This window comes from Streptomyces sp. AK02-01A, assembly GCF_033795305.1.
GTDB lineage: Bacteria > Actinomycetota > Actinomycetes > Streptomycetales > Streptomycetaceae > Streptomyces.
This window is the reverse complement of record NZ_JARBAE010000021.1, coordinates 57,672-115,342: the sequence shown is the minus strand read 5'-3', so window position 1 is coordinate 115,342 and position 57,671 is coordinate 57,672. Positions and strand designations below refer to the sequence as shown.

General features: G+C 68.4%; 53 protein-coding genes, 1 tRNA gene and 1 riboswitch (1 of these 55 only partly in view). Of the genes, 28 read left to right on the top strand and 26 right to left on the bottom strand.

Annotated elements, in window-relative coordinates; all coding sequences use genetic code 11:
* Positions 1-251 precede the first annotated feature (251 nt).
* Positions 252-935: a bifunctional DNA primase/polymerase gene (locus PV679_RS20570; RefSeq protein ID WP_319681791.1), complete on the bottom strand. Its 684-nt coding sequence runs from the start codon at positions 933-935 to the stop codon at positions 252-254.
* Positions 936-1,433: 498 nt separating this feature from the next.
* Between PV679_RS20570 and PV679_RS20565 the strand changes: the two genes are divergently transcribed.
* Positions 1,434-2,936, top strand: a complete 1,503-nt coding sequence (locus PV679_RS20565; protein ID WP_319681790.1) for a PP2C family protein-serine/threonine phosphatase — start codon at positions 1,434-1,436, stop codon at positions 2,934-2,936.
* 89 nt (positions 2,937-3,025) lie between these two features.
* Positions 3,026-4,507 carry an aminopeptidase P family protein gene (locus tag PV679_RS20560; protein WP_319681789.1) on the top strand — a complete coding sequence of 494 codons (1,482 nt, stop codon included), beginning with the start codon at positions 3,026-3,028 and terminating at the stop codon, positions 4,505-4,507.
* A gap of 55 nt (positions 4,508-4,562) precedes the next feature.
* Here PV679_RS20560 and PV679_RS20555 read toward each other — a convergent pair whose 3' ends face one another.
* Positions 4,563-5,018, bottom strand: coding sequence for an ATP-binding protein (locus PV679_RS20555; protein WP_319681788.1), 456 nt, complete (start codon positions 5,016-5,018; stop codon positions 4,563-4,565).
* Between the two features lie 191 nt (positions 5,019-5,209).
* Between PV679_RS20555 and PV679_RS20550 the strand changes: the two genes are divergently transcribed.
* The 9 genes from PV679_RS20550 to PV679_RS20510 all read left to right on the top strand — a co-directional run bounded on the left by PV679_RS20550 (position 5,210) and on the right by PV679_RS20510 (position 15,183).
* Positions 5,210-6,013, top strand: a complete 804-nt coding sequence (locus PV679_RS20550; protein ID WP_416069760.1) for a hypothetical protein — start codon at positions 5,210-5,212, stop codon at positions 6,011-6,013.
* A 107-nt stretch (positions 6,014-6,120) separates the two neighbouring features.
* Positions 6,121-6,864, top strand: coding sequence for a YcnI family protein (locus PV679_RS20545; protein ID WP_319681787.1), 744 nt, complete (start codon positions 6,121-6,123; stop codon positions 6,862-6,864).
* An 85-nt stretch (positions 6,865-6,949) separates the two neighbouring features.
* Positions 6,950-7,606, top strand: coding sequence for an SCO family protein (locus PV679_RS20540; protein ID WP_319681786.1), 657 nt, complete (start codon positions 6,950-6,952; stop codon positions 7,604-7,606).
* Complete coding sequence (locus tag PV679_RS20535) at positions 7,603-8,067, top strand: copper chaperone PCu(A)C (RefSeq protein WP_319681785.1); 465 nt, start codon at positions 7,603-7,605, stop codon at positions 8,065-8,067. Before PV679_RS20540 ends, PV679_RS20535 begins: the two co-directional genes overlap by 4 nt.
* Before the next feature lie 14 nt (positions 8,068-8,081).
* Positions 8,082-10,121 (top strand): copper resistance CopC/CopD family protein, encoded by a 2,040-nt coding sequence (locus tag PV679_RS20530; protein ID WP_319681784.1) that lies wholly within the window; start codon positions 8,082-8,084, stop codon positions 10,119-10,121.
* 156 nt (positions 10,122-10,277) lie between these two features.
* Entirely contained in the window at positions 10,278-11,498 is a 1,221-nt protein-coding gene (efeB, locus tag PV679_RS20525; RefSeq protein ID WP_319681803.1) for an iron uptake transporter deferrochelatase/peroxidase subunit, read from the top strand.
* Positions 11,499-11,595: 97 nt separating this feature from the next.
* A complete protein-coding gene (gene pheA / locus PV679_RS20520) occupies positions 11,596-12,531 on the top strand; it encodes a prephenate dehydratase (RefSeq protein WP_319681783.1) in 936 nt (311 codons plus the stop codon).
* A 547-nt stretch (positions 12,532-13,078) separates the two neighbouring features.
* Complete coding sequence (gene serS / locus PV679_RS20515; RefSeq protein WP_319681782.1) at positions 13,079-14,356, top strand: serine--tRNA ligase; 1,278 nt, start codon at positions 13,079-13,081, stop codon at positions 14,354-14,356.
* Positions 14,353-15,183, top strand: a complete 831-nt coding sequence (locus PV679_RS20510; RefSeq protein ID WP_319681781.1) for an HAD family hydrolase — start codon at positions 14,353-14,355, stop codon at positions 15,181-15,183. Before serS ends, PV679_RS20510 begins: the two co-directional genes overlap by 4 nt.
* Positions 15,184-15,266: 83 nt before the next feature.
* On the opposite strand, the gene PV679_RS20505 is transcribed toward PV679_RS20510, so the two are convergent.
* The 7 genes from PV679_RS20505 to PV679_RS20470 all read right to left on the bottom strand — a co-directional run bounded on the left by PV679_RS20505 (position 15,267) and on the right by PV679_RS20470 (position 21,576).
* A tRNA-OTHER gene (locus PV679_RS20505) sits at positions 15,267-15,367 on the bottom strand.
* Positions 15,368-15,784: 417 nt separating this feature from the next.
* On the bottom strand, positions 15,785-16,504 hold the full coding sequence (locus PV679_RS20500; protein WP_319681780.1) for an ABC transporter permease: 720 nt from the start codon (positions 16,502-16,504) through the stop codon (positions 15,785-15,787).
* Between the two features lie 16 nt (positions 16,505-16,520).
* Entirely contained in the window at positions 16,521-17,432 is a 912-nt protein-coding gene (locus tag PV679_RS20495; RefSeq protein WP_319681779.1) for an ABC transporter ATP-binding protein, read from the bottom strand.
* Positions 17,429-18,322, bottom strand: coding sequence for an ABC transporter permease (locus tag PV679_RS20490; RefSeq protein ID WP_319681778.1), 894 nt, complete (start codon positions 18,320-18,322; stop codon positions 17,429-17,431). The genes PV679_RS20495 and PV679_RS20490 overlap by 4 nt, the downstream gene beginning before the upstream one ends.
* Entirely contained in the window at positions 18,312-19,346 is a 1,035-nt protein-coding gene (locus tag PV679_RS20485; RefSeq protein ID WP_319681802.1) for an ABC transporter ATP-binding protein, read from the bottom strand. The genes PV679_RS20490 and PV679_RS20485 overlap by 11 nt, the downstream gene beginning before the upstream one ends.
* Before the next feature lie 660 nt (positions 19,347-20,006).
* Positions 20,007-21,212 carry a hypothetical protein gene (locus PV679_RS20475; protein WP_319681777.1) on the bottom strand — a complete coding sequence of 402 codons (1,206 nt, stop codon included), beginning with the start codon at positions 21,210-21,212 and terminating at the stop codon, positions 20,007-20,009.
* Positions 21,213-21,264: 52 nt separating this feature from the next.
* Positions 21,265-21,576 (bottom strand): hypothetical protein, encoded by a 312-nt coding sequence (locus PV679_RS20470; protein WP_319681776.1) that lies wholly within the window; start codon positions 21,574-21,576, stop codon positions 21,265-21,267.
* Positions 21,577-21,676: 100 nt separating this feature from the next.
* On the opposite strand from PV679_RS20470, the gene PV679_RS20465 reads away from it, so the two are divergent.
* Together PV679_RS20465 and PV679_RS20460 are read left to right on the top strand one after the other, a co-directional pair.
* On the top strand, positions 21,677-22,570 hold the full coding sequence (locus tag PV679_RS20465) for an LLM class flavin-dependent oxidoreductase (RefSeq protein ID WP_319681775.1): 894 nt from the start codon (positions 21,677-21,679) through the stop codon (positions 22,568-22,570).
* 156 nt (positions 22,571-22,726) lie between these two features.
* Positions 22,727-23,581, top strand: coding sequence for a Cof-type HAD-IIB family hydrolase (locus tag PV679_RS20460; RefSeq protein ID WP_416069759.1), 855 nt, complete (start codon positions 22,727-22,729; stop codon positions 23,579-23,581).
* 22 nt (positions 23,582-23,603) lie between these two features.
* Here PV679_RS20460 and PV679_RS20455 read toward each other — a convergent pair whose 3' ends face one another.
* The 5 genes from PV679_RS20455 to hisC all read right to left on the bottom strand — a co-directional run bounded on the left by PV679_RS20455 (position 23,604) and on the right by hisC (position 32,773).
* Positions 23,604-25,310, bottom strand: a complete 1,707-nt coding sequence (locus PV679_RS20455; RefSeq protein ID WP_319681773.1) for a GAF domain-containing sensor histidine kinase — start codon at positions 25,308-25,310, stop codon at positions 23,604-23,606.
* Positions 25,311-25,330: 20 nt separating this feature from the next.
* Positions 25,331-28,861 (bottom strand): thiol reductant ABC exporter subunit CydD, encoded by a 3,531-nt coding sequence (gene cydD, locus PV679_RS20450; protein WP_319681772.1) that lies wholly within the window; start codon positions 28,859-28,861, stop codon positions 25,331-25,333.
* 48 nt (positions 28,862-28,909) lie between these two features.
* Positions 28,910-29,908 (bottom strand): cytochrome d ubiquinol oxidase subunit II, encoded by a 999-nt coding sequence (cydB, locus tag PV679_RS20445; RefSeq protein WP_319681771.1) that lies wholly within the window; start codon positions 29,906-29,908, stop codon positions 28,910-28,912.
* Positions 29,909-29,922: 14 nt separating this feature from the next.
* Complete coding sequence (locus PV679_RS20440) at positions 29,923-31,431, bottom strand: cytochrome ubiquinol oxidase subunit I (RefSeq protein ID WP_319681770.1); 1,509 nt, start codon at positions 31,429-31,431, stop codon at positions 29,923-29,925.
* A 262-nt stretch (positions 31,432-31,693) separates the two neighbouring features.
* On the bottom strand, positions 31,694-32,773 hold the full coding sequence (gene hisC / locus PV679_RS20435) for a histidinol-phosphate transaminase (protein WP_319681769.1): 1,080 nt from the start codon (positions 32,771-32,773) through the stop codon (positions 31,694-31,696).
* A gap of 400 nt (positions 32,774-33,173) precedes the next feature.
* Here hisC and PV679_RS20430 point away from each other — a divergent pair, with 400 nt between their 5' ends.
* The 3 genes from PV679_RS20430 (at position 33,174) to PV679_RS20420 (ending at position 36,625) form a co-directional block, all read left to right on the top strand.
* A complete protein-coding gene (locus tag PV679_RS20430) occupies positions 33,174-34,286 on the top strand; it encodes a LacI family DNA-binding transcriptional regulator (RefSeq protein ID WP_319681768.1) in 1,113 nt (370 codons plus the stop codon).
* Positions 34,287-34,537: 251 nt separating this feature from the next.
* The gene (locus PV679_RS20425) at positions 34,538-35,650 is read left to right on the top strand and encodes a metallophosphoesterase (protein ID WP_416069761.1); all 1,113 of its coding nucleotides are present in this window, start codon (positions 34,538-34,540) and stop codon (positions 35,648-35,650) included.
* A 147-nt stretch (positions 35,651-35,797) separates the two neighbouring features.
* Positions 35,798-36,625, top strand: coding sequence for a hypothetical protein (locus PV679_RS20420; protein ID WP_319681766.1), 828 nt, complete (start codon positions 35,798-35,800; stop codon positions 36,623-36,625).
* A gap of 138 nt (positions 36,626-36,763) precedes the next feature.
* Here PV679_RS20420 and thiC read toward each other — a convergent pair whose 3' ends face one another.
* Positions 36,764-38,551, bottom strand: coding sequence for a phosphomethylpyrimidine synthase ThiC (thiC, locus tag PV679_RS20415; protein WP_319681765.1), 1,788 nt, complete (start codon positions 38,549-38,551; stop codon positions 36,764-36,766).
* A riboswitch (TPP riboswitch) is annotated at positions 38,544-38,688 on the bottom strand. (Overlaps the previous gene by 8 nt.)
* Positions 38,689-38,758: 70 nt before the next feature.
* Between thiC and PV679_RS20410 the strand changes: the two genes are divergently transcribed.
* Positions 38,759-40,114, top strand: coding sequence for a YibE/F family protein (locus PV679_RS20410; protein ID WP_319681764.1), 1,356 nt, complete (start codon positions 38,759-38,761; stop codon positions 40,112-40,114).
* Between the two features lie 46 nt (positions 40,115-40,160).
* Here PV679_RS20410 and PV679_RS20405 read toward each other — a convergent pair whose 3' ends face one another.
* The 4 genes from PV679_RS20405 to PV679_RS20390 form a co-directional block, all read right to left on the bottom strand.
* Positions 40,161-40,595 carry an SsgA family sporulation/cell division regulator gene (locus tag PV679_RS20405; protein ID WP_319681763.1) on the bottom strand — a complete coding sequence of 145 codons (435 nt, stop codon included), beginning with the start codon at positions 40,593-40,595 and terminating at the stop codon, positions 40,161-40,163.
* Between the two features lie 102 nt (positions 40,596-40,697).
* Positions 40,698-41,468 carry an IclR family transcriptional regulator gene (locus tag PV679_RS20400; RefSeq protein WP_319681762.1) on the bottom strand — a complete coding sequence of 257 codons (771 nt, stop codon included), beginning with the start codon at positions 41,466-41,468 and terminating at the stop codon, positions 40,698-40,700.
* A gap of 290 nt (positions 41,469-41,758) precedes the next feature.
* Positions 41,759-41,974 carry a DUF5326 family protein gene (locus tag PV679_RS20395; RefSeq protein ID WP_319681761.1) on the bottom strand — a complete coding sequence of 72 codons (216 nt, stop codon included), beginning with the start codon at positions 41,972-41,974 and terminating at the stop codon, positions 41,759-41,761.
* A gap of 172 nt (positions 41,975-42,146) precedes the next feature.
* Complete coding sequence (locus PV679_RS20390) at positions 42,147-42,464, bottom strand: cupin domain-containing protein (protein WP_319681760.1); 318 nt, start codon at positions 42,462-42,464, stop codon at positions 42,147-42,149.
* A 14-nt stretch (positions 42,465-42,478) separates the two neighbouring features.
* Between PV679_RS20390 and PV679_RS20385 the strand changes: the two genes are divergently transcribed.
* From PV679_RS20385 to PV679_RS20370, 4 genes are all read left to right on the top strand, one after another.
* Positions 42,479-42,859 (top strand): phage holin family protein, encoded by a 381-nt coding sequence (locus PV679_RS20385; RefSeq protein ID WP_319681759.1) that lies wholly within the window; start codon positions 42,479-42,481, stop codon positions 42,857-42,859.
* A 123-nt stretch (positions 42,860-42,982) separates the two neighbouring features.
* Entirely contained in the window at positions 42,983-44,104 is a 1,122-nt protein-coding gene (locus PV679_RS20380; RefSeq protein ID WP_319681758.1) for a cystathionine gamma-lyase, read from the top strand.
* Between the two features lie 208 nt (positions 44,105-44,312).
* Positions 44,313-45,206 (top strand): LysR family transcriptional regulator, encoded by an 894-nt coding sequence (locus PV679_RS20375; RefSeq protein ID WP_319681757.1) that lies wholly within the window; start codon positions 44,313-44,315, stop codon positions 45,204-45,206.
* A gap of 52 nt (positions 45,207-45,258) precedes the next feature.
* Positions 45,259-45,738, top strand: coding sequence for an NUDIX hydrolase (locus PV679_RS20370; RefSeq protein WP_319681756.1), 480 nt, complete (start codon positions 45,259-45,261; stop codon positions 45,736-45,738).
* Positions 45,739-45,842: 104 nt separating this feature from the next.
* Here the strand turns inward: PV679_RS20370 and PV679_RS20365 are convergent, their stop codons facing one another.
* Together PV679_RS20365 and PV679_RS20360 are read right to left on the bottom strand one after the other, a co-directional pair.
* Positions 45,843-47,648 carry a globin domain-containing protein gene (locus tag PV679_RS20365; RefSeq protein WP_319681755.1) on the bottom strand — a complete coding sequence of 602 codons (1,806 nt, stop codon included), beginning with the start codon at positions 47,646-47,648 and terminating at the stop codon, positions 45,843-45,845.
* 337 nt (positions 47,649-47,985) lie between these two features.
* Positions 47,986-48,627: an HAD-IB family phosphatase gene (locus tag PV679_RS20360; RefSeq protein WP_319681754.1), complete on the bottom strand. Its 642-nt coding sequence runs from the start codon at positions 48,625-48,627 to the stop codon at positions 47,986-47,988.
* Between the two features lie 201 nt (positions 48,628-48,828).
* On the opposite strand from PV679_RS20360, the gene PV679_RS20355 reads away from it, so the two are divergent.
* The 4 genes from PV679_RS20355 (at position 48,829) to PV679_RS20340 (ending at position 50,852) form a co-directional block, all read left to right on the top strand.
* Entirely contained in the window at positions 48,829-49,683 is an 855-nt protein-coding gene (locus tag PV679_RS20355; RefSeq protein WP_319681753.1) for a GNAT family N-acetyltransferase, read from the top strand.
* A gap of 95 nt (positions 49,684-49,778) precedes the next feature.
* Entirely contained in the window at positions 49,779-50,237 is a 459-nt protein-coding gene (locus PV679_RS20350) for a MarR family winged helix-turn-helix transcriptional regulator (protein WP_319681752.1), read from the top strand.
* Positions 50,238-50,261: 24 nt separating this feature from the next.
* Positions 50,262-50,714, top strand: coding sequence for a GNAT family N-acetyltransferase (locus PV679_RS20345; RefSeq protein ID WP_319681751.1), 453 nt, complete (start codon positions 50,262-50,264; stop codon positions 50,712-50,714).
* Between the two features lie 15 nt (positions 50,715-50,729).
* Positions 50,730-50,852, top strand: a complete 123-nt coding sequence (locus tag PV679_RS20340; protein ID WP_319681750.1) for a hypothetical protein — start codon at positions 50,730-50,732, stop codon at positions 50,850-50,852.
* Positions 50,853-50,904: 52 nt separating this feature from the next.
* Here PV679_RS20340 and PV679_RS20335 read toward each other — a convergent pair whose 3' ends face one another.
* Both PV679_RS20335 and PV679_RS20330 read right to left on the bottom strand, forming a co-directional pair.
* Entirely contained in the window at positions 50,905-52,287 is a 1,383-nt protein-coding gene (locus PV679_RS20335) for a serine hydrolase domain-containing protein (RefSeq protein ID WP_319681749.1), read from the bottom strand.
* Between the two features lie 525 nt (positions 52,288-52,812).
* Positions 52,813-53,409, bottom strand: a complete 597-nt coding sequence (locus PV679_RS20330) for a hypothetical protein (RefSeq protein WP_319681748.1) — start codon at positions 53,407-53,409, stop codon at positions 52,813-52,815.
* Positions 53,410-53,717: 308 nt separating this feature from the next.
* Between PV679_RS20330 and PV679_RS20325 the strand changes: the two genes are divergently transcribed.
* Both PV679_RS20325 and PV679_RS20320 read left to right on the top strand, forming a co-directional pair.
* Complete coding sequence (locus PV679_RS20325; protein ID WP_319681747.1) at positions 53,718-54,944, top strand: hypothetical protein; 1,227 nt, start codon at positions 53,718-53,720, stop codon at positions 54,942-54,944.
* Positions 54,945-55,269: 325 nt separating this feature from the next.
* Positions 55,270-55,668, top strand: a complete 399-nt coding sequence (locus tag PV679_RS20320; RefSeq protein ID WP_018547596.1) for a hypothetical protein — start codon at positions 55,270-55,272, stop codon at positions 55,666-55,668.
* Between the two features lie 225 nt (positions 55,669-55,893).
* On the opposite strand, the gene PV679_RS20315 is transcribed toward PV679_RS20320, so the two are convergent.
* Positions 55,894-56,196, bottom strand: coding sequence for a hypothetical protein (locus PV679_RS20315; RefSeq protein WP_055592348.1), 303 nt, complete (start codon positions 56,194-56,196; stop codon positions 55,894-55,896).
* Between the two features lie 58 nt (positions 56,197-56,254).
* The gene (locus PV679_RS20310; protein ID WP_319681746.1) at positions 56,255-56,590 is read right to left on the bottom strand and encodes a hypothetical protein; all 336 of its coding nucleotides are present in this window, start codon (positions 56,588-56,590) and stop codon (positions 56,255-56,257) included.
* A gap of 144 nt (positions 56,591-56,734) precedes the next feature.
* Here PV679_RS20310 and PV679_RS20305 point away from each other — a divergent pair, with 144 nt between their 5' ends.
* A complete protein-coding gene (locus PV679_RS20305) occupies positions 56,735-57,208 on the top strand; it encodes a hypothetical protein (RefSeq protein ID WP_319681745.1) in 474 nt (157 codons plus the stop codon).
* Positions 57,209-57,230: 22 nt separating this feature from the next.
* Here PV679_RS20305 and PV679_RS20300 read toward each other — a convergent pair whose 3' ends face one another.
* Positions 57,231-57,671, bottom strand: partial view of a TniQ family protein gene (locus PV679_RS20300; RefSeq protein WP_319681744.1) — the end only. It continues 2,193 nt past the right edge of the window; 441 of the gene's 2,634 nt are visible here — the last part of the coding sequence; its start codon lies off the right edge, out of view — the gene reads right to left on this strand; it ends in the stop codon at positions 57,231-57,233.

The window sequence follows — 57,671 nt, the reverse complement described above, 5'->3', positions numbered from 1 at the left end:
GCGGATCCGCGCCGTGCGGCCGTCGGGAGAGTCGACTTCCGGCCCACATCGTTCCGCCGTACGCACCACGGAGTCCCGCGTACGCACGGGCCGTTCGGCCGCACCTGTCGGCCGAACGAGCCGCTCAGGGACGCCGCGCGTTCCATTCCCGGACAACTCGGCACGACTCATACCCGGACGAGTGACGGGCCGTATGGACAGGACGCGAAGCGCCCCGGTCCGGACGGGCCGGACCGGGGCGCGAACCGCCGTCAGTAGGCGAGACGACTGCCGCCGTCCGGGGCGCTGGTGCTCGCCTTGACCAGAGCGTCCACGACCGCCTCCACATCCGGCAGCCATGGCGCCGCCGAGCCGGGCAGTGGTGCCCGCTCCCAGCGGACCTGTCCGCCGGCCGCCTCGGACGGCGGCAGCACGAGATAGCCGCCCTCGCCGTGGAATCTCAGCGAACTGGGCACCCAGTCCTTGGCGTACAGCAGCTCACCGAGCTGTTCGAGGCTGTAGGGAGCCACCAGCAGTGCCCACCGGGTGGGCGTCGCGACGACCGGTCCGAGCCGCATGCCCAGCCGGTCGAGCTCCGCCAGCGCACGCGCGCCGGCGACGGCCGGCAGACTCACCGCGCACGGGGCGCTGCCGCCGGTGGCCATGACGATCGGGGCCGTGGGCCGGTTCTTCCACCACCAGCGCACCATGCGCTCGTCGGTGGTCGCCGCGAGCAGTCCGGGCTCGAAGGGGTGTGCGCCTGGTACGGCGCATTCCGGGTCGGGGCAGGCACAGCCGTGCCCGCGGGTCCCGCGTCCGTCGGCCGACTTGAGACCGGCGCCCGGCAGTACGGGCCATCTCCACGCGGTGGCGCAGGTGAGGGCCGCGTCGAGCTGGGCAGGCCTCCCCTTGCGCCAGAACCGGAGCCTGCGTCGCCTTCCGAGGATCTCGCGCATAAGCGCTCGTTCCTTTCCGTTGAACGCCGAGGTCCACATGACACTGACACCATGTGTGTGCATCACTTCACCGTGCGTACATTCGACGCTTGGCCGCCCCTTGCCTGAGGCACGGACAGACTCTCCCGGCCTGCGGCTCGTCACGCCGCCCCTGGGCCGAGCACGGGCTGTCCGCATGGAACGCGTGGCGAGGGGTGGCGTGCGCATGGCGCTTGCTGTCCCGCTGTACTTTTCTCGCCACTCCGGGGGATGGGGCGCGGCCTACGACGGCTAAGACGCCTGGGCCTGCCGCCAGGTTCCGGGGCGGTCGCGACCGTCCCTGTCCGTCACCGTTTACGTACCCACCACGTCCGGAATGACGCTCCACCCGGGCCGTACGTGATCCCAGCTCGGAAGATCCCCTGTTGAGCGCCATCAGTCGATCGTAAAACCCAGCCAGGGGGGTCATTTTCCAGCCAAGTAAACCGTCTCACAGATACCGGCAACCCCGCCAGGACAATGCTGGACATCGCGTCAGTTGTACCTGTACATGTGGATACATTGATAGCCGCGCAGAATGACATAGGGGTTTGCGATGCTATTGAGCGAAACGCACCAGCCGGGAAGCCGGCTGCCATGAGCGCCCCGAACATGCCGAAAGTGGCTGGAATCGATTCCACAGTTCCCGCTCCCGCGCACACTGCCGCACCCCTCGACGATCTCCCGGCCGCGCCGGGCGCGCTCATCCAGGACCGGCTGGCCGGCTGGGTCTCCGATCTGACCACCCTCCACGAACTGACCGAACGCCTGGCCAGGACCCGCTCCCTGGACGACGCGCTCAATGAACTGCTCGACGCCGGAGCCGCTCTGGTCGGCGCCCGCCGCGGCCTGGTCGTGCTCGAACCGGCCGACGGTCTGGGCCCGGCCATGACCCTCGGTCTGGGGCTCGCGCACGCCGATCTCGGCCATCTTGAGACCGTGCCGCGCCGCGCCACCTCGTACGGCCGTCTCCTCGACCACTCGGGCGGCCGGGCCGAACCGGTGGCCGCTCCCGACCTGCTCGCGGACACCGGACTGGACCCGCGTCAGCGCGAGGTCGCGGCCCGGCTCGGCTACGGCGCCAGCTACGCCGTCCCGCTCGCCGCGGACACCGCCGGAGAGACACCCGGCGCCGAGAAACTCGGTGCCGCCGTCTGGCTGTACGACGAACCGGCCGAACCGGTGGAACGCCAGCGCCATCTCGTCGGCCTCTACACCCACTACGCGGGCGAGCACCTCGCGCGGCTGCTGGAACTGGAGCGGGCCCGTACCCGCGTCGCCGCCATCGCCGAGGAGCTGCTGCCCAGCCGGCTGCCCCGGATCCCGGGCATACAGCTCACCGCACGCCACCGCACCGGACCACGCGGCGGCGGCGACTGGTACGACGCGCTGCCGCTTCCGGACGGCGCCCTGGGACTGACCGTCGGCTCGGTCAGCGGCTCGGGCCCGAGCGCGGTGGGCGCCATAGGGCGGCTGCGCGCCTCACTGCGGGCGTACGCCGTGATGGAGGGCGAGGATCCCGTCGCCGTGCTCTCCGACCTGGAGCTGCTGCTGCGGCTGACCGAGCCCGCGCGTACGGCCACCGCCCTCTTCGCGTACGCCGAACCGGCCAAGCGCAAGATCCTGCTGGCCGGCGCCGGGCACGCGCCGCCGCTGGTCGTCGGCGAACGGCGCACCGAGTTCATCGAGACATCCCTCTCCGCGCCGCTCGGCATGCTCGCCTGCTGGGAGGCACCGAGCGTGGAGATGTGGGCAGCGCCCGGCGAAACGGTGCTGTTCTACACGGACGGCCTGCCGCGGCGCACCGGCGACCCCATGGACCGGGCGTTCGCCCGGCTGCACGCGGCGGCGGCAAGCGTTCCCACGGCCTTCCGGGACGATCCGGGAGCGGTCGCCGACCATGTGCTGCGGACCGTACTGCCCGACGGCGCCGGCACCTCCGGCACCGAGGATTTCGTCCTGCTCGCCGCCCGCTTTGACTGATCCGGGCCGGTTTCTCATACAGCCTCCGGGCCGTCTTCCCCTCGCACATACGATGGAAAGCCGGTCCAGAGTCGTATCAAGGAGAAAAAGTGGCTGAGGAGCTCACCCCGGAGACCCCGGAGACAGCGGAAAAGCCGGTCAAACAGAGGAAGAACGGCCTGTACCCGGGCGTGTCCGACGAGCTCGCGGAGAACATGAGGTCCGGCTGGGCCGACACCGAACTGCACGGCCTGGAGCCGATCGCGCAGGCGGCCCACACCGCCGCCCGCCGCGCCGCGCTCTCCGCGCGCTTCCCCGGCGAGCGCCTGGTCATCCCGGCGGGCAATCTCAAGACCCGCTCCAACGACACCGAATACGTCTTCCGCGCCTCCACCGAGTACGCGTACCTCACCGGCGACCAGACACAGGACGGCGTTCTCGTCCTGGAGCCCAGGGCCGGACTGGAGTCCACGGAGGCCGGCGGACACGACGCCACCATCTATCTGCTGCCGCGCTCCAACCGCGAGAACGGCGAGTTCTGGCTCGACGGCCAGGGTGAGCTGTGGGTCGGCCGCCGGCACTCCCTCGGCGAGGCCGAGCAGTTGCTCGGCATCCCGGCCAAGGACGTACGCGGACTGGCCGCCGCCCTCGCGGACGCCACGGGTCCGGTCCGTAACGTCCGCGGACACGACGCCGCTGTCGAAGCCGCGCTGACCGACAAGGTCACCGCCGAGCGCGACGAGGAACTGCGCGTCCACCTCTCCGAGGCGCGCGCCGTGAAGGACGCGTTCGAGATCGGCGAACTGCAGAAGGCCGTCGACTCCACCGTGCGCGGCTTCGAAGACGTCGTGAAGATCCTCGACAAGGCCGAAGCGACCAGCGAGCGCTACATCGAGGGCACCTTCTTCCTGCGCGCCCGCGTCGAGGGCAACGACATCGGCTACGGCTCGATCTGCGCCGCGGGACCGCACGCCACCACACTGCACTGGGTGCGCAACGACGGCGACGTACGCCGCGGTGACCTGCTGCTCCTCGACGCCGGAGTGGAGACCCACACGCTCTACACCGCCGACGTCACACGCACACTGCCGATCGACGGCCGCTACAGCGAGATCCAGCGGAAGATCTACGACGCGGTGTACGAGTCCCAGGAGGCCGGAATCGCGGCGGTGCGCCCCGGCGCGAAGTACCGCGACTTCCACGACGCCTCGCAGCATGTCCTCGCGGAGAAGCTCGTCGCGTGGGGCCTGCTGGAGGGCCCGGTCGAGAAGGTCCTGGAGCTGGGCCTCCAGCGCCGCTGGACCCTGCACGGCACCGGTCACATGCTCGGCCTGGACGTGCACGACTGCGCGGCCGCCCGCCGGGAGGCGTATGTGGACGGGACGCTGGAGCCCGGCATGTGCCTCACCGTCGAGCCGGGCCTCTACTTCCAGGCGGACGATCTGACCGTGCCCGAGGAGTACCGCGGCATCGGCGTCCGGATCGAGGACGACATCCTCGTCACGGAGGACGGCAACCGGAACCTGTCGGCCGGGCTGCCGCGCCGGTCCGACGAGGTCGAGGCCTGGATGGCGGGCCTCAAGCAGGCCTGACACATCCTGTCCCGGCCCCGCGCGGGAGGACGACGGAGGGCGCACCGCTCCGGGCTCATACGGCTCTGAGCAGGGCGCCCTCACGCCATTTCAGGATCTTGTCGAAGCTGACCACGGCGCCGTGGCCCGGCCGGTTACGGACATGCACATGATCGGCGAGCTGCTCGATCAGCCGCAGCCCCCTGCCGTTCTCGGACGTGAGCGCGGGAGCGGGCGCCGACCGCCGCACGACCCGCCTGGCGGGAAAGCCGGGGCCGGAATCAGCCACTTCGATACGGCACTTCTCACCGTCCAGATACGCGGTCACCCGATAGGCCCCGGTCTTCTCGCCGGGCCGTTCCCGCCCGCCGTGCTCGACGGCGTTCGCACAGGCTTCACTGAGCGCGACCGACAGGTCGAACGAGATGTCCGGATCAACCCCCGATGTCTCCATGGTGCCGATCAGCAGGCGCCGGGCGAGCGGAACGCTCGCGGCTTCGCGCCGCAAGTGGAGAGACCACCAGATGCTCATGCTCCAGCCTCCTGGCTACGCTCGACATACCGATACGTATTGCCCTGGATGGCGGGTGGTAAGCGCCCGACGGACGTGATAGCCCTCATTCGGCGATAGCGCACACGGCGCACAACGGCGTACAGGACAGAGCGTGATCTTCCGGACCTGCCTTACGGCGGCCTTACCGGCAGTGCGATGATGACCCGGCCATGTCTGATATGCGCGCCGGTGCCGCTCCGCGGCTGCTGAGGGCCGCGGTGTTCACCGCGGTCTGCGTCGTGCTGTCCGCGACCGGGCACGTACTGGCGGCCTGCGCGCCCATCCCCTGGTGGTCCCTGCTCCTCGGCTTCCTCGGTGTGTTCGCCGTCGCGGCTCCGCTCGCCGGACGTCCGCGCTCGACCGCGTTCACGGTCGGCGCGCTGACGGGCGGACAGCTCGCCCTGCACAGCATGTTCGGTATCGGCCAGCAGCACCTCACGATGCCGACGGGCGCCAACGACGCCCTGATCAGAATGGCCGCGAAACTGGTCTGCGGAGCGGGGCCCACCTCGCTCAGCCATGTCGACGCGCAGCGGATCGTCGCCGACGCGGGACTCGGCCCGGCGGGTCCGACGGCCGGCGCCCATCACCACATGGGCCCCGGCATGGCCACCGGCACCGGCCCCATGTCCGCCGCCGACGCACTGCTGCCCTCGCTTCCCATGGTGCTCGGACACCTGCTGGCCGCTCTCGCGACCGGCTGGCTGCTCCGCCGCGGGGACCTGGCGCTTCTGCGACTCGCCGAGCTCTCCGCGCACGGCATCGGCGAAGTGACGGAGAACACTCAGCTACGCGCCCTGCGGGCCGCCCTCGCTCTCGTACGGGCCCTGTGCTCCGGGCTGCCCGGCGTACCCGCTCCGCGTGCGCGCGCACCGCGCCACTCCTACGGCGCTCCTCCCGTACCGACCGGGGAGACACTCCAGCACACGGTGATCAGGCGCGGCCCGCCGGCCGTCCTCGCTCTCGCAGCCTGACGCGACGCGACCCGCACGGATGCGGCCGCGGTCGCGGTGCCGCCGCGCATCCGCGCGCTCCGGCCATCCCTGCCTGATCACCTTTCCCACATACCGTGGAGTGTTCTGTGTTCTCAGCCAAGATCGTGACTCGTGCCTCCGTCGCCGGCGGTATCGCCGCGGCCGCTCTTCTACTGCTCGCGGGCCCCGCCTCCGCGCACGTCGGCGTGCAGCCGGTGGGCGAGGCCGCCAAGGGCGGCTACGCCACGATCAACTTCAAAGTGCCCAACGAGCGCGACGACGCCTCCACCGTCAAGGTCGAGGTGAACTTCCCGACCGACCACCCGCTCGCCTCCGTGATGGCCGAGCCCATCGCCGGCTGGAAGATCGACATCGCCAAGAGCAAGCTTTCCAAGCCGCTGGAACTGCACGGCAGCACCATCACCGAGGCCGTCTCCAAGGTCACCTGGACCGCGGCCGGCGGCAAGATCGGACCGGGCCAGTTCCAGCAGTTCCCGCTCTCCGTCGGCCAGCTCCCCGAGGACGCCGACCAGTTGGTGTTCAAGGCCCTCCAGACGTACGACGACAAGGAGGTCGTCCGCTGGATCGAGGAGCCCAAGGAAGGCGCGGCCGAGCCCGAGAGCCCGGCGCCCGTCCTGAAGCTGTCCGCGGCCACCGAGGACGAGCACGGCGCCGCCGCCACGGAGACCACCGCCACGAGTGACGACGCCAAGCACGACGCGGCGAAGACCACGACGGCGTCCGCCGACAGCAGCGACACCACCGCCCGTGTCCTCGGCATCGCCGGCATCGTCGTCGGAATCGGTGGCGTGGCCTTCGGCGTCCTCGCCGGCCGGCGCCGTACCGCCTGACGCTCCACGCACCCGTGGCACGCGAGGCCGGGCCGGCCCCGGCTCGCGTGCCCGGGCCCCTTACTCCACAACAGGAAATACCTTCATGCGCAAGAAGACCGTGCCCGCTGCCGCCGCCTTCGCGGTGGCCGCCGCACTCGCCCTGACCGCCTGTGGCAGCGACGACGACTCCGCGAAGCCGATCGCCGATGTCTCGGCCCAGGCGAAGACCCAAGCCGCGACCGTGCTCGACCAGCCCTTCAAAAAGCCGGACCTCGTCCTCAAGGACACCAACGGGAAGACCTACGACTTCCGCGAGCAGACCAAGGGAAAGCCGACGCTGATCTACTTCGGCTACACGAACTGCCCGGACGTCTGCCCGCTGACGATGAGCAATATCGCCATCGCCAGGAAGTCCCTCCCCAAGGCCGACCAGGACAAGCTTCGCGTCGTCTTCGTCACCACCGATCCGGAACGCGACACCTCCGCCGAACTCGCCAAGTGGCTGGCCAGCGCCGGCGATCCCTCCTTCATCGGACTCACCGGCGACTTCGCCACCATCCAGGCCGGCGCTCGCCAACTGGGCATCGGCATCGACCCGGCCACCAAGGACAAGGACGGCACCGTCATCTCCATGCACGGCGCCCAGGTCATCGCCTTCTCACCGAAGACCGACGCCGGCTATGTCCTGTACGGCGAGGACGCCTCCTCGGACGACTACGCCAAGGACCTGCCGAAGATCATCAAGGGAGAGACCCCGTGACCCGCCGTGCCACCTTCGTCCTCGGCGTCGGCCTCACGGCCGCGCTGGCACTGGCCGGCTGCTCCTCGGACTCGTCCGCCTCGACCGGCAGCGCACCCGAACTGAAGGTCAGCGAAGGCTATATGCCGCAGCCCGTCAGTGATCTCGCGGCCGGTTTCCTCATCGTCACCAACAGCGGCGGCACCGCCGACAAACTCACCTCGGTCACCAGTGATCTCTCCGACAAGATCACGATCCACAGGACCGAGAACCAGAAAATGCTGATGGTGAAGTCCTTCGACATCCCGGCCGGCGGCGAGCTGGATCTCGAACGCGGTGGCAATCACATCATGTTCGAGAAAGTCAAGCAGCGTCCCCAGCAGGGCCAGAAGGTCACCATCCAGCTCCACTTCGAGAAGGCCGACCCCATCGAGGTCGAGCTTCCCGTGAAGGAGACCACCTACAACCCGGCACAGCATTAGGGGACTGAGACGCCATGACAGCCACCGCCCCGCGCTTCGGAACCGCACCACTGGTACGGCTGCTGCTCATCACCACGGTGCTTCTCGGCACCGTCTTCACCGTGCTCTCCGGCACGGCGTCGGCGCACGCCGCGCTGACCGGGAGCACCCCCGAGGACGGGGCGGTGGTCGCCGCCGCTCCCAAGGACATCACCCTCACCTTCTCCGAACAGGTCGCCATGGGCGACAGCTCTATCCGCGTACTCGACCCCACCAACAAACGCGCGGACGCCGGCACGATCCGGGACCTGAGCGGCGGAGGCACCGTCCGCTACAGCGTCGGCCTGCACGCCGGACTGCCCGACGGCACCTACACCGTCGCCTGGCAGGCCGTCTCCGCAGACAGCCATCCCGTCTCCGGCGCCTTCACCTTCTCCATCGGCGCGCCCTCGAAGACCACCGCCACCCTGCCCACCGAAGAAGCCGGCGGCGGACTGGTCGGCGTCCTCTACGACATCGCGCGCTACATCTCGTACGCCGGCTTCATCCTGCTCGTCGGCGGCGCCGCCTTCATCCTCGGCTGCTGGCAGCGAGGCTCGTCCGTACGGCCCCTGCAACGACTCGTCGTCCAGGGCTGGATCGCCCTCACCGCCGCCACACTCGTCCTGCTGCTCCTGCGCAACCCGTACACCGGCTCGGGCAAACTGGGCGACGCCTTCGACCTCGGCGGACTTCAGGATGTCCTCGCCACCAAGACCGGAGCCGCACTCGTCTCCCGGCTGCTGCTTCTCGGCGCCGCCGCACTCTTTGTCGCCGTCCTGTTCGGCGCGTACGCCAAGCGCCAGACCCCGCTGGACGAGCAGGAGAGCAAGGAGAAGAAGGACCTCACCTTCGGACTGGTCGTAGGCGGCACCGTCGTCGCGGCCGGAATCGCCGGGACATGGGCGCTCGCCGAACACGCTTCGACCGGGATCCAGGCCGGTCTCGCCATGCCGGTGGACGTCCTGCATCTGCTGGCCGTCGCGACCTGGCTCGGCGGGCTCACAGCGCTGCTCGTCGCTCTCTACCGGGCGCCCTTCATCGAGAGCGCGGCGGTACGGCGCTTCTCCCGCACCGCGTTCGTCAGCGTCGTGATACTCACCGTGACCGGTGTCTACCAGTCCTGGCGGCAGGTCGGATCCTGGTCGGCGCTCTGGGAGACGTCATACGGGCAGCTCCTGCTGGTCAAGGTCGGACTTGTCGCTGTACTGGTCGGGATCGCCTGGTTCTCCCGGCGGTGGACGGGGCGGCTGGGACAGCGGGTCGAGGCTGAGGCAACGGCCGAGCCGGGAACAGAGGCGAAGGCCGGGCCTGCGCCGGATACCGGGACCCGGACGGATACCAGGACTCGGACGGATGCGGGACGGACGGAGACCGGGGCCGACGCCGCGACGGAATCAGCGACCGGGAGGGAGACCGGAGCCAAGACCGCCGCCGCGACGACCGCGATCGGTGACAGTGAAAGAATTGCCCAACTCGCCCGCCAACGGGCCGCCATGGCGACCGCACGCCAAAAGCGCGAACGGGACGCCGACCCGGAGCGAACCGGACTGCGCCGCTCCGTACTGGCCGAGACAGGCGTCGCCGTGGTGCTCCTCGCCGTCACCACCGTGCTGACATCCACCGAACCCGGCCGCACCGCCGAGCAGGAAGCCGCCAGGACCGGCGGCACCGCCGTCGCCCCCGCGACCGAGGGCCCCGTCAACCTCAGCCTGCCCTTCGACACCGGCGGCCAGAACGGCAAAGGCACCGTACGGCTCACTCTCGACCCCGGCCGCTCCGGCGCCAATCTGATGCACATCTATGTCGACGACCCCAGTGGCCGGCCGCTGGATGTGCCCGAGGTCAAGGCCGCCTTCACCCTCAAGGCCCAGAAGATCGGCCCCCTCCCGGTCGTCCCCGAGCGCTTCGCTCCGGGACACTGGAGCGCGGACGGCGTACAGATCCCGATGCCGGGCGACTGGCAGCTCCAGGTGACCGTACGGACCTCCGACATCGACCAGACAACCGTCGACAAGAACGTGAAGATCGGCTGACCCGTGAGCGAGACCCGGCAGGACCACGACGACCGGAACCTCCGGGAAGTCCAGAACACCCAGGCCGCCCAGGCCACCCAGGCCACGCACGACACGCAGGCCACCGAGGCGGAAGGGACCGACCGCGCTCCTCGTCCCGCCGTCTCCAGACGGCGGCTGCTCGGCACCGTGAGCGCCGCCGGCGCCACCGGACTGGCACTCGGCGCGGCCGCCGGTGCCACCGGATACGCCGCCCGCCGGCCCGAGCCCGCGACCGCGCTGACCACCCTCGGCACCGGCTCCGTCCCCTTCGAAGGCGCGCACCAGCCCGGAATCACCACCCCGATGCACGCCCGCGGCCATCTCATCGCCTTCGACCTGGCACCCGGCGCGGGCCGCAAGGAAGCCGCCGCGCTGCTGCGCCGCTGGTCCGCCTCGGCGCGGTCGATCATGGCCGGCGAACCGGCCGGAAGCCGTACGGGCGGCGACACCGGTATCGCCCTCGACGCGGGACCGTCCTCGCTCACCGTCACCTTCGGCTTCGGCCGCAGCTTCTTCGACCGCACGGCCCTGACCGACCGGCGGCCCGCCGCCCTGGACCCGCTGCCCGCCTTCTCCTCCGACCATCTCGACGCCGGACGCAGCGACGGCGATCTCTGGATCCAGATCGGCTCCGACGACGCTCTCGTCGCCTTCCACGCCCTGCGCACGCTGCAGAAGGACGCGGGCTCGGCGGCCCGGGTGCGCTGGCAGATGAACGGCTTCAACCGTTCACCCGGCGCGACCCCGCACCCGATGACCGCCCGCAATCTGATGGGCCAGGTCGACGGCACCGGCAACCCGAAGCCCTCCGAGCCGGACTTCGACCGGCGGATCTTCGTACCGGCGAAACCGGCGGCCGGCACGCCGGCCTGGATGGCAGGCGGCTCCTACGCCGTCGTACGGCGGATCCGCATGCTTCTCGACGACTGGGAGAAGCTGCCGCTCGGCAAACAGGAGCAGGTCATCGGCCGCCACAAGTCCGACGGCTCTCCGCTCACCGGAGGCAAGGAGACGAGCAAGCTGGATCTCGACCGGACGGGCCCGGACGGCAAGCTCGTCGTCCCGGTCAACGCGCACGCCCGGATCTCCGCTCCCGAAGCCAATGGCGGGGCCGCGATGCTGCGCCGTCCCTTCTCCTACCACGACGGGATCGGGCCGGACGGAACCCCCGACGCGGGGCTGCTCTTCATCTGCTGGCAGGCCGATCCGCTCAAGGGCTTCGTACCGGTACAGCGCAAGCTCGACCGGGGGGACGCACTGTCGGCGTTCATCCGGCACGAGGCGAGCGGGCTCTTCGCGGTGCCCGGCGGCGCGGGCCCGGGGGAGTACGTGGGCCAGCGGCTCCTGGAGTCCTGAGCGCACACATACGGCCGCGTTCCAAGAGCCCGGCGTGCACAAGCCACGTATGAAAGGCCCGGAGTCATGAGTTCCGTCGGCGCATTAAGGTGACCGTATGTCGGCCACGCGCTACACGTATCTCGGCCCGGAGGGCACCTTCACGGAGGCCGCCCTTCGCACGCTCCCGGAGGCCGCCACCCGGGAACTGGTCCCGATGGTGTCCGTACCGGCGGCGCTGGACGCCGTGCGGAGCGGTGAGGCCGCGGCCGCGCTCGTACCGATCGAGAATTCGGTGGAGGGCGGGGTCACCGCGACCCTCGACGAACTCGCCTCGGGCCGGCCGCTGATGATCTACCGCGAGGTGCGGCTGCCGATCGCTTTCGCGCTGCTCGTACGGCCGGGGACGGCGCTCTCCGAGGTGAAGACGGTGACCGGTCATCCGGTCGCCCAGCCGCAGGTACGGAACTGGCTGCGGAAACAGTTGCCGGACGCGGTGTGGGAGTCGGCCGCGTCGAACGCCGATGGCGCGCGGCTGGTGCAGGAGGGCCGGTTCGACGCGGCCTTCGCGGGCGAGTTCGCGGCGGCTCCGTACGGTCTTGAACCGCTGGTCACAGAGATCCATGACGCGGAGAACGCGGAGACGCGCTTTGTGCTGGTGGGCCGCCCCGCGCGCCCGGCGGCGCCGACGGGTGCGGACAAGACCTCCGTGGTCATCTGGCTGGGCGACGACCGCCCCGGCGCGCTGCTGGAGCTGCTTCAGGAGTTCGCGGTGCGCGGAGTCAACCTGATGCTGATCCAGTCGCGGCCGACCGGCGAGGGCATCGGTAATTACTGCTTCGCCGTGGACGCGGAGGGTCATGTCTCGGAGCGGCGGGTGGGCGAGGCCCTGATGGGGCTGAAGCGGATCTGTCCTCAGGTGCGGTTCCTCGGGTCGTATCCACGGGCCGGAGCGTCGGCGGCGGATGTGCGGCCGCCGCGGCCCGGGACCTCGGACGCCGAATTCATCGAGGCGGCGGACTGGCTGGCACGCAGCCAGGACGGCCGCGCCTGACGAACCTGTGGATGTAGCGCAAAGTTATCCACAGGCATGCTTCTCGACCTGGGGACAAGTCGACAAGAACAACCGGCGCGGTCGACAAATCACTCCACCTGCTCCGCTTCTCGGCTCTGAGTGCCGAGGCTCCCCGGCGCCTCAGTCCCGGTGATCAACTCGCCGCAGCGAGCAATTGCCACCCGAATGAGTGTCTGAGGCGGGTTTGGGCGCCGAATTCTCCGGCCCCTGAGCAGCGATCGGAACGATCACTTCCGTAATCCACAGACTCTCCACACAGCCTGTGGATAACTTGGGCCGCACCGCGCCTCGCTGTGGACAAGATGAGGAAGAGACCGCCTCAAGTCCCTTCTCCCGCAAGGGAAGTGAGTCAAGGAGCGGCAGCGGAAGGCCTCGTTCCGGGGAATTGGATCCTCTTTATTGACGAACAGCGGGCGACCGCTCGCGGATTTCCCGACACCTCGCCCAATTGCCACAATCAAGACAAAGGGCTACGCCGAGGGATATCGAGTGGGTCGGTGTCAGCGCGCACCGGTAGCCTGGAGGGGTGATTGACCTTCGCCTGCTCCGTGAGGACCCCGACCGTGTTCGCGCCTCCCAGCGCGCCCGTGGAGAGGACGTCGCCCTTGTCGACGCCCTGCTCTCCGCCGATGAGCGACGCAGGTCGTCCGGGGTCCGGTTCGACGAGCTCCGTTCCGAGCAGAAGTCTCTCGGCAAGCTGATCCCCAGGGCCTCCGCCGAAGAGAAGTCCGAGCTTCTCAAGCGGGCGGAGCAGCTCAAGGCCGATGTCAAGGCGGCCGATGTCGAGCAGCACGAGGCCGACGAGGAGGCCAGGCGGCTCCTCCTCCAACTGGGCAACATCGTCCATCAGGATGTCCCGGTGGGCGGTGAGGAGGACTTCGTCGTCCTGGAGACGCACGGCACCGTCCGCGACTTCGCGGCGGAAGGTTTCGAGCCCAAGGACCATCTGGAGCTCGGCGAGGCGCTGGGCGCCATCGATGTCGAGCGCGGCGCGAAGGTCTCCGGCTCGCGCTTCTACTACCTGACGGGCGTCGGCGCGCTGCTGGAGCTCGCTCTGGTGAACGCGGCGATCGCACAGGCCACCGAGGCGGGCTTCATCCCGATGCTCACGCCGGCGCTGGTCCGCCCGCGCGCCATGGAGGGCACGGGCTTCCTCGGCCAGGCCGCGGAGAACGTGTACCACCTGGAGAAGGACGACTACTACCTGGTCGGTACGTCGGAGGTGCCGCTCGCCGCGTACCACATGGACGAGATCATCGACGCCGACAAGCTGCCCCTGCGGTACGCGGGCTTCTCGCCGTGTTTCCGCCGTGAGGCCGGGACGTACGGCAAGGACACCCGGGGCATCTTCCGGGTCCACCAGTTCGACAAGGTCGAGATGTTCTCGTACGTCGACCCCGCCGAAGCTCAGTCCGAGCATCAGCGGCTGCTGGACTGGGAGAAGCAGTGGCTGACCGCCCTCGGACTGCCCTTCCAGGTGATCGATGTGGCCACGGGTGATCTGGGCGCCTCGGCCTCGCGCAAGTTCGACTGCGAGGCGTGGATTCCGACGCAGGGCAAGTACCGCGAGCTGACCTCCGCGTCCAACTGCGACGGTTTCCAGGCCCGGCGGCTCTCGGTCCGGATGCGGGACGGTAAGCAGATCAAGCCCCTGTCGACGCTGAACGGCACGCTCTGCGCCGTCCCGCGCACGATCGTGGCGCTCCTGGAGAACCATCAGCAGGCCGACGGTTCCGTGTGGGTGCCCGAGGTGCTCCGTCCGTATCTGGGCGGTCGTGAGGTACTGGAGCCGGTCGCCAAGTGAGCGTCTCCCCCGTTCCTGGGACCGCTGCGGCGTTCCCTTACAAGCTCGTGGCGACCGATCTCGACGGCACGCTGTTGCGTCACGACGGCACGGTTTCCGGTCGCACGCGTGAGGCGCTCGGCGCGGTCACCTCGGCGGGCGCCGCGCACATCATCGTCACCGGACGGGCCGTGCCCTGGACGCGCCACATCCTGGACGATCTGGGCTACGACGGTCTGGCGGTGTGCGGCCAGGGCGCGCAGGTCTATCACGCTGGTGAGCACAAGCTGCTGACGTCGGTGACGCTGGACCGGCAGCTCGCCAGGCTCGCGCTCTCCAAGATCGAGGCGGAGATCGGCCCGCTGGCGCTGGCCGCGAGCCGGGACGGCCTTGACGGCGAGGTGCTGGTCGGTCCCGGTTACCGCGTGCTGGCGGGCCCGCTTCCGGTTCTCTCCGTCGACGACGTGGCGGAGATGTGGGCGGCGCCGCTCAACAAGGTGTACATCCAGCATCCGGAGCTGGACGACGACGCGCTGGCGCGAGCGGCGCGGGCGACGGCCGGCGGCCTGGTGGATGTGGTGATGGCCGGGGCGGGCGTCGTGGAGATCCTGCCGCTGGGCCTGACCAAGGCCACCGGGCTTTCGCTCGCCGCCCGCCGCCTGGGTGTCACGGCTGCGGACACGATCGCGTTCGGTGACATGCCGAACGACATTCCCATGTTCCGCTGGGCGCGGCACGGAGTGGCCATGGCGAACGCGCATGAGGAGCTCAGAAGCATGGCGGACGAGGTCACGGCGTCGAACGAGGACGACGGCATCGCGGTGGTGCTGGAGAAGCTGCTGGGCTGAGGCCGTGTCCACGGCCCGCGGCGCACCCGCGCCGCGAACGCTGTCGGCGCGGGTCTGAGCTTTCCAAGGCCCCACGTCTTCGGCGGAGGATGCGCGGATCGAACGCGCGCGGGCTTTCGCCCGACCACGGCTCACGCGATGAGACACCGTGCGAGCCGCTGCCTTGCCACTCGGCCAATCCTCCGGGTGGGGCGGCCCGCGCGGATGCGCGCTCGAAGCGGCCGCCCCCGGGCAGCGTGCCTGCGGCCGTACGGAGTGGCGGGAGCCTACTCCGGAGCCTGCGCGGCGCTGCCCTGCTGGGAACTCGACGGACGGGGATACCCGGTCATCGCCGCGCTCCTCTCCCGGTCCATGGTGTGCTCTTGACACCAACTACTGTGCCTGGGACCACTGTTCGGCGCCACTCAATATCCGTGCGCACTCAATATCCGGCGCGCGGTGTCCGTGGCTGTGCGGTGTCCGTGGCTGTGCGTTGTCCGTGGCTGTGCGGTGTCCTTGGCTGTTGCGTTGTCCTTGGCTGTGCGGTGTCCGTCCGCACGGAGCACGGCCTGCCTGACAACCCCCGCCCGCCGGACGAGGGTTGTCTCCGCCGACAGATCGCTCACTCCTCGCCCGCGAGGGTCAGCGTCCGCAGCTTCTGGCCCGCGTACCAGGTCGCGACCACGGTGACACCCACCAGCAAAACCACCGCGACCGGTAGTCCCACATCCGAGGTGATCGTGCCGGCACCACCGATCTTCTGGGCGAGCGCCAGCGACCACTGCTGGACACTGAGGGTCCGCGCGCCCGCGATCAGGCTGCCGAACAGCGCCTCCCAGACCAGCGCGTAGACCAGTCCTATGACCACCGCATGACGGCTGACCGTACCGAGCAGCAGGAAGAGCGCGCTGTAGGCGATCGAGGCGACAAGAGCCGCGACGGTATAGGCGATCGCGATCTGCTGGCCGTTGCCGTTGAGGATGTATCCGGCGACAAAGGTCGGGATCGCGGAGAAGGCCATGGTCACGGCGATCGCCACGATCAGTTTGGTGAAGATGATCGTCGGCCTCTTCAGCGGCTTGGACAGCAGATAGACGATCGACCCGTCGTCGATCTCCGGTCCGATGGCGCCGGTCCCCGCGATCACACCGATCAGCGGCACCATGGTCGCCATGGCGAAGCCGCCCAGGACGTCCGAGGCGACTTGGTCGTCCGCGCCGTTGAAGGCACGGACGGCCGCCGCGATGAGGATCAGCAGAGCGGGCAGCACGAAGAGGATCGCGGCCCGGCGCCTGCCGAGCAGGGCCCGGTAGGTGAGCCGGGCGACTGTGGGGTTGTACATGACGTCACAGCTCCTTTCAGGCCGTTACGAGATAGGAGAAGACCGATTCGAGGGACTCGTCCGAGGGCGAGACCGTGAGCAGTCGGATGGAGTGTTCACGAGCGACCCGCGGCAGCAGTTCGGTGAAGCGGCCGAAGTCGACCGCCTGGATACGCAGCGCGCCCTCGGCGAGGTCCACCTCGATACCCGCCGTCGACGGATCGGCGATCAGCGCCGCGGCGAGCGCGCGATCGTCGCTGGACCGTACGAGATAGCGGTGCGGCCGGTCGGTCATCAGCCGGCGGATCTTGCGGAAATCTCCGGAGGCGGCATGGCGACCGGCCACGATCACCTCGATGTGCGAGGCGAGTTGCTCGACCTCCTCCAAGATATGGGAGGAGAAGAGGACGGTGCGGCCCATGGCGCCCATACGCCGCAGCAACTCCATGAGCTGCATGCGCTGGCGTGGGTCCATACCGTTGAAGGGCTCGTCGAGCAGCAGCACCGACGGGTCGTGGACCAGCGCCGATGCCATCTTCACCCGCTGGCGCATTCCTTTGCTGTATGTCGCGATCTTGCGGTCCTGCGCGTATTCCATCTCCACCGTGGCGAGCGCCGCGCGGGCCTCCCTGGCACCCAGCCCGTGCAGTTCCGCGTTGGCGACGACGAAGTCGAGACCGGTGAGGAAGTCGTACATCGCTTCCCGCTCCGGCACGATGCCGATCTGCCGGTACACCGACTCGTTGCGCCAGATCCGCTGTCCGTCGAGGGTGACGGTGCCGGTGGAGGGAGCGAGGAAGCCTCCCATCATGTTGATGAGAGTGGACTTGCCGGCGCCATTGGGGCCGAGCAGTCCGGTGACTCCGGGTCCGATCGTCATCGTGACGTCGTTGACGGCCACCACGTTGCCGAACCAGCGCGAGGTGTGGTCGATATTGATGGTGGTCACAGCCCGACCTTCCGGTAACGGCGCATGAGGACGGCGTACGAGCCGAAGACGAGCGCGAGGACGGCCAGCAGATAGACCACGCCCACACCGGCCGAGGGTCCTGCTTCGCCGGGGAACGCGGAGGTGGCGCCCAGGAAGGCGGTCTGTACGCCGTCGATGAGCGTGATCGGCGAGAAGAGGCCGAGCCACTTGACGACGCCGCCCGACCCCGACTGCCAGGCGATCGCCTGGACGGTGGAGACCGCGCCGTACGAGATGGTCAGGGTGGCGATCACAGCGGCGACTCCGAAGCCGCGGCGCGGTGTGAGCGCCGCCATCACCAGGCCGAGTCCGCCGAAGAGGATGGAGAGCAGCGCCACCGACACCAGTCCCTGGCCGAATCCCTCGGTCTGGTCGGCGAAGTCCATCTTGGCCAGCAGCGAGCCGGCATAGAGGACGACGAGCGGCGCCGCGGTCAGCACGAAGAGCGCCGAGGCCATCGCGCCGTACTTCGCGAGGACGTAGTCGATGCGCTCGATCGGACGGGAGAAGTAGAGCGGCACGCTCTTGAAGCGCAGATCGCGGGAGACGGACTGCGGAGCCTGCGCGGCGAGATAGAGACCGATGACGGCCTGGGTGACGATGGCGTAGCGCGTGTAGTCCAGCGGCAGGTCCTTCAGTTTCGTCGAGACGGCGACCGCGACGATGATGGCCGCGGGCAGGCACATCACAGCGAAGAGGATCATCGGCAGGACCTTGGACTTGGCCGAGCGGCCGAGTCCGTAGGCGCCGCGCAGGGACTGCGAGTAGAGGGAGCGGCGGGCGTAGGCGCGGCCGAGCCGCTGTCCTTCGTATTCGCGGTACCCGATGTTGTGGATCCGAGTGTTCTCGGTCCCGGTCTCAGCGCTCATCACGGACGCCTTCCTTCCGCTGTGCGTACGGAGCGTCGGTGGCCGCCGCCGCGTCCGGCTGTTGAGCGCCGGCGGCGTCCGCCGTCCCGGCCGCTCGCGGCCGGAAGACCTCGGCGATGTGATGACGCCGCTGTTCCATCCGTACGAGGCCCAGGCCGAGTCCGGCGACGGTGTCGCGGACGGTGTCGTACGTCTCCTCGCCCGTGGCCTCGACCAGCAGGATGTGGCCCGCTCCGGGCAGCCCCTCCTCCATGCCGTCATGGAGTGTGATTCCGGCCGAGATGAGGGATTCGCGCAGCGCGCGCGTGCCGTCCGGATGCGTGTCCGTGTCGGTGACCTCGACGGCGAGGGTGGTGGTGATCTGGGTGAAGTCGCTGGTGGAGCTGGAGCGCAGCAGCTTTCCGCCGTCGATGACGACGACATGGTCACAGGTGCGCTCCAGCTCGCCGAGGAGGTGCGAGGTGACCAGGACGGAGATGCCGAAGTCGGTGTGGACACGGCGGATCAGCCCGAGCATCTCGTCGCGGCCGACCGGGTCGAGACCGTTGGTCGGCTCGTCGAGCAGGACCAACTGGGGGTCGTGGACCAGCGCCTGGGCGAGTTTGACGCGCTGTTTCATGCCGGTCGAGTAGCCGCCGATGGGGCGGTACCGCTCCTCGTAGAGGCCGACATGGCGCAGCGTGTCCGCGGTGCGCTCGCGGGCCGCGGTCGGAGGGAGTCCGGACATGCGCGCCATATGTACGACGAACTCGGTGGCCGAGACGTCCGGCGGCAGGCAGTCGTGCTCGGGCATGTATCCGACGCGTTCGCGGATGGCGCCGCCGCTGGTGGCGACGTCGAGCCCGAGCACCGAGGCCCGGCCTTCCGTGGCGGGGGACAGACCGAGCAGGATCTTGATCATGGTTGACTTGCCGGCTCCGTTGGCGCCCACCAGACCGGTCACGCCGGGTCCGATGTCCAGGGAGAGCCGGTCAAGCGCGGTCACCCGGGGGAACCGTTTGCTGAGGCTTTCGGTCACGATCACAGTCACGGTTCGACGGTAGTGGCGCGGGCCACATCGAACGTCAGACCAGGCGGTTGGATCGGTGTCCCCCTCCAGATGGAGGGACCCGTAGGGGGCCGGGGATCCAGGGCCGGTCCGCCCCTGAGTTGTCCACAGGCGATGGCGTCTTCTGGACCGCTTGGGGCACTGGATCGGACAGCGGGCGGCATCCACTCCGCGCCGGGCCGGCCAGCCCCTCGGTCAGGGCGCCAGGTCCTGGCACATCTACCTGCCGCACACGCCCGTACTGCCGGAGCCGGACGCGGTGAACGGCGCCTGGCTCCACCGTGTCAATGTCCGGGCCCGGCTGCGCAGACCGCGCTCCCGGCGAGGAACCCGGAGGCTCTTGCCTTAATTAACGACAAAGCGGGATACATTATCCAAATCAGGAAGAATTCAACCAGTGTTGTCCACAGAACCGCCGAAACAGTCTGTGGATAAGTCGAGTTGACTGTGGATCAAACCTATGCGCGACGATTACTTCCCCATAGGCGGCGGCAAACCGAGGAAAGCTCCCGCGATGGACCGCAGGTGAGTGGATCGGCTCGGTCGGCCGACCCGCGAGCCAACTCTCCGGCGCCGGTGGCTCATCCAGCGGCTGCTCGGGCTCGCGCGGTTCCGCCGTGCCCTCGTGAACGGTGGCTACCGGCGGCCGGCGGCGAGCTCACCCAGCCGGTCGCCGATCACGGAGACGCCCGGACGGGGCTCGTTCTCGTAGTACCAGGGCTTGCGTCGCCGCAACAGAGCCTCGCCGTGCTCGCTCCAGGTGAATCCGGGCTTCCGCAGGACCTTCCGGAACACCGCGTCGGTCGTCGCCGGGTGGGCGGCGGCCAGTCGGCGGATCGGCAGTGGCGTGATCGACTCCTCGCGCAGGTACGTGCGGAGCAGATCCTGGTACTGCCTGCGGCCTGCGCGGGCGGGGTCACCGAAGAGGTCCCGCAGCGTCCCGTAGTCCGCGTAGAAGTTCAGGCCGTCGACCTCGTCGTAGATGACACCGATGGTGTCCGAGTCCGCCAGTTCTCGCGGCAGTTCGAAGAGAGGCACGTCCCGGCCGCGGAGCCGCCTGCCCCGGGCACGGCCGGGCTGTCCGGCGACGGCGGCCTCCCGGCGGTGGCGGTAGTAGGCATTGAGGCGGTCCTCGGCTTCGGCAGGCGGAAGGACCAGTTCATCGCCACCGCAGAACTCGACGAACGCGGCCCGGTCTTCCCGCATCCGCTGCCATCCCTGCTCGATCTTCTCAGGGTTGCGGAAGACAAGCTCGGGCCGGCTGGTAGCCAGTTCGAGCGCCGCCTGGGCGATCTCGGAGGCGCTGGACCTGGAGTAGTACGACATCGCCCCGGACACCAGCCACGCCGCGTCGGCCGAGTGAACGGGCACCAGGCAGGTGTGGAGGAATCCTCCCTCGGACACTCCGCGGAACGCCGTCCGTCCGACATTCGAGTACGTGCGGTACTTCAGGTCGTCGACCAGGTTCAGCAGGACGACGGCATCCCCTTCCTCGCGCTCGATCTCGAAGATGCCCTCGACCGGGTCACGCCAGCCGAGCAGTGTCTCCCGGTCGGCCGCGGTCAAGTCCTTCCGCCCGGCGACGAACCGGTCCACCACGGTCGAACCGTCCGGCAGGCGGTACCGCAGGATGAAGTGGTCGGTGATCCGGATCGCCGCGCCCTCGTCCAACTGCCGCTCGGGCCCCGCGGCCTCCAGCAGGAGGGGCGTCAGCCACCGGTCGAAGCGGGCGCTCCGCGCGAAGGCGACCAGCTCCCGTTTCAACTCGGCGGCGCGCTCGATGAGGCCGGTCAGCGACGGTTCACCGGCGCCCTGCTGTGCGCCCTGTACGGCATCAGTCACGTTGAGCCCTTCCCTACAGGCCAGTTCCGTGTGAAGTGTGAGGTGCTCGGCCTCAACCGGCCCAGAGACGGTACGCGTCGATCCATTCCGTGCCGTCGGGCGCCGGGCCGGGCAACGGCAGCTCCAGGATCCCGATCGACTGACGGATGCCGCCGCGAGTGCACAGGGCGACGATCCCGCCGTCCGGCGTGAGGTCGACGCCCCGCACGGTTACCTCGACGCCGAGAACCGCGGTGGTGAAGGGCACGTCGAGGTGCTCCTCACGCATGGTGAACAGACCGGTCAGCTGTTCGTCCTCGTTGTAGGCGTCGGCAGTCGCCTCTTCGATCATGGCCTTGAGTTCGGCCCTGCCCGCCGTGTCCATGGAGCAACATTAGCGATCGGCGGGCTGCCGCCGGGCTGCTTCCCGCACCTGCTCCACCTGCGCGGCCGTGGCAGCCGGCGGCCCGCGTATCGTCTACGGCATGCGTCTGAGTACGGTGATCCTCCCCGTCTACCGGTGGGGCGAAGGGCAGAAGATTTGGCGGCGGGCCGAGGAGCTGGGGTTTCACGCCGCGTACACGTACGACCACCTGTCGTGGCGTACGTTCCGCGACGGGCCGTGGTTCGGCGCGGTCCCGACCCTGACCGCGGCGGCCACCGCCACCGAGTGGATCCGTCTTGGCACACTGGTGACCTCCCCGAACTTCCGCCATCCCGTGACGCTGGCCAAGGACCTGATCACGCTGGACGACGTGTCCGGCGGCCGGATCACCCTGGGCGTAGGGGCCGGCGGCAATGGCTTCGACGCGACGGCCCTGGGACAGGAGCCGTGGACACCCAGGGAGCGGGCCGACCACTTCGCGGAGTTCGTGCCCCTGCTGGACCGGCTGCTGACGGAGCCCTCGCTGACCTGGCGCGGCACCCGCTACTCCGCTGTGGAAGCACGCAACATCCCGGGCTGCGTGCAGCGTCCCCGTATTCCGTTCGCGGTGGCCGCGACCGGCCCGCGCGGGCTGAAGCTGGCCGCGGCGCACGGGCAGGCATGGGTGACAACGGGCGACCCGAAGCTGTTCGAGACGGGCACCCCGGAGCAGTCGCGGGACGCCGTCCGGGAGCAGATCGACCGGCTGGGCGCCGCCTGCGCGGAGATCGGCCGGGACCCGAGCGAACTGGACAAGGTCCTGCTCACCGGCTTCACACCGGACCGGGACCGCCCCATGGAATCCCTCGACGCCTTCGTGGACTTCGCCGGCAGGCACTTCGCGCTCGGCATCACCGAGATCGTGATCCATTCGCCGATCCCGGACTCGTACTTCGCGGCCGACCAGAAGGTGTTCGAACAGATCGCCACCGAGGCGCTCACTCAGTTGAGCTGATCAGCCGGCACGCATACGTCGCGGCCCGCACGGCGGGTCGCCGGAGGCGCGGCCGGTCACGCACCGGCCGCGCTCCGCCGTGGCGCGGCGGTAACGGCCCACACGTCCTCTCAGATGTGCGACCCTCCGCACGCCCGTGCGCATCCGTACGTGAGAATGGGCGTCGTGAACCCGCCTAACGACTCCCCGCTCCCCGCCAGGCCCCGGCTCATCGCCACCGATCTGGACGGCACCTTGCTGCACGACGACAAGTCCGTCTCGGACCGTACGGTCGCCGCGCTCGCCGCCGCGGAGAAGGCCGGGATCGAGGTGTTCTTCGTCACCGGACGCCCGGCCCGCTGGATGGATGTCGTCAGCGACCATGTCCACGGCCATGGCCTGGCGATCTGCGCCAACGGGGCCGCGGTCGTCGATCTGCACGCCGACGCGAGGCTGCTGCGGGTCCGCCCGCTGGACCGCGCGACGGCTCTGGAGGTCGTACGGGCCTTGCGCGACGCCGCTCCGGGGACGACCTTCGCGGTCGAGCTGACCACCGGCATCCACCGCGAGCCGGCGTACCCGCCGTTCCATCAGGACGCCGGGGTGACCGTCGCCAGCGCCGAGAAACTCCTCCACGAGTCGGACCCCGGCTCCGCCGCACCCGTGCTGAAGCTGCTCGTCCACCACACCGACCTGACGCCCGACGGCTTCCTCGCGCTGGCTCGTACGGCGGTGAGCGACCGCGCGTCCGTCACCCGCTCCAGCCCGACCGCGCTCCTGGAGGTCAGCGGCCTGGGAGTGAGCAAGGCGAGCACGCTGGCGCTGTGCTGCGCCGAACGCGGCATCTCGTCCGACGAGGTCGTCGCCTTCGGAGACATGCCGAACGATCTTGAGATGCTGACCTGGGCCGGGACCTCGTATGCGATGGGCAACGCCCATCCGGACGTGCTCGCCTCCGCCTCCGGACGTACGCTCACCAACAATGAGGACGGCGTCGCGGTCGTCATCGAGCGGATCCTGGCGGGTGCGTAGCACCCGGTCGCGGGCCCGCTGATCAGAGCGGGGCCTGCCAGATCACCGTCGTGCCGCCTCTGCTCTCGCCCAGTCCCGGCCCACAGGTGCTGGATCCGCCGAGCGACTCGGCCCGTCTTCGCAGATTGCGCAGCCCGCTGCGGCGCCCGCCGTGCGGGATGCCCACACCGTCGTCGGCGACCAACAGCCGGACCGCGGCCCTGCCGTCCGAAAACCTGATGGTGGCGTCGACCACGACTTCGATACGGGTGGCGTGCGCGTGCCGGAAGGCATTCGAGAGCGCCTCGCGGAGCGCGGCGATCAGATTCCTCCCGACGAGTTCACCGACACCGGAGTCGACCGGTCCCACGAAACGGTGAGAGGGAGTGAATCCCAGCGGCACCGCGGCCATATTGATCTCCCGCAGGACGCGGGTGCGCAATCCGGCCGGCGCCTCGGCCGGTCCCTGCCGCAGCGCGAAGATGGCGGTACGGATCTCCTGGATCGTCACGTCCAGTTCGCCGACCGCCTTCTCGATGCCCTGGCTCACCTCGGCCTCGACCGGTCCGCGCTGGGCGCTCTCCAGCATCATCCCGGTGGCGAACAACCGCTGGATCACCAAGTCGTGGAGATCGCGGGCGATCCGGTCCCGGTCCTCCAGGACCGCCAGCCGCTCCCGGTCGCGCTGCGCCTCGGCCATCATCAGCGCCAGCGCCGCCTGTGCGGCGAACTGGGTCGCCAGGGTGCGTTCCGTCGTACTGAAGCGGCGTCCGCCAGGCGGACGAGGCGTCGCGAGCACACCGAGCACCCGGCCGTCGGTGCGCAGCGGCAGCAGCATGCACGGGCCGAAGCTCAGGGCCAGATCCGTGATCACACGCGGGTCGGAGGCGCTGTCGTCCACGAAGACGGATTCGCCGGCGAGCAGGGACGCCACGGCGGGGCTCTCCGCCGGAATGACCGTGCCCAGCTTGATGGCCGGATGATCGGCGGAGACGGCCACGATCTCCAGACCGTGATCCGCCGTGCTCAGCAGCACCACACCGACGACCGAGTCAGCCAGTCTGCGGGCATGCTCCGCGACGACCGACAGGGCACCGCCGGCGTCGCCACCGGAGAGCAGTGCGGTGGTGACCGCGACCGAGCCGTCGATCCACCGCTCGCGCTGCCGGGCCGCCTCGTAGAGACGGGCGTTGCCGATGACGATGCCCGCCTCGGTGGCGAGCACTCGCGCCATGTGCAGGTCGTAGTCGTCGAATTCGCGTCCGTCCGACTTCTCGGACAGGTAGAGGTTGCCGAAGATCTCGTCATGGACGCGGATGGGTACGCCGAGGAACGTCCTCATCGGCGGATGACCCGGCGGAAATCCGACGGCGCGCGGATCGGCCGTCACATCGGACAGCAGGAGAGGGTCGGGATGGTGGAGCAGCGCGCCGAGCAGACCGCTGTGCCCGTCGGGCTGATGGCCGATCCGCCGGGCCACGTCCTCGTCGACTCCGTAGGTCACCAGCTCGGAGAGTCCCTCGCCCGCCTCGTCGACAACGCCGATCGCGGCGTAGCGGGCGTCGCCGAGGCCGGCCGCGGTCTGGCAGATCCGCTCCAGTGTGGCGTGCAGCTCCTGGCCCGCACCGGCGGAGCGCATGGCCTCCAGCAGTTGCGGCACCTGCGAGGTGTTTTCGGTGGACAGCCCCCGGAGGCCATGGGCCGCCCGGGTGCCGGGCTCGAAGGAATCCGGAGATTCGGACACTTTCATGACATTGAGACTAGTAAGCCCTATTTGATAGGGAAAGTCGGCTGCCGGGCGTCAAGGAGATCACTGGCGCGTTCGCGTTCCAGCATCCGTCGCAGCGGTCCCTCGTCGGCGACCAGCTCGTCATACGGTCCGCGCTGCACCGACCGGCCCTGCTCCAGCACGATCACCTCGTCGACCGCGTCCAGTCCCCGCAGACGGTGGGTGATCAGCAATGTCGTCCTTCCTTCTGTCGCCTCCAGCAGATCGGCGGTCAGCGCGTCCGCCGTCGCCAGGTCCAGATGCTCGGCCGGTTCGTCCAGGACCAGCACGGGGAAGTCGGCGAGAAGCGCGCGGGCCAGCGCCAGGCGCTGCCGCTGGCCGCCGGAGAGCTGAGCGCCGTGTTCTCCGACGAGCGTGTCGAGGCCGGCGGGCAGGGCGTCGACCCAGTCGAGCAGCCGGGCCCGGCCCAGAGCGTCACGCAGCTCGTCCTCGGTCGCGTCCGTACGGGCGAGCCGGAGGTTCTCCCGTACGGAACTGTCGAAGAGGTGCGCGTCCTGGGCGCACAGTCCGACAAAGCGCCGGACCGTGTCCCCGTCGAGCTCGGCCGTGTCCGTCCCGCCGAGGCGGCAGGTGCCCTCTCGCGCGTCGAGGAAGCGCAGCAGAACCTGAGCGAGCGTGGTCTTGCCCGAGCCCGAGGGCCCGACGACGGCGACCCGTTTCCCGGCGGTCAGCGTCAGATCGAAGGCGCTGAGCGCGTCCTGCCGCTGCCCGGCGTACCGAGCGGACAGCCGCCGTACCTCCAGCGGGAAGGGCGACGCGGGAGCGGCGGCCGGCCGGTCCGGTTCCTGTACGGGGACGGAGGCGTCGAGCACCTCGTACACCCGCTCCGCGCTGCGCCTGGCCCGCTGCCGGTACCGCACGGCGAGCGGCAGGCCGGTGACCGCTTCGAACGCGGCCAGCGGCGTCAGCACGACAACGGCCAGCTCGATGCCCGCGAGCCGTCCTTCATGGACGGCTCCCACGCCCACGGCCGCGGCGGCGGCCACCGTCAGGCCGCAGACGAGCGCGGAGAGGCCGCCGCCGAGCGCGTTGGCGGTAGCGCCTCGCGAGGCGATGGCCGTCAGTGTCGCGTCGGCCTCGCACATCCGGCGCATCCGGTCCTTCAGCGCGCCGGTGACAGTCAATTCCGCGGTGCCTCTGAGCAGATCGGCGACCAGGCTCGCCAGTACCCCGCGCGCCGGGGCCAGTCGCCGCTCCGCCCGGCGGGCGCACACGCCGCTCACCAGCGGTGCGCCCACTCCGGCGGCGAGCAGTCCGGCGGCCAGCACGGCTCCCGCTTCGGGCAGCAGCCACCCGGTGAATCCGACGGCGCCCGCTCCGACGAGTACGGCGGTGCCGACGGGCAGCAGCCACCGGAGCCAGTAGTCCTGGAGTTCGTCCACATCGGCGACAAGCCGGGACAGAAGGTCTCCGCGCCTGGTCTCGCGCAGCCCGGCGGGCGCGATGCGCTCCAGCCGCCGGTATACGGAGACCCTGAGTGCGGCGAGCATTCTGAGCACCGCGTCGTGCGACACGATCCGCTCGGCGTACCGGAAGACGGCCCGGCCGATGCCGAAGGCGCGGGTCGCCGTCACAGCGACCATCAGATAGAGAACGGGCGGCTGCTCGGACGCGCGCGAGATGAGCCAGCCGGACACCGCCATGAGGCCGACGGCGGAGCCGAGTGCGCAGCTTCCGAGCACCAGTGCCAGGCCGAAGCGGCCGCGCAGCGTCCCGGCGGCCGCGCGAATCCGCGCGAGAGGATCCCGTGGCGGCGCGGGCCGGTCGGGACCGGTGGCCGCGGCCGCGTCGTCGCCGAGGACGAGCTCCCGCGCGGGACCGGACGGCCCGACCGGGACCGTCGGCCCGTGCGTGCGCTCCTTCCGCTCGCGAGGCTCCTTCCGTTCCGGCAGAGCGATCACCCGGTCCGCCACCGCGAGCAGCGCCGGCCGGTGGACGACCAGCACCACGGTGCGGCCCGCCGCGAGTCGTCGTACGGCGTTTACGATGCCGGCCTCCGTCTCACCGTCGAGCGCCGCGGTGGGTTCGTCCAGCAGCAGCAACGGCCGGTCGGCCAGGAAGGCCCGTGCCAGCGCGAGGCGTTGGCGCTGTCCCGCGGAGAGACCCGAACCGTCCTCGCCGAGCGCGGTGTCCATGCCCTGCGGGAGCGCCGCCACGAAGTCCTGCGCTCCCGCGTCCCTCAGTGCCTTCCGTACCGCCGCGTCGTCCGCGTCCGGCCGGGCCAGGCGTATGTTCTCCGCGATCGTCCCCGCGAAGAGATACGGCCGCTGCGGGACCCATGCGATCCGGTCCCGCCAGCGGTCCAGGTCGAGGGAGGACAGATCCCGGCCGTCGACCCGTACCCGGCCCTCGTCCGGCACGGCGAACCCGAGCAGCACATTGAGCAGGGTGGATTTCCCGACCCCGCTGGGGCCGACCAGAGCGACCGTCTCGCCTGGCTCGACCGTCAGTGTGGCGGCGTCCAGCGACGGTTCCGCACGCCCGTCATGGCGGACCGTCACACCGTCCAGCTCCAGGCGCGGTACGTCCGGCACCTCGCCCGTACCGTTCGCCGGAGGCTCGGTCTCCAGGACGGTGAAGATCTCCTCCGCGGCGGAGAGTCCCTCGGCCGCCGCGTGGTACTGCGCTCCCACCTGCCGGAGCGGCAGATATGCCTCGGGCGCGAGGATCAGCACCACCAGTCCGGTGTACAGATCAAGATCTCCATGGACGAGGCGCATCCCGATGCCGACCGCGACCAGCGCCACCGACAGCGTCGAGAGCAGTTCCAGCGCGAACGACGACAGAAAGGCGATGCGCAAGGTGCGCAGGGTCGCCTTCCGGTACTCCGAGGTGATCTCGCGGATCGACTCGGCCTGCGCCTTGGCCCGTCCGAAGACCTTGAGCGTCGGCAGCCCGGCCACCACATCCAGGAAGTGGCCCGACAGCCGTGACAGCAGCCGCCACTGACGGTCCATCCGCGTCTGGGTGGCCCAGCCGATCAGCACCATGAACAGCGGAATCAGCGGCAGGGTCAGCACGATGACCGCCGCCGAGACCCAGTCCTCGGTGACAATCCGCGCCAGCACCGCCACCGGCACCACGACCGCCAGGCCCAGTTGCGGCAGATAGCGCGCGAAGTAGTCGTCCAGCGCGTCGACCCCTCGGGTGGCGAGAGTGACCAGCGAACCGGTCCGCTGTCCGCTCAGCCACCCGGGACCCAGTTCGGCCGCGCGTGCCAGCAGCCGCTCACGCAGTTCGGACTTGACCGCGGCGCTCGCACGGTGCGCGGCCAGTTCGGTCAGCCAGGAGACCAGACCGCGCCCGACGGCGACCGCGCCCAGCAGGAGCAGAGGAGTGCGCAGTTCCGAGCCGTCGAATCCACGCTGGAAGGCGCCCATCACCACGTCGGCGATCAGCATCGCCTGAGCGATCACCAGCCCGGCGCCGGCCAGCCCGAGAGCCACCACGGCCACCAGGAAAAAACGAGTGGCCCGGGCGTACCGGAGTAGACGCGGGTCGATTGGTTTCACGTGAAACACCCACTCCTTGTCCTGCGTCCCACCGGACGCGCACAACGGTTACGCGTCAGCGATGTGCTGTGTACCGATCCGCTTGCGGAACACCCAGTACGTCCAGCCCTGGTAGAGCAGCACGACGGGTGTCGCGATACCCGCGCACCACGTCATGATCTTCAAGGTGTACGGGGTCGACGAGGCGTTCGTGACCGTGAGGTTCCACTGCTCGTTCAGCGAGGACGGCATGACATTCGGGAAGAGCGTCAGGAAGAGCATCGCCACCACGGCCACGATCGTCACCCCGGAGAGGGCGAACGACCAGCCTTCGCGGCCCGCCACGACGGCCCCGATCGCACCGGCCAGCGCCGCCACCGCGATGATCATCGCGACCAGGCTCTTGGCGTCTCCGTTGTCCGCCTGGGTCCAGAGCAGAAAGCCGAGCGCCAGTAGTGCGGTGACCGCTCCCAGGGTGAGCGCCAGCTTCCTGGCCCGTACCCGGATGTCTCCCACCGTCTTGAGCGCGGCGAACACGGTGCCGTGGAAGGTGAAGAGGGCCAGGGTCACCAGCCCGCCCAGGATCGCGTACGGATTGAGCAGATCCCCGAGATCGCCGACGTATTCCTTCTGCGCGTCGATCTTCACGCCGCGCACGATATTGCCGAAGGCGACACCCCACAGCACGGCCGGCAGCAGCGAGGTCCAGAAGATGGCGTGTTCCCAGTTGCGCTGCCAGTTCTCCTCGGGCCGCTTGGCCCGGTATTCGAAGGCGACACCGCGCACGATCAGGCAGACCAGGATGAGCAGCAGCGGCAGATAGAAGCCGGAGAAGAGGGTGGCGTACCACTCCGGGAAGGCGGCGAAGGTCGCTCCGCCCGCGGACAGCAGCCAGACCTCGTTGCCGTCCCAGACCGGCCCGATGGTGTTGATGAGAACGCGCCGTTCCTTGCGGTCGCGGGCGAGCAGTTTGGTGAGGATTCCGATGCCGAAGTCGAATCCTTCGAGGAAGAAGTAGCCGGTCCACAGGACGGCGATCAGGACGAACCAGACGTCATGGAGTTCCATAGCTCCTCAAGTCCTCAGTACGAGAAGGCCATCGGCCGGTCGGCGTCCGTCTGGTCGCCGCCGATCTTTGTGGGCGGATTGAGGTCGGCGTCCGTGAGCTCGGGCGGCCCGGCCTTGACGTACTTCACCAGCAGCTTGACCTCGATGACCGCGAGGACCGCGTACAGCAGGGTGAAGACGATCATCGAGGTGAGTACCTCCGCCTGGGAGACACCGGGAGAGACCGCGTCGGCCGTGCGCAGCACTCCGTACACGACCCATGGCTGGCGTCCGGTCTCGGTGAAGATCCAGCCCCACGAATTCGCTATCAGCGGGAAGAGCAGTGTCCAGAGGGCCGTGATCCAGTACCACTTGGCGAGCTTCGGACTGAGCGCCTTGCTTCTGAAGAGCACCAGATGCGGTACCTCGTCCTCGCCCGTCCGCAGCGCCGGTGGCAGCAGGAATTTCCTGCGGGTGAGCCAGAGCCCGAGCAGGCCGATGGCGAGGGAGGTCATGCCGAAGCCGATCATCCAGCGGAAGCCCCAATAGGCGACGGGGATATTGGGGCGGTAGTCGCCGGGACCGAACTTCTGCTGCTCGGCCTTGTTGACGTCGTTGATACCGGGGACGTACGAGCTGAAGTCGTCGTTGGCGAGGAAGGACAGCACACCGGGGATCTCGATGGCGACGCTGTTGTGGCCCTTCTCGACATCTCCGTAGGCGAACACGGAGAACGGCGCGGGCGCCTCGCCGTCCCACAGCGCTTCCGCCGCGGCCATCTTCATCGGCTGCTGCTTGAACATGACCTTGCCCAGGAAGTCACCGCTGACGGCGGTGAGCAGTCCCGCGATCACGACGGTGACCAGGCCGAGCCGCAGCGATGTCCGCATCACCGGGATGTGCTTCTTGCGGGCCAGATGGAAGGCCGCTATCCCGACCATGAAGGCGCCGCCGACGAGAAAGGCCGCGGTCAGGGTGTGGAAGAACTGGGTCAGTGCGGTGTTCTGGGTGAGTACCGCCCAGAAGTCGGTGAGTTCGGCCCGTCCGGCCTTCTCGTTGATCCGGAAGCCGACCGGATGCTGCATCCAGGAGTTGGCCGCCAGGATGAAGTAGGCGGAGAGGATCGTGCCGATCGAGACCATCCACATGCAGGCCAGATGGATCTTTTTCGGCAGCTTGTCCCAGCCGAAGATCCACAGGCCGATGAAGGTGGATTCGAAGAAGAAGGCGATCAGCGCCTCGAAGGCGAGCGGGGCGCCGAAGATGTCGCCGACGAATCGCGAGTAGTCGGACCAGTTCATTCCGAACTGGAACTCCTGCACGATGCCGGTGACGACACCCATCGCGATATTGATCAGAAAGAGCTTGCCCCAGAACTTCGTGGCCTTGAGGTACTTGGGATTCTCTGTACGGACCCACGCGGTCTGCAGCCCCGCCGTCAGCGCGGCGAGCGAGATCGTCAGTGGGACGAAGAGGAAGTGGTAGACGGTGGTGATGCCGAACTGCCAGCGCGCCAGGGTCTCCGGCGCCAGAGCAAGTTCCACGTCATCTCTCCTTACGTCGCCGTGTCCACAGGCGATTCGCCCTTTTCATCCCGGATGTATCGCCAGGAATCGGGACGCGCTTGTGAACGCGTTCACATTCACAAGCATTATGTCGCACACCCTTCCGGATCTTTGTGCGGGGGGGGTGCCTCAGGACATGCCACCGGCCGTCCGGGCCCAGGGCCTTCGTTCACGAGGCCCGAGGGGCGGCCTCGAAGAGACCGCCCCTGACCGCCTACACCCCGGCTCGGCTCCGGCCGGTCTACAGCTCCTTGCGGAACGCCTCGGCGGCCGCCAGGAAGATGTCGTTGGCCTCGGGCTCGCCGATGGTGACCCGCACGCCCTCATTCACGAAGGGCCGCACCACCACACCGGCCGCCTCACAGGCCGCCGCGAAATCGAGCGTGCGCTCCCCGAGCCGGAGCCAGACGAAATTGGCCTGCGTCTCGGGCACGGTCCAGCCCTGGCCCGCCAGGCCCTCGTGGACCCGCTGCCGCTCCGTCACCAGCGAGCCGACCCGCTCCAGCAGCGCGTCCTCGGCGTGCAGCGAGGCGACCGCCGCCTCCTGAGCGATCTGGCTCACACCGAAAGGCACCGCGGTCTTGCGCAGCGCATCGGCCACCGGCTCGCGTGCGATCGCGAAACCGACTCGCAGACCGGCCAGCCCGTATGCCTTGGAGAAGGTACGCAGCACGGCGACATTCGGACGGTCACGGTAGATGTCGACCCCGTCCGGCACCTCGGCGTCACGGTTGAACTCGCGGTACGCCTCGTCCAGCACCACCAGCACATCGTCGGGCACCCGGTCGAGGAACCGTTCCAGCTCGGCCCGGCGCACCACCGTCCCGGTCGGATTGTTGGGGTTGCAGACGAAGATCAGCCGGGTCCGGTCGGTGATCGCCCCGGCCATGGCGTCCAGATCGTGCACTTCCGCCGTGGTCAGCGGCACCCTTATGGACGCCGCGCCCGAGATCTGAGTGATGATCGGGTACGCCTCGAAGGAGCGCCAGGCGTAGATGACCTCGTCACCGGGGCCCGCGGTGGCCTGCAGCAACTGCTGGGCGACTCCCACCGACCCGGTGCCGGTGGCCAGGTGCGACGCCGGCACCTCGAAGCGTTCGGCCAGTTCGTTGATCAGGCCGGTGCAGGCCATGTCCGGATAGCGGTTGAACACCCCGGCGGCCGAGATCGCCTGCTCCATCACGCCGGGCAGCGGCGGATACGGGTTCTCGTTGGACGACAGCTTGTACGCGACAGGCCCGCCGGACGCCGCCGGCTTGCCCGGCCTGTACAAGGGGATGCCGTCCAGCTCGGCGCGCAGCTTGGGGCTCGTATCGCTCACCGCAGGTCCTCCTCGGCCGTTCACGGGTCCATGCACTTCAATACTGCTCACCCTATGAGGATTCGCGGCCCCTGCGAATGGCCGGCGCCGAGGATTGAGCGACACCGCGGAAGACACCGGGGAAAGCGCGGCGCCGAGCGAGGGGCGCTCGCTCTTCTCGCGGGCGCCGGTGGCACGCGCCGTGGCGCGCGTCCCTCGTAGAGGTGAGTTGAGACCTCTTCGAAACATGGACCTATCGACAGGTCCACACCCCTCGACGCATGGCAGAACATAGCTACACCCCGCAACCCCGTCGAATTCCAAGGCCGCTAGGCACTTTCGATCATGCAGAAACGTGCCTGCCACCAGGTGAATGTGTGACCGTCCCAACCGCCCGCCCGAGCCCTACTATCGGCTCGCCATGACAGCAGCAGGGAAACACCAGGTGAGCCGGACGGACACAACGCGCCGGGGAAGCCGGCAAGGTCGGGCGGGCATCCGGGACGTTGCCGCCGCCGCCGGTGTCTCCATCACGACTGTCTCGGACGCGCTCAACGGCAAGGGGCGGTTACCCGACGCCACCCGCCGCCATGTCCGAGAAGTCGCAGAGCGCCTCGGCTACCGGCCGTCCGCGGCGGCCCGAACCCTCCGTACCGGCAAATCGGGGCTCATCGGCCTCACCGTGACGACGTACGGGGATGAACCTTTCACCTTCACCGAGTTCGCCTACTTCGCCGAGATGGCCAGGGCCGCGACCTCCGCCGCGCTCGCCCGTGGCTACGCCCTCGTCATCCTCCCCGCCACATCCCGCCATGACGTCTGGTCGAATGTCGCACTCGACGGAACCGTCGTCATCGACCCGTCCGACCACGACCCCGTCGTCACCGAACTCGTCCGCCAGGGCCTGCCCGTCGTCTCCGACGGCCGGCCCGCCGGCACCCTTCCCGTCACCGCCTGGGTCGACAACGACCACGAAGCGGCCGTCCTCGATCTGCTCGACCACCTCGCCGCCGCCGGGGCCCGCCGGATCGGCCTGCTCACCGGCACCACCACGGACACCTACACCCGGCTCTCCACCACCGCGTATCTGCGCTGGTGCGAACGCGTCGGCCAGGACCCGGTCTACGAGTCCTATCCCGCCCACGACCCGTGTGCCGGGGCCGTCGCCGCCGACCGGCTCCTGGCCCGTCCCGACCGCCCCGACGCCGTCTACGGGCTCTTCGACCCCAATGGCACCGATCTGCTCGCCGCCGCCCGGCGGTACGGACTGCGCGTACCCGAGGATCTGCTGCTGGTCTGCTGCAGCGAGTCCACCGTCTACGCCTCCACCGAACCGCCCATCACGACGCTCTCGCTCAAACCGCGCCGTATCGGCACCGCCGTCGTCCAGCTCCTCATCGACGCCATCGAGGGCATCGAAACCGACGGGCCGGTCGAGCAGGTGATACCGACCGAACTGATCGTCCGGACCTCCTCCCAACGGCGCCCGCCACGCACCACGGTCAGCGCCCCGAGGTCCCCCGCGAGCGACTGAGCGGCGCCCCGGGGGAGTCACAGCCCTCCCCCGGGCGCCCCACCGAAGGCCCAGACCTTTCTCATTTCGGGCGATCGGCGTTAAAACAGCCGGTGAACCACAAGTGCAATCGGATTCACCACCCCTGGTGCGTCACACAGGAGGAGCGGCGTTCCTATGATGGGCGCACGACACCACGGACCTTCCCTTACCTCCGATGGGCTCAGCCCCATCCGACCAGGCGGGCCTGAGAGGTGTACGGCGGCGCGACGGTGGTGGAGGGGTCGATGACACAGGGGGCCGGCCAGGGACCCGCGGTGCGGACGGCGACGTTGCGCGACTTCCGCGTCCCGCCGTACGCACAGGTTCCCGTGCAGTCCGGGCAGCCCGAGCAGTCCGTCCCGGCGACCGGCAGCCTGTCCGGGCATCCCGGCAACGCGATCCCGGACGACGAACTGCCCGAGGGTTACACACCAACCGAACGCGATCTCCCGGTGATCAACGTAGAAGACACCGTCCAGGTACACCTCGCGGCCGAGTCGGCCGGACCCGGCGGCCTCGGACCTCTCTATGTCGTCGGCGACGTCCACGGCTATCTCGACGAACTCCTCGGCTCCCTGGCCGAACAGGGCCTCGTCGATCCCGAGGGCCACTGGGCGGCGGGCACCGCCCGCCTCTGGTTCCTCGGCGACTTCACCGACCGCGGCCCCGACGGCATCGGCGTCATCGATCTCGTCATGCGGCTCTCCGCGGAGGCCGCCGCGGCCGGCGGCTACTGCAAGGCCCTGATGGGCAATCATGAACTCCTGTTCATCGGCGCCAAGCGGTTCGGCGACACACCCGTCAACTCCGGCGCGGGCACTGCCACTTTCCAGGCCGCCTGGCTGCTCAACGGCGGTCAGAGAGCCGACATGGAACGCCTGCAGGATGTCCATCTGCAATGGATGTCGCGGCTCGACGCGGTGGTCGAGGAGGACGGACACCTCTTCATGCACTCCGACACAACCGCGTATCTGGACTACGGATCCACCATCGAGGACGTCAACGACACCGTCCATCAGATCCTCACCCGCAATGACGCCGACGAATGCTGGGATTTGTTCCGCAAGCTCACCAAGCGCTTCGCGTTCCGTGACGAGGGCGGCCCACAAGCCGTGCAGGAACTGCTCTCCCAGTACGGCGGAGAGCGCGTCGTCCACGGCCACAGCCCCATTCCCTATCTGCTCGGCGAAGTCGGCACCGAGGAAGCCTCGGAAGGCGAAGAGGACAGGGGACCAGTGGTGGAAGGGCCACACGTATATGCCGACGGCCTTGCCATCGCGATGGACGGCGGAGTGACCATGGCAGGAAAACTGCTGGTGGTCCAGCTTCCTCTGCACAACTGAAACAACGCGCGGCAGGTGATTTACGCAAACCCCCTGTCACCTCACGCCAAAACAGCTCTACCATCGGCTTATCCGTAGCAGGCTCTCCTCCGCTTTCGCCAACTGCCCGCTACACGTGGGCCGACCGGCCCTACGGAGCATCGGGGGATGCACATGAAAAGCGCTCCGCACCTGCTGAGCGAGGATCGCGTGGATTTCGAGCGGATCCTCGACGACGCGCTGCGCAACGCACACGACCGACCGGATCTCGCCGTGGCCGGGAAGCGGCTCAACACCGAGCAGCTACGCACCATGGCCCTGAACGCCACGGCACTGATAACCACGGCCGCCGCAGCCGAGTACGAGCACTACACCGGTGTGCGCGAGGAGTTCCGTACACCTGCCTCGCCGGACTCCGTCCGCGGTTCCGTCCTCGACCCCGCCGAGGGTCGCGCGACCGCTTCCGGTGCGGGGCTCATGGCCGTCATCACCGTCCTGGTCCCGGTCCTCGGAGGTACCGCCGCGGCGATCTTCCTGCTCGTCGGCTATCTCCTCAAAGCACTCAGCCCACCGCCCGCCTTCGCCGACACCCTGCTCGCCGTCGGCTGGTTCTTCGGCGTCGTCACCGCGATCGGCATCCTGGCGGCCGCGGTAGGTCTGCTGATCACAGCCATGCGCAACAGTGCCACCCAGCTCCCGGCGGAGGAGTCGGACGGCGAGCTGCCGGACGAGGTGGCTCGCGCGAGAGAAGCCTGGCGACACGCTCTGCTGGAGCGCGGCGTTCTGCCGTTTTTGCGGGCCGCTCTGGCCGATCCGAGCGCCGACCCGGCCGCACCGGGCCCGCCCCGCGCGGTGCGGCCTCTTCCCAAGGTCGGCTACAGCCGGCCCGACTTCAGCAGCCCGGACGAAGGCTCCACCACCGGCCGGCGTCCGTCCTTCACCAGCCCGGACTTCACCAGCCCCGATTTCGGCGGACCGGAACACAAGCCGGAGTAGCGACTCCGGCTCGCGGTTCGCCATCGACCACGGCCGGTCCGAGACCCGCGCTCTCACCGGCTCACACAACAGACGCCGTGCCTCCGGCCCGCTGTGGCGCGGGCCGGAGGCACCCGTGGTGCCGGAAAAGGGCAGGCGCTACTCCGCCAGCGGCAGATACACCCGGTTGCCGGCCGCGGCGAACTCCTTGGACTTCTCGGCCATACCGGCCTCGATCTCGGCGCTCTGCATATCACCGCCGTGCCGGGCCCTGATGTCCTGCGAGATCTTCATCGAGCAGAATTTGGGACCGCACATCGAGCAGAAGTGCGCGGTCTTCGCCGGTTCGGCCGGGAGGGTCTCGTCATGGAACTCCCTGGCCGTGTCCGGGTCGAGAGCCAGATTGAACTGGTCCTCCCAGCGGAACTCGAAGCGGGCGTCGGAGAGGGCGTCGTCCCAGTCCTGCGCGCCCGGGTGGCCCTTGGCGAGATCCGCCGCATGCGCCGCGATCTTGTAGGTGATGACGCCCGTCTTGACGTCGTCACGGTCCGGCAGCCCGAGGTGCTCCTTGGGAGTCACGTAGCAGAGCATCGCCGTGCCCCACCAGGCGATCATCGCCGCACCGATGCCGGAGGTGATGTGGTCGTACGCCGGGGCCACATCGGTCGTCAGCGGACCGAGTGTGTAGAACGGCGCCTCCTCGCAGATCTCCTGCTGGAGGTCGATGTTCTCCTTGATCTTGTGCATCGGGACATGGCCCGGGCCTTCGATCATCGTCTGTACGCCCAGCCGTTTGGCGACCGAGTTCAGCTCGCCCAGCGTGCGCAGCTCGGCGAACTGCGCCTCGTCGTTGGCGTCGGCGATGGAGCCGGGCCGCAGACCGTCACCGAGGGAGTACGTCACGTCGTACGACGCGAGAATCTCGCACAGCTCCTCGAAGTTCTCGTACAGGAACGACTCCCTGTGGTGCGCCAGGCACCAGGCGGCCATGATCGAGCCTCCGCGGGAGACGATGCCCGTCTTGCGGCGAGCCGTCAGCGGCACGTAACGCAGCAGCACACCGGCGTGGACCGTCATGTAGTCGACGCCCTGCTCGGCCTGCTCGATGACCGTGTCCTTGTAAATGTCCCAGGTCAGCTCCTCGGCCTTGCCATCGACCTTTTCGAGCGCCTGGTAGAGCGGCACGGTCCCGATGGGGACGGGGGAGTTGCGCAGCACCCATTCGCGCGTGGTGTGGATATTGCGGCCGGTGGAGAGGTCCATGACCGTGTCGGCGCCCCAGCGGGTCGCCCAGGTCATCTTGTCCACCTCCTCCTCGATGGAGGAGGTGACCGCGGAGTTGCCGATATTGGCGTTGACCTTCACCAGGAACCGCTTGCCGATGATCATCGGCTCGATCTCCGGGTGATTGACATTGGCGGGCAGGACGGCGCGGCCCGCGGCGATCTCCTCGCGGACGACCTCCGGTGGCACGTTCTCCCGGATCGCGACGTACTCCATCTCCGGAGTGATGTCCCCGCGACGGGCATAGGTGAGTTGCGTCACCGACTGCCCGTTCCGTGCCCGGCGCGGCTGACGGGGCCTGCCGGGAAAGACGGCGTCGAGGTTGCGCAGCCCTCCGCGCGGTGAGGTGTGCTTGAGCCCGTCGTCCTCGGGGCGAGCGGGCCGGCCCGCATACTCCTCGGTGTCGCCGCGCCCGATGATCCAGTTTTCCCGCAGTGGCACGAGACCGCGGCGTACATCGGTCTCGACGGTGGGGTCGGTGTATGGCCCCGACGTGTCGTACAGCGTCACGTCCTTGCCGTTGGTGAGGTGCACCTGGCGGACAGGCACCTGGATGTCCGGGCGCGAGCCCTGGACATATCCCTTGTGCCAGCCGATGGACCTTTCGGCCTCACTCGGATTCCCCGAGTCGGAGGCAGACGTGTGTGCGTCCTGAACGGTCATGAGACCTACTCCCTACGCCGGCATTACCCGGTAACAGGTTCAGCGGTCGGCGCAGCGCAGGTGTCCAGGGGATGTCCCCGGGACCACACAGTCAGCGCCCTCTCAGCCCGGTGCTCCGAGCTCCCGCGTGTGCAAAGGTGACTCCACGCTAGCGCTCCTCTGGGCGCGCTGAACAGAGGGCCTCTTCCTTCTTGCGATGATTCAGGAGTGACCTCACCCCAGCAGACTCGCCAGCCACATGGCCACTCACACAGTCATGAGCCTGCAGAACCGGTCTCCCGGCACCTTCGCAAGGTCATCGCGGCGGTCCTGATTCCCTTCGCGGCTGCGGTAGTCGTCGGCCTCGCCGTGCTCTGGCCAGGTGGCGCGCCCTCGCATGAGCGCAGCGGTGTCGGCTTCGACCGGCAGACCCAGCAGGGCCGGGTGGTGCAGATCGAGCAGGTCGACTGCAAGGACGTCAACGCCTCTCAGATCCCCGCGTCGACACCTCCGGGCAGCGCGGCGCGGCCAACGGAGACAGGCGACTGCGCGAAGGCCACGATCGAGGTCACGACCGGTAAGGAGAAAGGGCGGACTTTTATCGAGATCGTCCAGCCGGACGCGCCTCGGCAGTTTCACGTGAAACAAGGCGTGATGGTGGCGTACGCACCCGACGCGCCCCATGAACTCCAGTACTCCGTGACCGATGTGAACCGTGCGTTTCCCATGGCTCTGCTGGCCGGGATCTTCGCTCTCGCGGTGGTCGTGGTGGGCCGGATGCGCGGAGTGATGGCGCTCGTCGCGCTCGCCGTCTCGTTCGCCGTACTGACGCTGTTCATCCTGCCCGCGATACTGCAGGGCTCGAATCCGCTGGTCGTGGCCGTGGTGGGGGCGAGCGCGATCATGTTGATCGCGCTCTATATGTGCCATGGCCTCACGGCCCGTACCTCAGTCGCCGTCCTCGGCACATTGATCTCGCTGCTGCTGATCGGGCTGCTGGGATCGCTCTTCATCGGCTGGGCGAGTCTGACCGGCAACACCGACGACAGCACCGGTCTGATCCACGGTCTCTATCCAGGGATCGATATGAGCGGTCTGCTGCTGGCCGGCGTCATCATCGGTTCGCTCGGCGTACTGGACGATGTGACGGTGACGCAGACTTCAGCGGTCTGGGAGCTGCATCAGGCGGACCCGTCCATGGGGCCGCGCGCGCTCTACCGGGCGGCGATCCGGATCGGCCGGGACCATATCGCCTCGGTGGTCAATACGCTCGTTCTCGCCTACGCGGGCGCGGCGCTGCCTCTTCTGCTGCTGTTCTCGATCGCGCAGTCGGGCGTGAGTACCGTCGCCAACAGTGAGCTGGTGGCGGAGGAGATCGTGCGAACCCTGGTGGGTTCGATCGGCCTGGTCGCGTCGGTCCCGGTGACAACGGCTCTGGCGGCGCTGGTGGTCTCCGCCGACCGGTCGGGGCCATCCGGGAGCACGGAGCCGAAGCCCGCCGGCCCCGCGACGGCCCCCTCACTGCCCGGACAGAGTGCACGTGTGTCCGGAGCCGGTGGCAGGGGCCGACGCCACAAGAAATAGAGCGTCCGCACCAGGCGCTTGGGGCCGTACCGCCCGGCGATCTCGCTCAGCCGGCGTTCTCCTCGGCGAGGATGCGGCCGAGCGCTTCCTCCAGACTGCCTTCGAAGTCACCGAGCGTGCGCTCCTGGCCGAGCGGAACCAGTCGGTCGGTCCGGTCGAGGAAGGCCACGAGCGGCGCCGCGCTCACACGGAAGAGCGCGCGGTCGTCACCGACCTGGAGCCGGATATGAACATCGGAGAGGTCCTCGGGCATGGTCGGCGCGATACGCACATCGCCGTCCCCGCTGGGTGTGTTGATGCCGTCGAGCAGCAGTTCGCGGCCGAAGGTCCAGGTGACAGGAGCGTCGCCGGGCAGATGGAAGGTCATGCGCACCGCGTAGGGATCCCCCATCTCATAATGGAGTTCCACCGGAATCCGGAACGAGAGCTCCTCGGAGACGAGGAAGCTCATCAGGACCTCGGCCTGGACCGACTCGCGCATCGTGCACTCCGGAGTAGATGAAGCTGTGGCTGGGAATGATCCCCCTGGACCCTCTTGACGCAATAGTCCTGTACGCGCTAGCGGATCACAAGGAGTAATTTTTCAGATACTGATAGAGAAGGCGAACGCGCTCAGCATGCAACCGATCTCCCTGCGTAACCATTCTGCCGCAGGAAGCAGTCTCTGCTGCTGATCGAGTGGTAGAGAAATGGCCACAGTGGCGGCCGTGGTTCCGGCGGTGACCGGTACGGCCGCGCAGAGCGTGCCCAGCGCGTACTCCTGTCGTGCCACGACCGGCTCCATGCGTCTCAGGGACCCGAGGCGCTTCAGCAGGGCGTTTCGGTCCGGCACGGTGTGGGACGTGAGCGGACGGACAGGGTGGCGGTCCAGATGATCGCGCCGGGATTCGTCGTCGAGTTGACTCAGCAGACACTGCCCGATCGCATGAGCGTGCGCCGTCTCACGGAAGTCGGCCCATTCGTTGACCGCGGGAGCCGAGGGACTGTCGGCCACGGCGACCAGATCGATCTCACCCTCGTGGTAGAGCGCGAAGTAGACCGGGGCGCCGATGGTGTCGCGCCAGTGGCCGATCGAATCAGCGATCTTGCTGCGACGATTCTGCAGGCCTCTCCCGTGGCCCAGGTTCTCCGCAGCGTCACCGAGGACGAAAACACCCCTCTCGCGACGGAGATAGCCCTCGTGCGCCAGCGTGCGCAACAGGTGATAGGCAGTGGGCAGCGGAAGACCGGCCTCGCGGGCGAGCTGCTTCGCGGGGGCTCCGTCCGGATGGGAGCCCGCGGACTCCAGTAGTCGCAGCGCTCGCTGCACCGATCCGATCAGGGTAGGGGCTGCGGTTCTTGTAGCTGTGGCCAAAGGTCATCCCCAGGCGTGCTGACGGGCACGGGCCCGCCCGCGGGGGCCGCCCCCGCGCGCCCACCGCACCCCTGGGGACCAAGGGACCGAAGGAGCCCTGAGGCGGACCCGAGGAACCCTGAGACCCCGCCCGGAAAATCGCACAAACCAATGGTCAGAGCGAATTCGAAGGTGACTTTCCGGAGCGCGGCGGAGAGCAGTCACTCTAGGGCCAGGCCGGGTCCGGAGTTGGTTTGCCGTTCACCTTTCCCTCGCGCGGGCTAACGGCCGCACTGACTGTCAGCCTCCTGTCAGTCGCCATGGGACGACGAGGACGACATGAACTTCCTTACGACGTAGATGAGTCCACCGACCAGAGCCACAAAGATCAGCAACTTGAAGAGGATGCCGATCACGAACGCGACCACGCTGACGATCAGTCCGCCGAACACGACGATGGCGATCACAGGCACCGCGATCCACTTCACCCACCACGGCATCCCCGTGAAAATGTCCCGAACCGCCATCGTCCCTACCTCGCTTCACCCGATACCTCAGATATCTGCCTGACTCACCTGATGCTAGAGGCGAGGAAGCGTCCGCGGCGGACTCGCGTCCCCCGGTCTTCCCTGATCCCACCCTGAGACGGACCTGAGGGTCGGAGAGGCCGGAGCGGATCGAGCGGGACCGGGATCACGGTCAGCCCTCGGGCGGAGAGAACACGACCATCACCCGCAGATCCTCCGTGATGTGGTGGAACTTGTGCGCGACTCCGGCCGGTACATAGACGACGCTGCCCCGGCCGACGTGTGTCGTCTCCATCCCGACGGTGATCGATGCCCGGCCACTCACGACGAGGTACACCTCGTCCTGCCGGTGCGGCTGCTGCGGGTCGGTCTCACCGGCGTCCAGCGCGTACAGCCCCACAGACATGTTGCGTTCCCGCACAAACTGCAGATACGCCCCGTCGTTGGCGGCACGCTCCGCCTCCAGCTCATCCAGTCGGAATGCCTTCATGCCACGATCAGACCATGAAGAATTTCGTAGTCAAGACGATCGCCAACGCCGCCGCACTGGCGGTCGCGATCTGGCTGATCCAGGACATCGACCTCGCCGGTGACAGCACCGGCAAGAAGGCTTTGACGCTGGTGCTCGTAGCCCTCCTCTTCGGCCTGGTGAACTTCCTCGTCAAGCCAGTGGTGCGACTACTGACACTGCCGCTGTTCATACTCACCCTGGGGCTGATCACCCTGGTGATCAACGCCCTGATGCTGCTGCTGACCTCGTGGCTCGCGGGCAAGCTGGATCTGAGCTTCCATGTCGAAGGCTTCTGGACCGCGGTGCTCGGTGCTCTGATCATCTCGATCGTGTCGTGGGCGCTGCATGTCGTACTCCCCGACGACAAGGACTGACGGCGCCATGAGTCCCACTTGTCGCACCTGCCTGGACCGCGCCGGCACCATCCGCCGCCGGCCGGTGGAGGTGGCGAGCCTCGCGCTGCTCGCCACCGTGAGAAACACGATCATGGAGGCGTCATGACCATCGGGGACGGCACACGGGCGGTACGGGCGGGGCTTCCTGACCCGGTGAAGTACGAACCGACGCTGCCAGGACCGGTTTTCGCCGCCCACTTCCATCTGCCGGGCGAGCCGACGGGACCGTACACCTACGGCCGGGACGAGAACCCGACCTGGACCCATCTGGAACGGGCCATCGGCGAGCTGGAGGCGCCGGGGCAGCCGGTGGAGACCATCGCCTTCGCCTCCGGGATGGCCGCGATCTCCGCGGTGCTCTTCTCCCAGCTACGGGCCGGCGACGCGGTCGTCCTGCCGGACGACGGATATCAGGCCCTGCCACTGCTGCGGGAGCGTCTTGAGGCGTACGGCGTGACGGTGCGGACCGCGCCGACCGGCGGTGATGCCCAGCTACGGGTCCTCGACGGCGCCCGGCTGCTCTGGATCGAGACGCCGTCCAATCCCGGGCTCGACGTCTGCGACATACGGCGTGCGGTGAGCGAGGCTCATGCCGCCGGCGCGCTTGTCGCTGTCGACAACACCCTCGCCACGCCGCTCGGCCAGCGGCCGCTGGAGCTGGGCGCGGATTTCTCGGTGGCCAGCGACACCAAGGGCATGACGGGCCACGGCGATATCCTGCTCGGCCATGTGACCTGCGTGGATCCGGAGCTGGCGGCGGGTGTTCGGCGCTGGCGCAAGGTCGTCGGGGCCATTCCCGGGCCGATGGAGGCCTGGCTCGCACACCGCTCGCTGGCCACTCTCCAGCTACGCGCCGACCGGCAGTGCGCGAGCGCGCTGGAGCTGGCCCGGGCGCTGGAGGGGCGCGACGAGGTGAGCGGGCTGCGCTATCCCGGGCTGCCCGGTGATCCTTCGTACGCCGTCGCCGCGCGGCAGATGCGGCGCTTCGGCTCCGTGGTGTCGTTCGCGCTGCCCGACCGGGAGTGGGCCGAGCGTTTTCTCGACGGACTGCTGCTGGTGGACGACGCGACGAGCTTCGGCGGCGTACGGTCCACCGCGGAGCGGCGCGGGCGGTGGGGCGGCGACGCCGTACCGGAGGGCTTCATCCGGTTCTCCGTCGGAGCCGAGGACACCGAGGACCTGATCGCGGATGTGCTGCGTGCCCTGGACGAAGCGGCGTCCTGAGCTCTGGGGCGTTATCGGACGGACGGTCCGAGCCTCCCCCCTCGTGGCTCGGACCGTCCCAGGTTCCACGCGCGGAGAACCACTCGCCCAAGGCTAGTTGACTCTGCGTCAGTGTCCAATCACAGTAGCGACAGCAACCTATCGACTTATTTATAGTTGACCGTTCGAAGATGCCACGGGGACGAGGTTCGGGACAGGAGCACGGGACATGGACCTGGCTCTGCTGCGCACCTTTGTCACCGTGCACCGAGCCGGCTCCTTCACCCGCGCGGCGGCCCTGCTGGGCCTCTCGCAGCCCGCCGTGACCGGTCAGATCCGGACACTGGAACGGCAACTCGGCCGACCGCTCTTTCTGCGCCAGGCCCGGGGCGTGACGCCCACCACGATCGGCGACGAACTCGCGCACCGGGCGGCTCCTCATCTCGACGCGCTGATCGAAATCGCCGAGACCGGCCTCGACGAGGAATCCGGTGTACGCACGCTGCACCTGGCAGGACCTCCGGAGTTCACCTCCCTGCGGGCCCTTCCCGCGCTCACCCCGCTGACCAGCCAGGGACTGGCGTTGCGCACCTCCTTCTTCGGCAACGCCGAGGAAACCCTGGAAGGGCTGGCCGCCGGACATCATGATCTGGCCATCACCACGGCCCGGCCACGCGGCGGACTGCTGACCGCGACTCCGCTCTGCGACGAGGAGCACGTACTGATCGCCGCGCCGCGCTGGGCGGCACGACTGGGACACAACGTGCTGCGCGAGGGACACGTGGTGCTGGAGCAACTACCGGTGGTGGAGGTGCATGAGTCACTGCCGTTTGTCTCCCGCTACTGGGCGACCGTCTTCGACTCCCGGCCGGCCGCCGCGGGGACCGTGATCGCCCCGGATCTGCGGGCCGTCCTGGAGTGCACGGCGGCGGGAGCGGGCCTGGCCGTGCTGCCGCGTTATCTCTGCGAGGGAGCGCTGGAGCGCGGAGAAGTGGTCGCCCTGCTCGATCCGCCGGTGCCCCCGCTGCGGACGTATTTCCTGGTCGTACGCACCGGGACGCTCACTCTGCCGCCGGTCTCACGGGCGCACGAGTGGCTGCTGCGCGCTGCGGTGGACTGGTGACAGCGGAGCCGACGAGAGTTTCAGAACGGGCGTCACGGGCCAACCTCTTCCCATGACCGAACGGCCCGTGGTCAAGCGCACCTCACGCGCCATCCTGCTCGACGGCGACGACCTGATCCTGATCAAACGCACCAAGCCCGGGGTGGATCCCTACTGGATCACCCCTGGCGGCGGGGTGGAGGCGGAAGACGCCTCAGTCGTCGACGCGCTCCACCGAGAAGTGGACGAGGAGCTCGGAGCCAAGATCATCGACGTGGTGCCCTGCTTCGTCGATACCGTCGAGCACATCGCCGAGGGCGGCGTGACCGGCGTGAAGGTACAGCACTTCTTCGTCTGCCGGCTGGAGTCGATGGACCCCTCCCTGCGGCACGGCCCCGAGATCGAGGAGCCGTGCGGAGAGTACGAGATCGTCCGGGTGCCGTTCAGCCGGGTCGGCATCGCGGCCGTTCATCTCGTACCGCTGTCACTGCGCCACTATCTGGACGGCAATATCGAAGGTGTGCGCGCGATGCACGCCCCCGACCTCGGATGATCCCGGACCAGCAGCCCGGGGCCGGCCGTACACGCATGCCTCCGCCGACGCGGCGCGTGTACCTGCCGGGCGTCGCGGGCCAGGCGGGATGTGTCGGACAGGGCTCAGGCCCTGACCAGTTCTTCGAGGGAGTCGTGGCGGATCCGCTCCGACGGGATTCCGGCGCCCCTGAGCGCGTCGAGCCCGCTGCGGATCATGCCTGGCGGGCCGGACAGATAGGCGTCGTACTCATGCCACGGGCCGTAGTCGCGCACCGCTTCCGGTAGCTGTCCCGTGAGGCCCAGGCTGGGGCCCTCGGCGACCACCGCGCGCACCGCGAGCCAGGGATGCACGCTCTCCAGCCGCAGCATCGTGTCGATGTCGTAGAGGTCCTGATCGCTGCGCGCTCCGTAGAAGACCTCGACCTGGCGCCGGTGCCCGTGCTCGGCGACGTCCTCGATCAGCGCTTTGATAGGGGCGATACCGGTGCCTCCGCCCAGGCAGAGCAGGCCGTTGTCCGTGCTGTGGTCGACGGTCATCGAGCCGGCCGGAGGACCGAGGCGCAGGACATCGCCGGGGCGGGCGTGATGGACCAGGGCGTTGGACACCCATCCCGCGGGGACCGCCTTGACATGGAAGGCGAGCAGACCGTCCGGACGGGGCGCCGACGCGAACGAGTAGTGCCGCCACACGCGCGGCCACCAGGGAGTCTCCAGGCTGGTGTACTGCCCGGCGCGAAAGGGATACGGCTGGTCGGGGCGGACCGTGACCACGGCGATGTCGGAGGTCCGGAGTTCGTGCGAGACCACCTCCGCCTGCCACCAGGCAGGAGCCTGCGCCTCGTTCTCGGCCGCCGCGTCGATCATGATCTGCGAGATGGTGGTGTATGTCCTGACCCAGGCCTCCTCGGTCGCGTCGTCCCAGGTGGTGGAGGCATAGCGGGTCAGCGCGCCGATGAGGGCCTCGCCGACAGCGGGGTAGTGCGTGGCCTGAGTGCCGTACTTCCGGTGTCCTCGGCCCAGTTGCCGAAGATAGTCGGTGAGGACGGCCGGTGAGTCCATGTGTTCGGCGGCGGTGAGCAGCGCTTTGAGGAGCCGGTCGCGCTGGGCGTCCATGGCGACGGGGAACAGATTGCGCAGATCCGGGTGGCGGACGAAGAGCAGCGCGTAGAAGTAGGAGGTGACCTGGTCCGCGACGGGAGCGATCTCGGCCAGAGTGCGGCGGATGAGGATCGCGTCGGGTGACGCCTGGCGGTCGGCGGCGGAGGCTCCCTGGTCGGCGGCCGGTTTCGGGGCCGGGGCCTCCGGTGGCAGCGCGGCCGACACGGGCGCTTCCGGTGGCGGCGACGCGACGTTGCGCGGCCCGTCCTCGGGCCCGGCGGCTTCGCCTGGTCCGGCAGCGGGCGACACGGCCCGGGTTGGCGCCGCGGGCGGTTGTACGGAGTCGGGCCGCGCGGGCTCGGGACGCGCGCCGGCAGATCGTACGGCGGCTTCGGCAGCCGCTTCGGAGGCGGGCCCGCCGCTGCTCCGGGCCGTCGCGCCGGGGCCTTCGTGCACCGATGGATGAGCGGCCGGGCCGTCGCCGCCACGGAGTCCCTTGTTGCGGGGACGGAAGGCGTCGGGGACATCGTCCGGTGGCGCCGGCCGGCGGGAGACGGGATCCGCCGGGGACTCATGCCCTACGGGATCCTCACGCCGCGGCGGTACGGGACGGGTCGCCCCGGAACCTACCGGGCGTATGGAAGCGAGTGAGCGGCTCGGGACGGATATTCGGTCCCGGCCCGCCGCCTCACCACGGCCTGTCGGCCCAGGTGTTGACCCGGAGCCCGGCCGGCCTTCGCCGCCCGGTGCCTTACGGGGTGCGAACCAGCCGCTCCCTCCGCTGTCTCCTGAAGTGCCCTTGTCGGCCGACGTGGTGGTCGGAGCGTCCATGGTGTGCCTCGCCTCGAACATCTTTCGGTCGGTCCCCGCACTTCCGCTGGCCCGGAATACGCTAGCAATTCCCCGCTCTGACTAGGACTGTTGGCCGCCAACATTAACCTCCGCCGTACTCCCAAGTCGGACAGGATGTGGAGGAGTGTGACATTGTCCGCAGATCCCGTCGTCGCAGCATGGCAGGCCACCTCATCACGCGGGACAAAGAGCGTGAAGTCCGGGCATCCGCACCGCTTTAGCGTTAGGCTGCATTGCCTCTGTGCCCATTCCCCGGCTTCCCGCACGTTTCTCGCGACACCTCCGGGTCAGCGTATTACTGCTGACGGCTTCCCAGTTACTGCCGTGGGCGCACCAGTTCGTAGGCCTCGCGCAGATCGCCTCCCGTGTACGAGTGCGAGGCGAGCCCCAACAGGTGGTGATCCGCATTCACCGCCACCGCTCTGGGGACCGCCGTGAAGATCTCCGCATCCGACATGGAATCACCATACGCAACACAGTCGTCCAGCCTCACCCCGAACTCTGCACACAGCCGGTCCGCGATCTTCACTTTCGCAGCCGCGTTGAGAATGCCCGCTCGGTCGACCGGCTCGGTGAAAGGCAGAACCGGCCACCGGGAGCCGTGCGCGGCATGCGCTCCCCAGTCGAGCAGTCGTGTGACAAAGAAGTCGGGCGAGAGGGAGATAACGGCGCAGTAATCCCCTTGTTTCCGGATGTCGGCCCAGACCTCGCGGATGCCGTCCAGCCAGGGTGCGCCGTCAAAGGCGGCCGACAACTGAACCGGGGTGAGTTCGGCCCACAGTTCCCGGGCCCGCACCGCGAACTCGTCCGGCGCCAGTCCCCGTGTCAGGAACTCGCTCTCCAGCTCGGCGATTTCGGTACTGAGCCCAAGCTGCCGGGAGATCTCCACGGCAGCGGCCGAACCACGGATGAGCGTTCCATCGAGGTCGAAGAGATGCAGTCTGCGCGCGCTCGCCATGTACGCCGAGGTTAGTACGTGCGGTCAGCCTCGACAGCGGACACCCTTCATCCTTCCGAAAGGCGCCGTTGTTTCACGTGAAACCGCGCAAACACCTATCCACCGGTCAAGCCCTCTCATCCAGTGCTTCCACCCTCAAATCTCAGCCACTTCCCGTAAAGGGCTGGACGAACGATCACTGAGTCCGACAGCCTGATCTTCATGTCGACACCGCTATCCGAACTGCCGATCAGGCTGCTGACCAGGGGTGATCTGGCGCCCTGCGCAGACCTCGCCGAGGATCGAGGCTGGGCGCGCGAAGATCACAAGTGGCGCTTGCTGCTGACGGCGGGCACCGGATATGGCATCGACGATCCGGAGGGCAAGGGCCTGGCCGCCGCATGCGTCGTCACATCGTTCGGTCCGGACCTCGCCGCCGTTGGCATGATGCTCGTCGCCGGGAGGTATGCCCGGCAGGGGCTTGGACGACGGCTGATGGTCCATGTACTGCGTGAGGCCGGGGACACTCCGCTCGCGCTCTATGCCACGCAATACGGCCGGCCGCTCTACCAGCAACTCGGCTTCACCGACTCCGGCGGAGCGGAGCGGATCGGCGGGCGTTTCCGTATCCCTGGGCGCGAGCCGTTGCCGACGACCCGACCGGCGGCCCCTGGGGACCTGCCGGTCCTCGCACGTCTGGACGCCGAAGTCCTCGGGGTGGACCGCACTCCCATGATCGCGCGGCTTCCCGCCTTCGCGGACCGGCTCAGAGTCGCCGAGGACGGCTCCACGATCACCGGATACGCAGCGGCCTGGCCCACTCCGGAGACGGATGTCATCGGCCCGGTGGTCGCCCCGGACGTGGAGACGGCAAAGGCGCTGGTCTGCTCGCTGGCCATGGATTCGGACCGGCCGGTACGGATGGACGTCGACGTACGCCACCAGGAGTTGCTGGACTGGCTGAAGGAAAACGGCCTGGAGTCGGCCATCCGCACCACCGTGATGACGTACGGCATCCCGGAACTGCCGGGTGACTGGACGAGACGGTTCGCGCCGCTGAGCCTGGCAACGGGCTGACTTACGGAGCCAGAAGCAATAATTGCATACGCCGTATATTGCACCGTTCCTCTACTCTTGAAGCAGAGCCGCTCCGGCCGATGGAGGACAGACGCATGACAGCGACGGACCCGGCGCTCACCGCTCTTGCCCAGGGCTGGGTGGCGCTCTCCCTTCTGCACGGGAGAATCGAGGCGCATATCGAGCGTGCGCTCCAGTCGGGGCACGATCTGAGTGTCCGCGAATACTCGCTGCTCGACGTCCTGAGCCGCCAGCACGACGGACCGGGCGGCCATCTGCAGATGAAGCAGGTCGCCGACGCCGTTGTCCTCAGCCAGAGCGCCACCACCCGGCTGGTCTCGCGCCTCGAAGACCGGGGTCTGCTCACCCGGTATCTGTGCGACACGGACCGCCGTGGCATCTACACCGACGTCACCCAGGACGGTCTGGCTCTGCTCGCCGAAGCCCGTCCCACCAATGACAAGGCGCTGCGCGAAGCTCTTGACGAAGCAGCGAGGAATCCCGAACTCGCACCCTTGGTCCGGGCCGTCGAGGAGCTACGGGTCCCCGCGTAGGCTGTCCGGCATAGTCTGCGGATCATGAGCGATCTGGAGATACGGCCCGCCGCACCCGATGACCTGCCTGCCCTTGTGGCGATGCTGGCGGACGATCCGCTGGGCGCGCAGCGCGAGTCCCCCGACGACCTCACTCCGTACAACGCCGCCTATGAGCGGCTGGCCCGCGACCCGAACCAGCACGTGATGGTGGCCGTACGTGACGACCGGGTGGTCGGGACGCTACAGCTCACGGTCGTCCCGGGACTGTCCCGGCGCGGCGCCACCCGCTCGGTCATCGAGGCGGTACGTATCCACGCCGATGAGCGCGGCAGCGGGCTCGGCACCCTGCTCGTCGAGTGGGCGGTCGGCGAATCCCGCCGCCAGGGCTGCCAGTTGGTCCAACTGACCTCGGACGCCAGCCGCACCGACGCCCATCGCTTCTATGAGCGGCTCGGCTTCACCGCCTCTCATGTGGGATTCAAACTCCAGCTCTGAACCGAGGAGCGCTCGGTGCACGGGATCAGCGAGGACCGCGCCGCCAGCGTCGTCGGGACAGAGGCGGCCCGGCTGCCGGCCTGGGTGAGCGAGGCGCGGATCACGCCACGCTTCCGTACGCCACGAAGCGGGAGCTGATGGCCTGAAGGGCTGGTGCCTCGACTGTTTCACGTGAAACATCTGGCTCGTTTCACAGAGCCAAGCCTCGCCAGCCCTCCTTGTCCACACCGCCGGGCACATCCGCGCGGGGATCGTACGGCTCACGCGTGAAGACAAACGAGGCGAGGTCGAGATGGCTCACCGAGCCGTCCACCCGAGGCACCACGCGCAAGGTCTCCCCCGCGTAGTAGCCGTCGAGCCCGATCCAGCTACCGTCGGGCTGGGCCACAAAGCGGGATCCACGGTCAATGCCGCGCAGCGGTTGCAGTTCCAGGCCACGGTCCGCCGTCAGCTTCAGCCCGAAAGAGCGAGTGCCCCAGTACCACGGCCCGGTGAGATCCAGCAGCGTCCGATCGACCTCGGGCAGCGGCCGCCATGGCGCGGGAATCCGCGGCTCGGCGTCCGCCACGATGGCGACAAGATCGGCGGCGATCGAACCGGCGAGCGGCCCAGAGGTGGCATTGGCCAGCACCACGGCGGCCACTCCGTCAGCCACACTCACCCACAGACCTGCGACAAAGCCCGGCAGTGAGCCCGTGTGCCCGGTCAGCGTCCGGCCGCCCTGGCGGACAATCTGTGTCCCGAGCCCGTAGCCACCGTCCCGGCCATCCGGCTCGGACGGCACGGACGGCGTCCGCAACTCCCTTACGGAGTCGGCGCTCAGGACCTTCTCGTCGCCGTCGGCGAGGAAGACGGCGAAGCGGCAGAGATCGGCAGCGGTGGACCAGAGCTGACCGGCCGGTGCCATCAGACCGAGATCCTCGCTCGGCTCGGGCAGCATCACATCGGCCCAGGGATGCACGGCCCAGCCTCCGGCATACGGAGCGACCGGCCGGCAGGTCGTACGGTCCAAGGACAGCGGCTCAAGAACCTCGCGCCGCAGCACCTCCTCCCAGGACGCTCCACGGACCGCCTCGACCAGAGAACCGAGCAGTGTGTAACCCGGGTTGGAGTAGTGGTGAAGCCGGCCTGCGGGGTGCAGTACGGGCTGCTGACCGAGGACATCGGCAAGTTCGGGACGTAGCGTGCCGGGAGTCCGTTCCCACCAGGGCGCCGGAGTCTCCGCGCCCAGTCCCGCGCTGTGACCGAGAAGCTGAGCGATGGTGACCTCGCCGACGCCCGTGCCCGGAAGATGCTTCTCCAGCGGGTCATTGAGGTCGATCAGTCCCTCGTCGCGCAGTCGCAGCACCAGTACGGCGGTAAAGGTCTTGGTGATCGAGCCGATGCGGTACTGGGTGCCGTCGTCCGGAGCGTGCGCGTCCACAGAACTGCGGGAGCCCGTCCACACCATCCGTCCCTCCCGCGCCACCGCCGCGACCAGCGAAGGCGCACGCCCTTCGGCCTGTGCGACGGCGATGCGGTGCAGCAGGGCTCGTTGGGTGGCGGGCAACAGTTCTTCAAGCGGTGAGGTCATGAGACACATCTACCGTTACCGGTCCGCCGAGTCGACCACTTTTCGCCCGCCTTTCATCCCCGTTACGCGGGACAGATGGTGAAGCCGCCGCATCCGGCGGCGGTCGTCTCGCGGCCAATCGCCGCGCGGCCCCGCGATGGGCGGATCTGCTTGAGGCACCGGACGCGCTGGAGCTCCACCAGCGGCCCGACCTACTCGATCCCGTCACCGGTTACGCGTCAGACGCCTGTCGCGGCGGAACCGCGTGCCGGCTCCGGACCGACGGCCTATCCGCCAGTGCTTCGCCATGGTCCACGCGGCGCCGCCAAGGATACGAGAACCCGCGTGGCTGTAGGTTCTCGCTTTCGGTGTCAGGCGCCGACGCTGTGAGCTGGACGTTCCTCTCCAGTCTCACGACGTGTCGGCCGCCGGCTGTCTCAGAGCGGTGTCATTTCCTCAGACTGCCCAGCCGGCACCACCGCTTGTCCGCGTCCCGTCTGAGTGCACCACCACGTACGGAGATACGTGCACCGGCAAGCAGTTCGGTCATCGCGCGGGCATGACGGTGGCAGGGAGGCAAACCTCCAGGATGACTGCGGTGCCAGCCACGACTCGGTCCTCGTGCATGGTGATCTGCTGGCCGGGCTGGACGTGCGTCCAGTGGGAGGGAGTGAGGGGCACAAGGCGAACCGTGGCTCGCCCGCCGGGCTCTAGCATGGGCATGTTCTCAACCCAGAGCCCAGCGATGCTGACCGCACGTCCGCCGGTGGGTGAGAGGAGACCGATGTCCCACATGGGCCGCAGAACACCCGCGCCGGAGATTGGCGTCGTGCGTCGCGCCTCGGCGGCAGGGCGGAGCGTCAAATCCGCCCTGATCACGCCGTTGCGGAGCTCGGAGCATCGCCAATGGCACCAAGCCGCACTCCGCTCCAGCTGGAGCTGATCAGCCGCTTCGGCGAGCTTCTCCCAGAAAGCCAAAGGGAGCGAGTGAGCCTCCCCAAACTCCTCCAGCAGACCCAGGGCGATCTCCCACTCGTCGTGAACGAGGTAGTCCCAGACGTCTCCCACCGTGATGTCATTCTCGGTGGCGGTCTCTTCCGGAACCAACAGGAAAGCTGCTTCGAGCAACTCAGGGACGTCCATGCGCTCATTGTCGACCGCATGAACCTGCTGCCCGGTCCGGATGTCAGACCCTGCGCTTAGAGTGCGGCGAGATGGGGCCGGTCCCGAGGCCGCCAGCACCGGAAAACGGCAGCCTCCCTGGCCGGCTCGGGGGTGGTTTCGGCCCAACCAGCGTCCAGGCATCGTTGAGGGCCACGAGTGCAGCCTGTCAGCCCGGCCCCTTTGAGTACCTAATCGGAGTCAGTATCGAGCGACCCGGTGCATCGCACCCGCCCCGGGTACATTCACCGCGATCGGAGAGCATCGTGAAAAACAGCCCGTTGTGGCGAGTGGTTGACAACCAGAGTGGTACCCAGTCCATCGTCAGCACGCCCTCCGAGGCGGTCGCGTTCGTCAACAGCCGGTTCGACACCGATGACGACGACGAGCCGTTCAGCATCACCGAGGTCGGCCCTCTCCTTCCGAAGCCGCTCGGGATCATCACCGCATGGGCCGCCAAGAAGGACGGCGAGCGAACCGACGGGCGTACTGCTCCGATCACCATCAGGCCGGTTGTGACGGACAACGCCAGCGAGTGCGATGACGTCGTGCTCTGGGGCGACGTGTACGTCTCCTGGGACCACGACATGTACACCGTCGAGGAGCCGGACAGCTCCGAGTACAGCGAGGCATACAGCGCAGCCGAGTTGAGCGCGATCCTCGACGAGTACGCCGACGACTACGAGTACGCGCCTGAAAGGCCTGAAGGGCCCGACAGCCACAGGTGGCCGAAACCGGAAGAGTTGATCACCTACGGCGCCCAGGAGTGTGCCAAGCGGTTCGGGCACCTCGACGACGACGCCCTGCTGTGGCTCGCTGCCACCCGCATCACGCTCGCCGTGTGGCGCAACACACCCGTCGAGAACTGGCATGCCGGGAAGAGTCCGCTCCACGACGGCACAATGATGCGGATCAACACGGCAACCACCCGACTCGTGCACTCGATGATGTCGTTCGACCATGTCGACTGGATCGGTCTCGGTCTCGCGATCGTCAACCCGTCCCGGGTTCTACCGACAGGGCAGTCCGTACTCGAGCTCGGGCTGGCCTGCCACAACCCTGACGACCCGGCGCACGAGGTTGATCCGCGAGAAGAACTCGCAGAGATGGCACAGGTCGCGATCTCATGGGGGCGAAGGTACTGCCTTCGCGAGAAGGAGTTCGGCCTGCGAACCCTGATCGAATCCTTCTGTGCTTCCGACAACGGCTGGTTCGGAGCACCGAGTTGGGGGCGCATCGTCGATCGGTTCCTTACGGCTGTCGACGACCGGGAGAATGCGCACTGGCGCATACACCAGGACAAGCCTTGGTTCGACGAGTGGTTCACCAACCGGCCGGCCGACATTGCGGACACCACGGAATTTCGTCGGCTGCTCCTTGCCGGGCCCGACCTGCTGTCCGAGGAGGCCGCCGAATGGTGCGTGGATGGTGCCATCGGCTACGTCTGCCAGGACGACCACGCGAACGACTGCTGGCGGTGCGGTATCCCACCGGCAACGAAGTCCCCCAACGAGTGAACGTGGGCACCAGCATAGAAAGCATCAAATCCACTGACCGCGCTCTTTCCCACCTGCTCGGCGGCCTCCCCTGCTTGGGGAGCCAGTCGCGGCTCCACTGACTGGAGATGTGCGGGTGCTTCTGACGGATCTGTGGCAGCAACGCTGGCCCGGCTGCCCGCCGGTCGGTCACAAGCTCCGTGAGCCCTACAGGAATGTCTGGGTCCGCTTCCACAGTCCGTCGGGTCTTCGTCATCAGCATCACCGGCCTGCCGGTTTCTTGATAACCACGGCTTCCACGACACGGAGGTCGAGCAGGTCGCCGGACCTCCGGGATCATGACGCCATGCAACTCCGATACTTCAATCAGACCGGATGGACCGCCATCTTCAATGGCACTGAGACCGAGATCGGTCGCATGGTGCGTGTGGAGGGATGGGATCCCGCAACCGGGGCAGCCTTGGTGGTCGACCCGCAGCGAGGGGCATTGCGCCAGGTCACGGACTACGTGGACTTCTCCCACTTGGAGCGGGCCGATCAGGTCGTTGCCGCGATACCCGGTGGGGGATGGCGGGCACACTGGACGGATGAAGGGCCGGGTGGATCACCTCTCACGGAGCAGGTGCTGGCCTGGTTGATCACTTCGCAGGGCCGGGCGACTGCCATCACGGTCGATGCTCAGGGGCATGTGGAGGACGCCGACAGCGCCGACGCCTTCATACCGCCGGGTGAGGAGCTTCAGTGACGGCGTCGATGCCGCAACAGGCGGGCCCGGCGTCTGAGGGTCGGGCTTCTGATGCCGGCTGGGAGGCCCCCTATTACCGGGTTCGGGCCGCCGGCTTCCAGGTGCTCTTCCTCGTGGAACCGGACAAGGCGATCGAGGAGGTCTGCAACGTCGATGCCGAGGTTCATCTTGCCGACGGGTCGCGCTGGAGTTCCACGATCTTCACACCAGTGCGGCGCCGAGAGGTCAGCTGGGCCGGGATGCGATCTGCTGACGGGCAGAGCCCCAGACATCCTCGAACTCCTCGAAGGTGAGTTGTTCGGGGTCGTGGCCTTCCCATTCCGAGACGGGCAGCTCGGCAGTGATCCCGAATCTGCTGTCGTAATCACCGAGGCGGCCTGCGTCGCGGGCCCGCTGCCACTCGGCGAGGGAGGCTGCTGCGATCGGGATCAGCTCTGGACCTTCGAGTTCGACCTGCCGGATCACCCAGCCTTCGGCGTCGACCTCGAAGTAGAACCAGGTGTCTTCCTCGTCCCAGTAGCAGCGCATCCATGTGGTCACCAGGCCATGATGCCGGGCCGGATGCGCCGCCCTACTCCGCTCTATCTCATAACTGGGCGATGAATCCTGCGGATCGGTCGAGCTGGAAAGGAGAACCGACCCGGGTTGGATCCCAGCCTTGATCCCGTGCCTCTCGAATGCTGGCAGCAACGTGAGCCGGACGAATGGGCTCCGTCTCGACGCCCACCCAGTTGCTGGGATGGGCCTGCCCGCTGGTGACGATCAAGGTCGTGCCCGGCTGGCTGCCGCTGGCCGCTTCGACCGCGTAGGTCATCGGTGTCCAGCAGAGTCCCTGCATGTAGGAGGGCTTCCTGCGGATCCGCCAGCGGTACTCGATCCCGTCAACGGTTATGCGCCGGGAACCCTTCTTGTTCAGCGCCATCTTCGCCTCCTCCGCTGTCGGACTCTAGCGCTGTGCAATAGGTCCGTCTCAGCTGGAATCTTCCGGGCCGCCGGGCAGCGCGCCGAAACCAGGGTGCCGTGCAGGCTGTGGTCGCCGTAGTGTCCCAGGCGAAAGGCGGTTCCAGTGGAGATCACGGTGCAGTGGATCAGGACGTCCTGGACGAAGTACTCCAGGGGCGGTGAGGCTGCTGCCCGCAGGAATGCAGCGCCAACGGGGTTCCTGGTGTCACCAGCGGCGTCTTCCTTCGCCCAGGTCATCCAGATGTCCGAGCGTGACGGTTTCGAGCCGCACGAGAGCGAGAGGGACTTGCGCCAGGTCGGACTCAGCTTGCGAGACGAGGGCGATCGGCTTCGCGTGCTGGCGCGTGTGGAGCCGTTGTTCGGATTGCCGCCTCGCCCGCGGCGGCCGCCGGCGGTGCGTCTGGTCCCGGGGCAGTGGGTCCGTTGGCAGTTGAACTATCGGTTCAGTAGCGCCGCCGGAATACGGGACTGGTCGTACTGGCTCGACACGTTCAATGTTGCCTATGGGATCGTCGACCCGAACGTATTCCTGTCGGAGCCGACCGTTCTGGTCGATGAGTGCGGTCCTGTTCGATAGCCGTCCGTCGACGATCGGCTGGTCATGGGTTCTGCCTGGAGGCGGGAGGAATGCCGGTCTCGATAGTGTTGCCGCCTGGTCGAGCGCCTTCGCTGTCCGTCAGAGCGTCCATCACGGCTTGTCCAGCCTGGGTGGGGCGGAGGGACTCGCCCCTGCGGGGGCGGACGTAGAGCTGGACGCCCAAATCCCTTTCCAGTGCGGCAAACTGGGTGTAAAGGACCGAGCGGGTGGTGCCGAGGTGGCGTGAGGCCTCGGCGAGGGTGCGATGTTCCATCGCTGCTCGAAACCGCTGGAGGCGGCCCCAACAGCGCCGATCTGTGAGGGCCGGTCTGATGAGCGGCGGTACTGATTCGAGTTCCGTTCGGCTCACGGCCCGGTGTCCGCCGCGTGGACGGAGTTCGATGCCCACGGCCCGAAGGTGTCGTGTGAGGGTCGTTGGGCTCGTGTCCAGCTCGGTTGCGAT

Bases quoted from the DNA above. Each gene is read 5' to 3' on its own strand.
- PV679_RS20570 (WP_319681791.1), bottom strand. From the start codon at position 935: ATGCGCGAGATCCTCGGAAGGCGACGCAGGCTCCGGTTCTGGCGCAAG.
- PV679_RS20320 (WP_018547596.1), top strand. From the start codon at position 55,270: ATGCAACTCCGATACTTCAATCAGACCGGATGGACCGCCATCTTCAAT.
- thiC (WP_319681765.1), bottom strand. From the start codon at position 38,551: ATGACCGTTCAGGACGCACACACGTCTGCCTCCGACTCGGGGAATCCG.
- PV679_RS20370 (WP_319681756.1), top strand. From the start codon at position 45,259: ATGACCGAACGGCCCGTGGTCAAGCGCACCTCACGCGCCATCCTGCTC.
- PV679_RS20500 (WP_319681780.1), bottom strand. From the start codon at position 16,504: ATGTACAACCCCACAGTCGCCCGGCTCACCTACCGGGCCCTGCTCGGC.
- PV679_RS20550 (WP_416069760.1), top strand. From the start codon at position 5,210: ATGTCTGATATGCGCGCCGGTGCCGCTCCGCGGCTGCTGAGGGCCGCG.
- PV679_RS20530 (WP_319681784.1), top strand. From the start codon at position 8,082: ATGACAGCCACCGCCCCGCGCTTCGGAACCGCACCACTGGTACGGCTG.
- PV679_RS20360 (WP_319681754.1), bottom strand. From the start codon at position 48,627: ATGGCGAGCGCGCGCAGACTGCATCTCTTCGACCTCGATGGAACGCTC.
- PV679_RS20380 (WP_319681758.1), top strand. From the start codon at position 42,983: ATGACCATCGGGGACGGCACACGGGCGGTACGGGCGGGGCTTCCTGAC.
- PV679_RS20420 (WP_319681766.1), top strand. From the start codon at position 35,798: ATGCACATGAAAAGCGCTCCGCACCTGCTGAGCGAGGATCGCGTGGAT.
- PV679_RS20310 (WP_319681746.1), bottom strand. From the start codon at position 56,590: ATGGCGCTGAACAAGAAGGGTTCCCGGCGCATAACCGTTGACGGGATC.
- PV679_RS20355 (WP_319681753.1), top strand. From the start codon at position 48,829: ATGTCGACACCGCTATCCGAACTGCCGATCAGGCTGCTGACCAGGGGT.
- PV679_RS20460 (WP_416069759.1), top strand. From the start codon at position 22,727: ATGGGCGTCGTGAACCCGCCTAACGACTCCCCGCTCCCCGCCAGGCCC.
- PV679_RS20345 (WP_319681751.1), top strand. From the start codon at position 50,262: ATGAGCGATCTGGAGATACGGCCCGCCGCACCCGATGACCTGCCTGCC.
- PV679_RS20405 (WP_319681763.1), bottom strand. From the start codon at position 40,595: ATGCGCGAGTCGGTCCAGGCCGAGGTCCTGATGAGCTTCCTCGTCTCC.
- PV679_RS20330 (WP_319681748.1), bottom strand. From the start codon at position 53,409: ATGGACGTCCCTGAGTTGCTCGAAGCAGCTTTCCTGTTGGTTCCGGAA.
- PV679_RS20385 (WP_319681759.1), top strand. From the start codon at position 42,479: ATGAAGAATTTCGTAGTCAAGACGATCGCCAACGCCGCCGCACTGGCG.
- PV679_RS20365 (WP_319681755.1), bottom strand. From the start codon at position 47,648: ATGGACGCTCCGACCACCACGTCGGCCGACAAGGGCACTTCAGGAGAC.
- PV679_RS20555 (WP_319681788.1), bottom strand. From the start codon at position 5,018: ATGAGCATCTGGTGGTCTCTCCACTTGCGGCGCGAAGCCGCGAGCGTT.
- pheA (WP_319681783.1), top strand. From the start codon at position 11,596: ATGTCGGCCACGCGCTACACGTATCTCGGCCCGGAGGGCACCTTCACG.
- PV679_RS20490 (WP_319681778.1), bottom strand. From the start codon at position 18,322: ATGAGCGCTGAGACCGGGACCGAGAACACTCGGATCCACAACATCGGG.
- PV679_RS20335 (WP_319681749.1), bottom strand. From the start codon at position 52,287: ATGACCTCACCGCTTGAAGAACTGTTGCCCGCCACCCAACGAGCCCTG.
- PV679_RS20430 (WP_319681768.1), top strand. From the start codon at position 33,174: ATGACAGCAGCAGGGAAACACCAGGTGAGCCGGACGGACACAACGCGC.
- PV679_RS20565 (WP_319681790.1), top strand. From the start codon at position 1,434: ATGCTGGACATCGCGTCAGTTGTACCTGTACATGTGGATACATTGATA.
- cydB (WP_319681771.1), bottom strand. From the start codon at position 29,908: ATGGAACTCCATGACGTCTGGTTCGTCCTGATCGCCGTCCTGTGGACC.
- PV679_RS20470 (WP_319681776.1), bottom strand. From the start codon at position 21,576: ATGGACACGGCGGGCAGGGCCGAACTCAAGGCCATGATCGAAGAGGCG.
- PV679_RS20315 (WP_055592348.1), bottom strand. From the start codon at position 56,196: ATGCGCTGCTACTGGGACGAGGAAGACACCTGGTTCTACTTCGAGGTC.
- PV679_RS20455 (WP_319681773.1), bottom strand. From the start codon at position 25,310: ATGAAAGTGTCCGAATCTCCGGATTCCTTCGAGCCCGGCACCCGGGCG.
- PV679_RS20465 (WP_319681775.1), top strand. From the start codon at position 21,677: ATGCGTCTGAGTACGGTGATCCTCCCCGTCTACCGGTGGGGCGAAGGG.
- PV679_RS20540 (WP_319681786.1), top strand. From the start codon at position 6,950: ATGCGCAAGAAGACCGTGCCCGCTGCCGCCGCCTTCGCGGTGGCCGCC.
- PV679_RS20395 (WP_319681761.1), bottom strand. From the start codon at position 41,974: ATGGCGGTTCGGGACATTTTCACGGGGATGCCGTGGTGGGTGAAGTGG.
- PV679_RS20350 (WP_319681752.1), top strand. From the start codon at position 49,779: ATGACAGCGACGGACCCGGCGCTCACCGCTCTTGCCCAGGGCTGGGTG.
- PV679_RS20390 (WP_319681760.1), bottom strand. From the start codon at position 42,464: ATGAAGGCATTCCGACTGGATGAGCTGGAGGCGGAGCGTGCCGCCAAC.
- PV679_RS20375 (WP_319681757.1), top strand. From the start codon at position 44,313: ATGGACCTGGCTCTGCTGCGCACCTTTGTCACCGTGCACCGAGCCGGC.